This window comes from Coleofasciculus sp. FACHB-1120 (assembly GCF_014698845.1).
Classification (GTDB): Bacteria; Cyanobacteriota; Cyanobacteriia; order Cyanobacteriales; family FACHB-T130; genus FACHB-T130.
In genome coordinates this window covers 1-57,671 of the sequence record NZ_JACJTV010000026.1, presented here as the reverse complement: position 1 = coordinate 57,671, position 57,671 = coordinate 1, and the positions used below count along the sequence as shown (strand labels likewise).

Genomic DNA, 57,671 nt, shown 5'->3' with positions numbered 1-57,671 from the left:
GCACTATCAGTCAGTTGAAAACAACTTTCACAGTGAACTGACCCTAACTGAAATAGGTACTACCTGAGCAAGGCTTTGCAAAGTTTTTTTACAAGCGCTGTTCGTTCTTGGCTATTGACATCAAGCTTTGGATAGAAATATTTGATGAATGGAATTTATAGATGCCAATCGAAACAGTAGCCGGAACTTCTTTAAAGTATTACCTGCTATCCTTTGATGCCACAGGCAAAGAACGCGATGAATCTGGCGGGTTGATGAGCCAAAAAATCTTGGAAGCGCTGGCTAGCGAACCAATCACAGATGTATTCATCATGAGCCACGGGTGGTTGGGTGACGTTCCCGCAGCGCGATCTCAGTACAACGACTGGATTGGCGCAATGGCAGGGCAAACGGCTGATATTGAAAAAATCAAACAGGCGCGACCGGAATTTCGTCCCTTACTCATCGGACTGCACTGGCCCAGCAAGCCTTGGGGTGATGAAGAATTGACAAGTTCTTCGGTGTCCTTTGACGTGAACGACGAAGATCCAGTTGATCGGTTAGTCGATGAGTATGCCGATCGCATTGCCAACACTGAGGAAGCGCGGCAAGCCCTACAAATAATTCTCCGGTCGGCAATGGAAGACAGCGCACCCGATACCTTACCGCCAGAGGTACTGAGCGCCTACCAAGTGTTGAACCAAGAGGCTGGTTTGGGTAGCGAAGGTGAGGGTGGGGCACCGGGTTCGGATTGGGAAGGTTTCGATCCAGAAGCCATCTACGAAGCGAGTAAAGATGAACCAGTAAGTTTCAGCATCGACAGTAGTTCGGTCTTGGATAAGGTTTTAAACCCCCTGAGGTTACTGTCTTATTGGAAAATGAAAGATCGCGCTCGCCAAATCGGTGAAAGCGCCGGGTTCAACTTTTTAAAAGCACTTCAAGAGAAGGCTGCTCCAACTGTGAGGTTCCACCTGATGGGTCACAGCTTTGGATGCGTTGTTGTCTCTGCCATCCTGAACGGTTCGCAAGGAAAGGGCACGTTAGTCCGCCCAGTGGATTCTTTGGTGTTGGTACAAGGAGCTGTATCGCTCTGGTCTTACTGTTCAAAGATTTCATACGAACGCAATCATCCTGGTTACTTTCACTCAATCATCGCTCAAGGTAAAGTCGCTGGTCCGATCGTTACGACCCAATCTGAGTTCGACTATGCAGTCGGCAAGATGTACCCCCTGGCTGGAAAGATTGTCTTTAGTAGTGTGGACTTTGCCCCCGGTCAATTGCCTAAATATGGTGGAATTGGCAGCTTTGGTCTAGGCGGAGATGACCTGGGAGCGGAAAACACGGATATGCTCCCCTGCGATGCCTCTTATGATTTTAAACCGGGCAAAATCTACAACCTAGAAAGCGGCAAGTTTATTTGTAACGTAGAGCTGGGAGGACCAACCAGTGGTGCCCATTGCGACATTGCCAAGCCAGAAGTCGCTCATGCGGTATGGTCGGCAGCTTATCCCATGTAACCGCTAGGGTTAGACCAAATTTATTTGCCTGCGAGAACGGATAGAAACTCAGAAAGTCCCTGCTTTAAAGGTTTTTGGGGTTTTTATCTGTTTGACTCAAAAATTAAATTGTTATTATTCGCCCAACCAACCAGGAACCAAAGAGATGTCTGAAGACCTGCTATTCTTCAATGGAATTGATGGAGCAAGCGGCGATTATTTGCTACCTCCTTTGAGCGCAGAGCAAGTATCTAAGTTTGCTCAAGGCGAAGAATTCGATCCAGACAATCTAGAAGATATCGAGCTAAAAAAGCGACAAAAAGAAGAGCCTGATTTTGCTCCTATAGAGGGAGTAGACCCCAAAAACCTCGCAGAAACAGGTTGGGGAGTAATCTTTGCTTACGATGCCGATCCGGCAATTCGAGAGGCGCTCAGCGAGCTATTAGATCATCGCAAACAGCAAGCGACTCAACAGCACGAGCATTACTATCAGGAATACAAAGGTACCCAAGGCTATCGTTACGACAAGGCAAAAAATCAGTACGAGTCAAAAAAGAATTTCTTGGCACGTCAGGGAGTAGGGCCAGGTCCTGCCGATCCGGATAAAATGCCCTACTACCTGCTGATTGTTGGAGATCCAGTAACCATTCCCTATCGCTTTCAGTCCCAGCTTAGCGTTCAGTACGCAATAGGTCGCATTTACTTTGATACGCTACAGGAATACGCGCAGTACGCTCACAGTGTAGTAGAAGCTGAAACTGGCAATTTATCCCTATCCCCTAGCGCGGCCTTTTTCGGTGTGTGCAACCCAGGAGATGCTGCCACTAATCTCAGCACTCAAGACCTGATTCAGCCGTTATCTGAATGGGTTGTTGAGGAACATTCCAACTGGGATGTGAAAACGATTATAAAAGAAGAGGCAACCAAAGCGCGTCTGGGACAGCTGCTAGGAGGCAGCGAAACGCCTAGTTTGCTGTTCACTGCCAGTCACGGTATGGGTTTTCCCAATGGAGATCCGCGACAGATACCCCACCAAGGCGCATTGCTGTGCCAAGACTGGCCGGGTCGTCAATGGGGACGAAAACCGATTCCGGAAGATTTTTACTTTTCTGGGGATGATATTAGCGAACAAGCACGGCTGTTAGGGATGATTGCTTTTCACTTTGCCTGCTATGGTGCTGGCTGCCCCCAAAAGGATGAATTCGACGGTCACTCTAAATTTCTTTCCGAACGACCAGACATTGCGCCGTACCCGTTTCTTGCCCGCTTGCCGCAGAAACTCCTGAGCCATCCCAAGGGAGGTGCCCTCGCTGTCATCGGTCATGTCGATCGAGCTTGGGGTTGTTCTTTCTCTAGTTCAGATATTCGCGGTTCTAGTGCAGATCGCAGGCAGATAGCAGTTTTTCAAAGTAGCGTGAAGCGCCTGTTGGAAGGTCATCCAGTCGGATCAGCAGTGGAGTATTTTGACGAGCGCTATGCCGAAATTTCCTCTGACCTCAACATTGAGTTAGAAGATATTAAGTTTGGCGCGGTTCCCAATAATCAGAGTTTGGCTGGTATGTGGACGGCTAACAATGACGCCCGCAACTATGCGATTATTGGCGACCCCGCAGTCCGGCTAGTGGTCAGTAGTAGTAAAGATGCGATCACCGAGCGCCCCACGATTGAAACTGTGCATTTGCCTTCTAATTTGGCACAGGGTTCGGCTCAGGAAACTCCAGAGCAAGTTGTTGATGAAGCTGTCCTTAAGCAAGTTCAGACGCAACTGATTTCATCATTAGAGCAATTTGTCAATACTGTCCAAAAAGCTCCAGCTAATAACACCGATATGCAAACAGCAATGTCAATCGCCACCAATCTCTTGAATGTTTTGAAGGGATTGAGTTAATAGCGATCGCGCTTAAGTGAACTGCGGCGCGGTCAAAGTCCGCGCCGCTTTCAGGTTGCTGGGGAAGATCGCAACAGCGGAGTTGCGTCCTCGTTTTGCTCTAACGCTCCCTACTTTTTTGGTGAACTACTAGCAGTGCTAATACCATCACAAACCTGACGTTCTTCAGGCGTAAGTTTGGAATCTCGATTATTGAGATAGTCGTGTACCCAATCGCAACCCCGCTCCATCAGCTCATCTAATCCTTCAATTCGCCATAACTTAACCGTTCCATCTTCACCACCCGTAGCTAGAAGCTTACCATCCGGCCTAAAATCGACACTCTTGACCTCACCTTGATAAGTTTTGAATACAGCTACCTCTTGACCGGATACACCGGATTGACCGGATACACCGGATACATCCCATAGACGAGCAGTTGAGTCAGCTCCGGCACTCGCTAGCAGCTTACCATCCTTACTCCAACGGAGTTTCAGCACTGCACCTATATGACCTTTTAATTCTTCTCCCAGGCGGTTTCCCTTCAAATCCCACAAGCGGACAGTGCCATCACTACTACCTGTAGCCAGTTTTTGTCCGTCATTACTCCAAATGACGCTATTGATAGGTTTTTGATGCGCTCTGAATTTTTTTAGATCCTGACCTGATGAATTCCACAAACGTACCATGCCATCCACTCCTGCGGTAGCTAGTACCATGCCATCGTTTCCTGCGGTAGCTAAAAGTTTGCCATTCGGGCTAAAACTGACGCTCAGGACGTCACCTTTATGACCTTTGAATTCTTTCGTATCCTTACCAGACAAATCCCACAAGCGGGCGGTTTCATCCTTTCCTGAGGTCGCTAAAAACCTACCATCCGGGCTAAAGTTTAGACCTTGAACTTCACCTTTATGACCTTTGAATTTTCCCCGATCCTTACCAAATAAACTCCACAAACGTACCATGCCATCCCCTCCTGATGTAGCCAAAAATTTGCCATTTGGGCTAAAACTAATCTTCCAAACTACATTTGTATGACCTTTGAATTTCACCACCGGATCTACCAACGGCTTATCATCTGATAAATCCCACAGGAGAGCAGTGCTAGCTGCTCCAGAAGTCGCCAACATCTCGCCATTCGGGCTAAAACTGACACTCCAGACTGTGCCTTCTTGCGCTTTAAAATCAGTTAACTGCTGGCGATCTTGCAAATCCCATAAGCGTACAGTGTTATCGTATCCAGCCGTAGCTAAAAGCTTGCCATTTGGGCTGAAAATAACACTCCTAACTGAGTTCTTATGCCCTTTAAATTCCTTCAAGAGTTTTCCATTCAAACCCCAGTAGCGAACAACGCCGTCCTTGGAACCAGTGGCGAGGTGCTGACCATCGGGACTGAAAATGACACTAAACACCCAGTCTTTATGTCCTGACAATTCTCCCAACTCTTTTCCTTTCAAATCCCACAACTTGACAGTGCTGTCCTGAGAGGCGGTGGCGAGGTGCTGACCATCGGGGCTAAAACTGACACTAAACACCCGATCTTTATGCCCTTCAAATTTCTTTAATAGGTTGCCTTTCAAATCCCACAACTTGGCAGTGCCATCTCCAGAACCAGTAGCGATCCTCTCACCATCAGGGCTGAAAGTGATGCCCCACACTCTACTACTAGTATTATGAGCAGGAAATTTTTTGATTAAATTTCCCTCCAAACTCCATAAGCAAACGATGCCATCCCCAGAACCAATAGCGATCTTCTTACCATCAGGGCTGAAAGTGATGCTATATAACCCTGTCTCCTGCTTAGGAAATTTCTTCCATAGTTTTCCCTCCAAATCCCACAATTTTGCAGTCCCATCCTCAGCACCAGTTGCCAGTATCTGACTCTTAGGACTAAACTTGACACTTCTAATTTGCTCTTTAGTCACTACAAATTTTATGAGTTCTTTGCCATGTAAATCTGACAAACGAACTGTGCCATCATCTCCACTACTCGCCAGCATCTGACCATCTAGGCTAAAACTGACATCTGTAACTGAGCTTTCATATCCTTCTAAACGATTGAGTTCTCTGACTTCAGAAGTTACTTTTTGCAGGCTGCCCATTACTTTATTCGTTAAGGTTGTTTCTGGCAGCCACAGTTGCTTAACTTCTTTGGCAGCTTGTAAACTTCCGATCAATGCCTCTAATTGATTTGTTGCCAACTGAGCTTCTGAGGAAGCACTTAACGCCTGAATTCGCTCGCTTTCTGCTTCGCGCCACTGATATCCAGCAAAGATGGCAAATCCAGCAAAGACAAAAGCTGAGCTGACAGCGGCGAAAAGCAGGCGATGTCTGCGTTGTTTTTCTTGCCTGCGGATGCGATCGCGCCGCTCCAAACAAGCCAAGACATATTCTGCTTCTTCTTGGTTGAGATGTACAAATTTGGGCTGTTTCAATAACACTTGTGCATCTTCTAACCTTCCGCCCTGATGGATTAAATAGCTGTTTTGGTCTGGTTGCTTTTGGTGCTGGTGCCAATCTTCTGCCGCCTGACATATGGTTTCTCGGAGTTGCAAGTCAGTGCGGTTCTGGCTCAACCACTCCTTCAATGTTGGCCAATAGCGGATTAAAGCTTCGTGGGCGACTTCTACTTCTTCCTTCCCGGTAGTTTGGTTCCGACTGGTGACGACTAGCCGTACCCCTTCACCCGCTAGCTGCTGTACCAACTTCTTTGTCTGGGCCAGATTGCTCCCACTCGGCACTAGATCCTCTAGTTCCACTCGCTGGCGGGTGTCCCGTCGCTTCTCTCCCTGGATGGCATTCTTATCCAGGCGAGTCAAGCGCAAGAAAATATTCTGGATTTGCTCTTGTTGCTTAGCTGGTAGGCTATTGTAAAAATCATCAGCAGTTTTAGCGATCGCCTGGTGAACTCTACCGATAGATTGGTACTCCTCATCGCACATCCAGCGCCCCCGCCGCCGCTTCCACAGTTCCTGCAACGCATATTGCAGCAGTGGCATTGCCCCAGGCTCCCCTTGCACATCATTGAGAATCGAGTGGCTCAAGCCAGTTTCAAAGCGCAACCCTCCCCTATCTGCCTGCATCTTCATCGCTGTAATTAGTTCGGCCGGTTCCATCGGCCCAACCAATTTTTGTCGAGTTTCAATCCGCTTTCTCAGTTCGGGGTAGAAGGTACACTCTCCTAAAAAGTCCGCCCGCATCGTAATCACAACCTTCCGCCGCTCGGCAAGGTGTAACAACTTGTCGATAAATTCTTGCCGATTGGCTTTATCTTCGCAGAGGGTGAACAGTTCCTCAAATTGGTCTACCACCAGTACCGAAGGCTGTTGGGATACCTTTAACAGTATTTCTAATTGTTTCAGCGGCTCGTTGCTCGGTGTGATGCGAACCGACTGTAGGCTTGGCTCCTGCTCTTTAAGCTTAGGAATCAGTCCAGCTAGCACTACGGATGATTTGCCGCTGCCCGAAGCACCGATAACCGCTAAGAAATTATCCTTCGCAAGTTCCTTTTGTAAGTCTCTAATCAGCTCATCGCGCCCAAAAAAGAACTTATGGTATTGTTCTTCAGCAAAGGAAGATAGACCGGGAAAAGGACAATCAGCCTTGTATTCTGGTGGTTCCTTGCCCAAAGCTGCCAGAGCATCAAAGCTAATTTCCAGGACTTGATCGCACAGGTTATCGATCTCTACTATTGCCTGCTGGCGCTGTTCACTCGCTATGCGTGACTCGGCTCCTTGGGTACCGTTGAGCGTCTCTACCTGCCTTTTAAAGCTCTCCTTGAGTACGGAGGCATGAGGGGCGCGTTCTTGAAGGAGTTGGCTCAGCTTGCCAATACCATAGTCGATTTCCTCGTCAGTTAAATCCCGATCGTCAAGGCGATCGCTAAATAAGGGACGCCCACCCAAGCGGCTAAATAGAGCCGGGACAGCAATATCGTGGCGCTTTCCCAGTCCGGCTGTTGCCTCTTGTAGTGCCGTATCTACCTCTCCGGACTCTCTGAGTCGTCGATAAAAGCTCTGTCCTAGAGCCAAGCCTGTCTCTACGCTCACCTTGCGAGTCATCGCTACTACAGCAGGCATCCCTAAATTTCTGACCAATCGCTGACCTAATCCACCTAATCCTGCTTCTGCTCTAGGGTCGGCACTCTCGCAAGTACACAGAAAGGCAAAGTGAGGTAAGCTCCTCTGATGATTACCGATATTTTTCAACTCTGAGAGTAATTCTTCTCCCGTAACTGGCTGAACTTGGTTATCGGCTTTTGCCCAGTACAGAACAGTTTCTCCGTTATCCAGCAGCTTGCCGTGGGCGACAAAGTGCAGCAAGGTGTATGGCTTCTTGGAGTTAGTCAGTTGCTTAGACAGTTCTTGTAGGGTTGGGGGCCCGATCGCACCTGCAACATCATTTGCCAAAACTTCATAAGGAATTTCACCAAGCGCTTCCTTGACTCCAGATAAGACAGCTTCAACGTCAAAAGGTGCTAATTGAAACTTACCGATATTAGAGGGACTCGCTACCAGCACCAGTGCCCGCAAGTCGCGTCGCCCAATGGGGGGAAAACGGCGATCGATAATAGTGGGAATGTACAGGGAAAAGGGAACGCGCTGGTCGCGGGCTAAAAGATCCCAATCCTCGTCGGCATCAATCGGAGCACACAGCCTTTCCCAATGCAAGGTCTTTACTTTGTCGTTGTCAGCCGCTTCAATCGATAGCAAAATTCGCAGGCGACAGTCCTGACTGCTCTTGGATAGGGCACGAATAAAGGTGTCGTACACAGCCCCTCGAAACAGGGCTTTGCCTAGTAGGGTGCCGTATTCCCTCTCGTTTTCTTGCTGTTGAGTGAGTTCGTTGAAGTCATCCTGACTTAGCTCAAGAGTCTCTTTTGAATGGATGGTTAGGCCATCCGGTTGCTTACACCTGACAACAATAGGCCAGCTACTATCGCCTGATTTGCTCTGGATGGTAATCTCGAACTCAAAGACATTCATGCATTTTTCCTTTGATTATTTCTCGCTCTCCAGATGCCGGAGAACGAATTATTTGTCGTTATTATGAGACGTTATTACGAGGCTATAAATACAGTGAGTAGTTCTTTTGGTTCACTCTAGGTAGAAGAAAAATAATATAGCCGTTCTCACTTATATACGGTAAAGTTTTGCTCTCTCTTTGGAATAGAGAGAGGCTTTTAAATTAGCCCTTTTCTCGATTCCGGGAACTCTGTTAGAAGTTAGGTCTTGACTGTACTTGACTCAACCGAGAAGCACTATAAGGCTTTTTTTCCCCTCGCAGCAGAGCAAATTTTGAATCCCTTACAACGAGATACTTTTGCTGTTCGATAGCTTAACCCATGTTTTTATCAGTTTTTTATCGCTTAAATAATTGTTACTAATAAAACTTATTATTTTATTATTTGGCTATAATTTATATTTTTATAGATTAATTACGGAAAACAAAGGGTTTAACACTTAAGCTATTGTTAAGTATAGAGCTAAAAAAGTTTTTTTAAACTTAAATAAGTCGAAGGCAATGTTTATTGTGCGGCTACAATCCGAGTAATAGCTATATAGATAAAAGCCTCCGAGGTTTCGAGTATTCTTTGATAATCGCCAGATAAACACACGTTTAATTGCGCTTAATATGCGTTATTTATTCGCGTGTAAGTGGTGTTAATGTTTGCAACTTTAGCTTCAGTCTTATGAGCTTTTTTACAGCTAAACCTACCTTTGAAAACATCTTCTAAAAGAAGAGGAAAGGTGAATTGTTCTTCCTTTACTTATAGGAGACACACATCTTGCATCAGTTACAATACAGCAAGAGATTTTAATCTGTTTCTAATAGCAAAATTCCTCTTAAATGGAATTTTTATACTGACTAGATAAAGATTTAAGGCCATTAAAATAAACTTTGGCTATAAGCTGTAGAAATTTATTTCTTTGCGGGTTTTGGGAGTAACTCTAATATGGGGTTAGATTTGTCCGCTCGGAGAAAGTATTGAGCCATGATCGACTTTACAGTTTGGGATGAGCTACTGCGCCGATACGTCGATCTAGAAGGTCGCGTCGATTATCATGCTTGGTCTTTAGAGCGATCGCAAGCGCTTCCTCAATGGCTAGCTTCTTTACAGCAACTAGATTTGCGGGATTATCCCAACCCAGATGAACGGTTGGCGCTGTGGCTGAATTTATATAATGCGATCGCGATCAATCAAGTTCTAGAACGCTATCCCATCCCCTCCATCCGACCGAAGATTTTAGGAATTCCCAACTGGATTGCCTTCCTGTTGTTCTTTATCCGTCCCGTCTATTCCTTTGCAGGTAAGCGCTACAGCCTCAACCAAATCGAGCATGGCATCCTCCGCCGCGAATTTGACGAACCCCGCATCCACTTCGCCCTGGTTTGTGCTTCTATTGGTTGTCCGCTGTTGCGAAACGGTGCATACTTTCCGGAATCGGTGCGGACTCAGTTAGAGAATGACGCCAGCCGTTTTATTAACAATCCCGATAAAGTTCGCTACGATTCCCAAACGGGAACGCTGTACTGTAGCAAAATTTTCAAGTGGTACAAGAGCGATTTACTGAAAGTTGCACCTTCTATTCCTGAATACATCCGCTTGTATTTAAAAACCGACGCTCCTATCGACGCTTCAACGCCGATTTCCTATCTGTATTACGACTGGAATTTAAATGAAAAAAGAGTTATTAGTTGTTAGTTGAGCGACAGCAGATGCACCTTGATATTAAATCCAGTTGATTACCGACTCCCCGGAACCCCACCCCGCCAACGCCTGCGGCTCTGGCTCCCCTCCCCGCAAGCGGGGAGGGGTTGGGGGTGGGGTTCTTTTATTATGATCAATTAGACAGCTTTTATAACTAATCACTAATTAGCGAATTTCCTCATAAAACTTTTTCAGGTAAGTTGCTTCAACTCCAATACCCCAAAGAAAGCCGATGTAGAGATAGATCGCGGTAGCCTTCAGCGAACCCCATTTTGCCACACGGCGATCGCTACTTTGCACAACTCGATTCACTTGACGAATCCGCCCTTGTTTCACCAGCTTCAGGCACAAATCCGCTTCCTCCATAATCGGCAATGCTGGATCGAAACCGCCACATTTCCAGAAATCGGCGCGACGACAAAACATCACCTGATCGCCAAATAACAATCGCAACCCCTGAAAAAATAAACGAGGTCGGAAAAGCAGGGGCGCGTAGTAAGTTTTGAGGTAATTGTGCAGCGAAACTCCCCAGCGCGTCGTCTGGGAACCTGCCATCAAAGAAATAAACCCGCCGCCAGCAACGGCTGGATCTGCTAAAGTTTGCTCAACCACTGCCACAAAATCATCTGGAACCGAAGTGTCTGCGTGTAAGAAGCACAGGATATCCCCCGTCGCCGCTTCTGCGCCTCGGTTCATCTGCACCGAACGCCCGCGAACATCACAACAGAGGACACGCGCTTGAGAAGAAAGCGCGATCGCTTGTAAGATCCGCTGGGCGATCGCAACTGTCTCATCGTCACTTCCCCCATCTACCACCAGCACTTCCCAAGCTGGAGGATCTAGTAAATTCAACTGGCGCAGCGTGCGTTCTAAGCACGTCGCCTCGTTCAGCGTGGGAATAATAATCGAAACGCGAGACATCTCCGGTGTTAGCATCCTCATTCAATAAAAAACCGGCGTTACCACCGGCTAAAATCAAGCATCACCAGCACTGCTTGCACATTATGCGATCGCTGGAGTCATTTGCTTTTGTTGCTTTTGTTGCTGAGCCAACTCTACAAGACGACGAATCCGATCCTCAGTCGGGGGATGGGTACGGAAAAGAGATTGCAACCCTTTTGTCGAGATAGGATTGACAATCAGTAGCGGCGACATCGTTGGATTGCCATTCATCGGAATCTGATGACCCATTGCCTCAAGCTTCTCCAACGCACTGGCAAGCGCCAAAGGATTCCCCGTGATTTCCGCCGAACCCAAGTCAGCAGAAAACTCCCTAGTGCGGGAAATCGCAAACTGAAGCAGCGCCGCCGCAATCGGAGCCAAAACGATTAGAAACAAGGAACCCAAAGCGTTTCCCCCTCGGCGGTCATCGCGGGTGACAGGGCCATAGAGCGCTCCCAACGTGAGAATCCGCCCCGCAAAGGTAATTGCTCCAGCGATGGTGCCTGCAACCGCCTGAGTGAGAGTGTCGCGGTTTTTGACATGAGTGAGTTCGTGAGCCAAAACACCTTCAAGTTCTTCGCGGGAAAGCAATTCCATAATCCCTTGAGTCACTGCCACAGAGGCATGATCCGGATCTCGTCCGGTTGCAAAAGCATTGGGAGATTTGGTTGGCACGACAAACAGCTTGGGCATGGGAATCCCGGCTTTTTGGCTCAGGGAAGCCACCATATCATAGAGTTCTGGAGCCTCTTGACGGGCAATCGGTTGAGCGCGATACGCCATCAAGGCAGCTTGGTCAGAATAGTACCAAGAGCTAAAACTACTGAATGCCGCAAAAGCCAGACCTAGGTATAGCCCCTGCTCGTTGCCTACCAGATAATAGCCACCCAGAACCAGAAGACCGCTGAGGAGTCCCAGCAATGCTGCTGTCTTAATTTGGTTTCCAAACATGATTTTTATAAAACAGTGGTTGAGAATTTTACTTTAGGTTGTTTTTAAGTTCTCAGATTTTAGAGGGATCTGCTCTCTATCCCATGTATGAAAATCGTCTATTCCGGCTGGTAGGGAAATCATGGTGTCAGAGGACAATTTCTTATTTTTCCGTCTCTTGGCAAAGCTTGGGGATGTTTGAAAAGTTCTCTAGGTGACGCTGAAATCTTGGAGATCCCTCCTAGCCTTGCTTTTTAAGGGGAAAATCTTCAAAGTCCCCTTTTTTTTAGCGTTAGCGTTCGTGTAGCGGCGCGGATGCGCCAGAGGGATGCGCTCTCTTCGCGGGGATGCAAAGGGGATCTCTAACCCATAGCGGTTGAAAAAGCACTTTTCAAACATCCTCTAAATATGTCGTTTTAATTATCTGTAGGATGGGTAACGCTCGCCCTCTGCCCATCGAACCTCTACAACTTTGGGGTTGAGTAGCGATTCGCCCAACCTACGCAACTAAGAATTTCCAGATAAAAAAACCCGTTTTCTACTAGAAAACGGGTTTCACCACAAGCTTTGATATAAATCAGCACTCAGTGCGCCAAGAAAGCGCCGCTATGCTAACAGCACAAATGCACTTTCTTTACCTGCGTACTATCGGCTGTTCCACAGCATCTCGGTACTGTTGCACTTCTTCAGTAAAGCCAATTGGCAGAACGCTTACAACATTTTCATGGGGACGGGGAATAATCACCCAGGATTCTACAACGCCACCATAAACTTTTTCTACTGCGGCAATTCCCGCCTCCATTGAAGTTTTCACCTCTGAAACATCGCCCCGAATATTGACATTAAAACGGGCGCTACCAACTCGGATATATCCGACTAGGGTAACTCTTCCAGCTTTAACCATTGCATCTGCCGCTGCTAGGACAGCAGGAAAGCCTTTCGTTTCTATCGATCCAACTGCCTGTGGCATTGGCTATCTCCTGAATTTGAATTTAATTGAGTTACGTGGAGCTAATAACTAATTGTACGAATTTTCGATGCACCTTTTGATGGAAATGCCCCTTGCCTTCACTTTCCAACTTTTTGACTTGACAAAAGACCAAACAATCGAGTAAACAAAATCTCCAGACTTTCTGGGATGGCTGGCAATATCCACCCGAAATTAAGTTTCGATTGTTAACCAACTACGACATACGGAACTGTTCAACTTTCTCGGTAAAATGAATGGGCATAATAGTCTCAACATTTTCAGTAGGATTGGGGATGATGTAGTGGGAGATGACTTGACCTCCGTAGACTGTCTCTGCGGCTTTAATCCCTGCCTCAACAGCGATGTTGACTTCAGAAACTTTTCCCCGAACGGAAACCATAAAGTTCCCTTTTTCTACAAGTGCATAATGAACCAGCGTGACTGCACCAGCTTTAACCATTGCGTCTGCTGCTGCTAGTACAGCTGGGAACCCTAACGTTTCAATCGTTCCCACTGCCTGTGGCATAAAATCAGCTCCTTCATTCCCAGCAATATTCCCAGCAATATTTCATTGTACGAGGCTTGTGATAATATTTTTGATTTTAGATTTAAGATTTGTGCTTCTGGAGACAAAGCGAGAAGCGCGGCTACGGGCAGTATAGGCTAGCTTTTGTGTTCAGATGTGGCGAAGATAGCGATCGCTACCTTTCATAAAGGGCATCCTACTAGATGCCGATAGGCTAGAAGTGGAATGATTGAGTCCGCAATGTCAGCATAATTTTTCCACTGAAGCAGTGACTAAAATTACCTTAGATACCTTACCTTAGATACCTTAGATACCTTAGATACGTTTGTCCTATCAACCTTCCCAGATACAGGATGGAAAGCAAATCCTTGAAAAAAAACGACTTAAAATTTTATGATTTGAGTGCCGATAGGTGGTGGCAGGAAGACGAGAAAATCTATGCTCTCTATCATCTTAATCAACCCCGATTTGATTTTTTCGATCGCCATGTTTCAAATTGGCAAGGATTGCAAGCCTTAGATGTTGGATGTGGCGGCGGATTTACCTGCGAATTTATGGCGAAAAGAGGAGTAAAAGTCTCAGGAATCGACCAATCTGCTAAATGTATTCAACAAGCTCAAGATCATGCATCGCTAAGCGGACTTCAGATTGACTATCAACACGGATATTCTGAAAATCTCCCTTATCGTGCCAATACCTTTGATATTGTCGTTTGTGTTGATGTTTTAGAACATGTGGCAGATTTACGACAGACAATTTCTGAAATACATAGAATTCTAAAGCCAAATGGTTTATTTTTATTTGACACAATTAATAAGACTTTTCTATCCAAATTCATTATGATTTGGCTACTAGAAAATATTTTACAGGAGATTCCTCGTGGTATTCACGATTGGAATCAGTTTATTAAACCGCAAGAATTAACAACCTTAATGCATAGCCAGGGATTTAGCAGTATAGAAATTAAAGGGTTTAATATATTTGGTGAAAGCATTTATAAAAACTTGCTTGCTTATATTTACTACAAAAAAACAGGTAAATTTCAAGTAGGAATTAGCAACAATATTTCAGTTATGTACATTGGTAAAGCCCTGAAAATGCCTCAATAAAGGTTGTTTATTATTCTAAAATTTATTTCTAAACAAAACTAAATTATTTATATAGGAATCTTAATTGATTCGCCAAGGCGAAATCCCCCCCTGCCCCCTTTTTGAAGGGGGGAGAATCAACTCATGAGTCCCTCTTTTTAAGGGGGCAGGGGGGGATCTCTACCGTTTAAGCGTCTCGATTATGACTTTTCAGACATCCTCTTAATTTATTTTTCCTATTTGGATTCAGATTTTAGAGGATAATGATTGGCTGGCAAAGCTGACCACTCTAACATTGAACCTGCATAATTTTTTACATTATTAAATCCTAAATCAACAAGTACAGCCGTGAAGAAAGCTGAGCGGATGCCGCCTGTACAATAAGTAATAATAGGAGTATGATGCTGAATTCCTAATCTTTCCAACTTATCAATAATCTGGTCACGAGGCAGCAAATTCCCCTTAGCATCTTTCAAATCTTGGAAGTAGAAATGCACCGCACCAGGGAGATGTCCTCCCCGCTGTTCGCCGTAAGCGGGAGTTCCTGCATATTCCCTTGCTTCGCGGGTATCAATGACAATGAAATCTTGGGATATTTCTTTAGCGGAAAGATTGGCTTTGAGTTCATCGCGCTGAATTTCCCATAAGGAAGTTCGTTGCACAACAAAATTGCCAGGTTTGGGTTGAGTCACTCCCCACACAATCGGGACACCTGCTTTAACAAGCGCTGAATGTCCCCCATCGACAAAGACGGCTTGTGAATGTCCTAGAGTGCGTAACATCCAAACAATGCGCCCTTCTTCACCAAAATTGTGCGCTGGATTGCCAACAACAACGACAGGTTTATTGTTACAAATGCCGACAGCGCGAAGTTTTTCTTCCAAAATTTCTGGATTCTCAATCAACTTTCCCTTATTTGGTGATTGTTGTTGCGAGAATTGCTGCCAAGTGACATGAACAGCGCCAGAAATATGCCCAAGCAACCAGGCAACTGGATTGCGAACATCTAAAATCGTCGCATCCAGCTCAATTAATTCCTTCGCTGCTTCTGCACTGACTACCCATCGATGAGCGAGAGAATCCTGATTCATAGCTTTAACGCTACCCTTAAAACTCCTTTGCGTACCTTTGCGTTAAAAATAAATCCTAAAATCACCTAAAAGCCAAAATATGCTTAGCGGTAATCTCTGGCTGTTCAAATTGAGGAACGTGCCCGCAATTCTCGATCCAAATTAGTTGAGAATGAGCGATCGCTCTCTTAAACCTCTCGGCATCATCCGTACCCAACATATCATCCGCCTCTCCCCACAGAATCAGCGTCCGCTTATCGATTTGCGGAATTCTACCCGCTAAATTCCAGTAACCGCCACTTTTCATAAACGCGATGATTGCTTCGTGCCAACCGGGCATTTCCATGTGCAGCGCCGCACACCGAATCGCCTCAATTGCAGTCGGTTCCAAGTTGCCAAAAGTGCTGCCCCATAACAGCGCTTGGAGTTTGCGCTGACGCCAATATTCGACTGCCAGAAAGTCTAAGGGAGGAAAGAGATAGGAGGCAAGCGGGAAGCTACCGCTGAAACCTACACTGTCAATTAACACCAGCTTTTTGACAGCGTGCGGGTAAGTGAGGGTGAAGTCAATTGCTGCTGCACCTCCCATCGAAGCGCCTACCAACATAACTGGCACTTGGATGTAAGTTTTCCAGAAGTAATACAGGTGTGTCTTGATGGCGTCGGGGTTATACAAAATTCCCTGCACTCGATCTGTAAAGCCAAATCCCAACAAATCTACCGTCCACGTTTCATTTTGGGCGGCGAGTAGTGGTAGCAAGCAGCGGAACTCTAGCACCGAACTATCAAAACCGGGTAGTAACAGAATTGGGGTGCCACCGTTCCCCTGATGGACGTAAGCTGTAGCTATCGGTTGTGGCGAGAGAGGAGTTTTAATCGCCTGACGTTCAATTTTTTGAGCAAGGGCGATGGATGCGGACTCGCGCAACTGCTGAACTTGGGAGGGTAGAAAATCGGCAAACATCAGCGTTAGTGTTTCTCCACACTTTGTAGTATGCGAACTCAGTAAATTATTCAGTACACTGCAAAGTAAATAAGTTATTTTCTCCCCTCTTAAAAAAGGAAAGGTAAGTCTAACCCCCTCCCTGCAAGGGAAGCGGGAGCAAAACAGGGGAGAAGCGAACCGAACAGTATTGCCTACAATTCCACTTAACCACTCCCCATGACAGACTCTCTGCCTTTGCGCGATCGCTATCTACAATTAATCGACCAAATTGTACAAACCACCCTCAAAGGGCAGATTCGCTCGAAAGAACAGGTGTACAAAATGCTCGTCAAGGATGTGACTCCGGGTACGGGCGAAATTTTCGAGCGAGTTTTGGAAGAAACCTTAAGCGCTACCCAGCAACAGGTGGACACGCAAAAGGATGAAATGAAGCTTGCCAAAGCGACTCGTACCTTGAGGGCGATGCAAACGATTCGGGGAGAATGGGAACGGGCGCAGGAAAAGAATCGGGCGACGGATGCGATCGCTACCGCTGTTCAACAAATTATCGCTTCCCCATCAGACGATAAGCTAGCAGCTTTATTACGGGTGATCGACCCCAATTTAGCGCAACCTTTGAACTTATCGCAGTTGGCATCTGCACTAAAGCAACAAGCGCCAGAAATTACCCATCCTGAACAAGATCGAGATGTGCAGCAACTTGCTGAAGGTCTTGTCCGTGGCTTGGAATCTTGGCAACGCTTGGAAGGCCACCTGGTAAGCTGGATCTACGACCAAAATCGCTCCTTAGGATTTGAAGGCACATCGGCGCAAAGTGGCCCTTGGGCAGTTTGGGAAAAACAAGTCAATAGCCCCTATCCTCAGGCATTATTCCACACGATTTCCCTCAACGAATCATTAATCGAATTCGTAGGCAAACAACCGCCTGACTTGATTTCCTTCGTTGAATTAACGGTAATTTTGCAATACTTGCAGCGGGGGTTGGTGAACTGGTTCGACAAGCTGGTTTACGACTCCAAAGTGGGCGCGAAGCTGTCGATTTCCACTTTTCTGACTTTTGCCGTTATTTGGTCGCAGTTAGCGAATGGCTTGAATCAGGCGACGATTCTCAATTCTAGTTCGCGCGATCGCTTAGTGAATGGCTGTTTTCAAATTACCCTACAAATCCTCAGAACCTTTTCCCAGCGGCAATATTTCCCCCTCTACGGGGGCATTTTCGCCTCATTTTCCGGTGCAAATCTCCGCACGACCCTTGACTATCTAGATGCACCGCTACGACAAGTGGAAGGCACGCAAGAAAAAGCTCGGATTTTGACCTTAATGGGCTATTCCCAGCGGGCGCAAGGTCGATATGCAGACGCGATCGCATTTCACGAACAAGCCTTAGAAATCGCCAGAAATGCAGGCGATCGCCCTTGTGAAATTGCCAATTTCAATCACCTCAGTCGCACCTGCGTCGCGCAAAAAAACTATGCCGAAGCCATCAGCTATAGCCAACGGGCTTTAATTCTCTCTCGTCAAACGGGAGACAGATTAGGAGAAGCCAATGCCCTCGCTAATCTCGGCTATAGCGAAGTTTTCCAAGCACAACAATTAGAACAAGTAGAACCCGAAGTTTACGAGACAGCCATTAACTATTTGCAACAAGGATTGCAGTTATCAGAACGATTAGGCGACGGTCAAAGTAAAGCCCTTTGTTGCAGTAGTTTGGGCATTGCCTTGTTGATAGTAGAACAACCCCAAGAAGCGATTAAATACCTGGAATCCGGCTTACAAGCCGCCCAATTTTCCGGCGATTTATACCTGCAAGGGCGAAACTTAGCTTACTTATCCGAAGCCCACTATAGTCTGCAAAACATCGATAAAACAATCCTTACAGGTAGCCTGGGAATGTATCTCCTAGAGCAGATTGCTGCGGAAGAGTGGCGGAAAACCGCAGGCTTACTCACCATCTTGCAAGGACAAATGGGAGCAGAAGCGTTCCAGAAAAAATTGCAACAATCGCGCCCACAAATCATCGCCCTTATCGGTGTTGATGGCTACGATTATATTCCCCAAATTTTAGAAAGATATAAGGAATCGATGTAGTCAGCCCGCCAGGAGTTTAAACTCCTGGCTAATAACTAAAGTCCGTTAAAACGGACTGAATACATTGAAACTTAGTTGGAGGATGGGCATTGCTCATCTGATTTTATGCAATTTCCAAGCAAAATACTAGAATAAATCTGTCGTACAAATGAAAATACTGCAAAGATGTCATTTCAAGAGAAAAGCGATTTAATATCTGAACAGCCGGAGAAATTTATCTTCTCGGATAACAAAGGTCGAAAATATGAGTTGTGCCTAGAAATGGATGATGATAAGTGCATTTACGTGAGGTTAAAACATCGAGGGATAAAGGTGGGCGAAGCTAACTGTGTCCGGTACCCGCCGGATAAACTATTATTAGCAGACCTTAATATCTACGATGAAGTTATTCACATTCCCCAAAACTTTTGGGATGTTTTTCTAAAAATAGTCTTGAATCGAAGTAAGAAAAAAAACTACCGCAAAAGAGGATTAGGTTCTTATCTTCTACAGTTCGTAATTAAACACGCTTCCAAGAAGGGTATAAAACTTATTTTCGGAAAGGTCGTTAAGAGGGATAGTGATAATAACCCTAAGCTGCTTGAATGGTATAGAAAACACGGATTTGAAGTGGACTATACTACTGGTAACGACGATCCAGATACAGTAGCAAGAATATATATGAACCTTAGCTAAGGCAAGCAGACGAAAGTGCCTAAGTTTTATAGCCACCTGTCGCGCTCTCCTTCTCATCGGTAGCAATCGCCTCTAAAAAAAACACCTATGAACTTCTTCGATAAGCTACTTAAAGCAATCGAGCGCAATCAAAGCTTACTGTACGCAAGCCTCGACCCGGATATAGAGAATCTAGAAAAGCGCAATGGGGCTAGTGCCATTCTCCCTGCGGGCGATCGCACTCTCATCGGCGATCGCCTACAATTTGCGATCGCCCAAACCGCCGATTTAGTCTGCGCCTACAAACTCACGCTTGGCTTTTATCAAGCACTGGGGGCAACAGGTTTAGAACTCCTTCAGCAAACCCTAGCCGCTATCCCCGCCGATATTCCAGTGATTTTAGACGCTAAGCACGGCGACCTCAACACCAGCACCGTTTTTGCCCAAACCGTCTTTGAAGACTGGAAGGTGGATGCTGTCACCTTGAGTCCTTATCCAGGACTTGACTTAGCGGCTCCCTTTTTGGTCTATCCGAGCAAAGCAGTCTTTGTGCTATGTACCACTGACAACCCATCAGCCGCCGTGTTGCAAGAATATCCAGGCACCGGGCTACCCTTTTACATGCATTTGATAAAAGAAGCGCAAACTTGGGGCACCCAAGAACAACTAGGGCTAGAAGTAGGCGCTGCAATGCCGGAAACTCTGACTCGCATCCGCAATATCGCACCAGAACGCCTCATATTCGTGCAGGGATGGTCAGAAAACCAAAACTTAAGTGAAATTCTAGCGGCTGGCTTAAACAGCTATGGAGAAGGGCTACTCCTGCCAGTCCCCCCAGATTTATTAACCACCGAACACCCCGCTGAGGCTGTCCAAGCCTTACGCGACAGTGTTAATGAAGAACGTTTCAGAATTGTGCAGGAAAGCCCCACCTGTGACTTGTGGCTTCCGGATGTCTGCTTCTTGCAACATTCTCCCAACCGAGATTTGATTTTGCAACTTTACGACCTGGGTTGCATTATGTTTGGCGATCGCGTGCAAGCCTCTGGAGAGATTTTCCCCTATTACATCGACCTGCGCGTCATCATTTCCCAACCGCAAATCTTCCATCAAATCTTGAGTGCTTACGCCGAGATTCTCAAACATTTGCATTTTGACCGAATAGCCGGAATCCCTTACGGTTCCTTGCCCACCGCTACAGGGTTAGCGCTGCGCCTAGACCGCCCGATGATTTTCCCGCGCAAGGAGGTAAAATCTCACGGCACCCAACGAGTCATTGAGGGTCATTTCCAGCCGGGAGAAACCATTGTCGTTGTCGATGATATTCTCATCAGCGGCAATAGCGCTATGAAGGGGGCAACGAAACTCAAAGATGCTGGATTAAATGTCGAAGATATCGTGGTGTTGATCGACCATGAAAAAGGAGTCAAAGATCGGCTTCAGGAAAACGGCTATCGGGGTCATTCTGTCCTGAGAATGGGGGAAGTTGCCGAAACGCTGTACGAATCGGGGCGCATCAATTCCGAGCAATTCCAAGCTTTGAGCCATTAGCCTCGCCCATTGGAGGTCATCATACAAATGCGTCTACGCATCGTTTGACAGTCTCAAGTACTGATGAAGAAAGGCTCTCCAATTCATAGCCGCCTTCTAAACCAAATAATATTTTGGGTGTAATCTCTAAACAATAATCAGTGATGATGCTGTAATCTTGGGGCTGTAAATTGATTTTAGAAAGTAAGTCTGTTTGATTCGCATCATACCCAGCACTGATGATTAAGATATCCGGACAAAAATCTTTAAAAAAGGGAATGACTCTCTCCTCGAATAACTTACAGTAATCCTGTATATTACTGCCTGGAGCAATCGGAAGATTCAAGACATTGTTATACTTACCCCGTTCATCAGGCTTTCCAGTACGGGGATAGCCAGGTGATTGATGAATGGAACAGAAAGCCATGTTGGGAATATTTTCTACGGCTGCTTGGGTTCCATTCCCGTGATGTACATCCCAATCAAGAATTCCAACTCGCTGAATTCCGATGGATTGAGCGTAAATGGCAGCGATCGCTGCATTGCAGAAAATACAAAAACCCATTCCTTCATCTTTGAGGGCATGATGTCCAGGTGGTCTTGCCAGAACGAAAGCTGGACGTTTTAACTGCGAAACCACATCAATACCATCTAACCAAGCACTGACTGCAAGGCAAGCAACCTCAAAGCTTTGAGGCGAGATTTGAGTTGATTCAAAACACCCCCAACCCCGCTCAGAATAAGTACGAACTTCCTGAATGTAATTAGAGGAATGAATTTGTTCGATCGCTGGGATAACATTTCTTGAGCTAGAAGGACTCACCCATTGGATTTGCTCGGCTATCGTTGAGCTTCGCAATTTATCGACAATAGCAGTAAGTCGCTCTGGCTGTTCAGGATGCATATATCCGGTTTCATGCTGAAGAAATTTATCTGAATAGAAGATGGTAATCATTCAGCTAGTAAAGTTTCCACAATTTTGAAATTACCGCTAGACCCTTCAGGTTGGGGTTGAACGACCGCCTGCATACGAAATCTATGAAAGGGTAGCTGATTGGCGATCCCACTACTTGTTATACACGGTGTTGAGGCTCAGTCAAGCTCACCGTCTCCCAACCTTTCTTGTTTGACTGGCAACTAAGCTGAGTGACACCGATGTGGGCAAAGCTGTTTTGGCGTTGGCACTCCGCAACCAAGCCGATCACAAAAAGCATCGGGATACTCTAGCATCGGTGGTGAAGAGTTTGGGTGCCACCCCAATGATGGCAAAATCTAGCTACGATCTCTCTTCCTACATCAAGGCAGGAGAAGGCAACATCGACTCAGATGTGAATATTGCCTTCACTCGCACTTGCTCTGGAGACTGAGGTAGCGATCGCTTATACCAGAGAAATTGCGAAGCTAAAAACCCCGGCCTTAATTACCGCAGGCGCAAGCATTGGCTCCGATGAATCTGCCCACGCGACGGCAATTCGAGCCGCTTTCAAGTCACTGGGCGTTGATATCGAGATCGTTCCCGCATCCTTCGTCAGTGCTGATACTCGCAAAGACTGGGTGCTGAAAGTCTAATTCAACCGTAGCTTAATCTAGCCTGTCTGCTTTATCTGTTAGCTTGAGAGGGGATGGTGGAGGCGATCGCCTCCACCATCCCCTCTCAGGTTGTATAAGAAGCGATTCCATATTCAACTTAAGAAATTCCCAGAGTAATATAAACCCTAAAAAAAATCTCTTTAATTTTTAATTTTTTAGCAAAACTCATCAAAAACGTCTTGGAATTGATAAAATTTCAAAGCAGGCGATTCCGAAGCGTTAATTGCGAAAAAATTTACCAACGAGCAAACGACTTGGGTGGTGAAGAGAATTGGAACATTTTGAGGTTAGCGAAACCGTCTCCCTCCCCATAGAAACCGTCTGGGAAACTCATGAGGATGTACATCTGCTAGAACGCATCTCTCTACCCTTTCCAATAGTCAGGGTATTGGATTCAAACATTATTTGTGGTTTAGGGACGCGCTTTACAATTCGGGTAGAACTTTTCGAGCAGATAGGAATCGACTGGCAAGTGCAAATTACTCGCTGGGAACCTCCGAGAAGATTTATTGATAAACAATTGCGCGGCCCGTTCCAATTCTGGGAACATATTCATCAGTTCATTCCCATTTCTGAGACAGAGACACGCCTAGTTGATGTAATTAATTTTGAACTGAACCCGTTTCTGGACAGTACCGCGATCCGCTGGGGTTTAGAGACGATGTTTCAGATGCGGATGAACAACCTCAAACAAACGTTGTTAAACGAAAATTTTCGGACAAATTTGAAGAACTCTAATGAAAGATAAACTCCTCAATTGGCTCAATCTGATTTTAGTCGCAGATGTATTCTTGGTCTTGCTCAGTTTTGGGTGGCTCGCGATCGCTGTTTTTGGTCACTCGGTCGGCATTCCCCTCGGTCTCGATTTGTGGTACAAGCTTTGGCAACCCTTGTTTACCCCAGCGCTTGGGATTCTCATGGGAGGCGCAATTCTCAGTGGGATAATTAGCCAAATCTCCAAGCGCCTGAACTCTAAAACCGAATCTTAAGTCGGTCGGATTAATGATTTTTAGGATGGATTAGCTTTCTTCGTAACCCATGCAGGGGTTGGGTTTTATTGCATTTTCCCAACCTACAAACCTCTTCCATTTAATCGCATCCGTCTACTTGAAACTCTAGACTACCTACCATCAGCTCACCTTGTCTGGAGGTTGAAACTTGGCTAATTATGGGTCTGGTTGGCTCTCGATGCAGACACTCGTGAGATCGTTGGCGTTTACATTGACCCACGCTCTGAAGCAGTAGCAGGAAAATTGTGGGAATCTCCGCCTGCGGTCTATCGGCAATGCGCTGTCGCCAATACGGATTTTTGGGCAGCATCTGGGGCTGTTCTACACCCGCAAACGACATCAAGCGGTTGGAAAAGAAACAGGCAAAACTACCTACATTGAACGATTCAACAATATCTTGCGGCAGCAGGTCTCTCGCTTAGTCCAAAAAACCTTGTCGTTTTCCAAGTCATTAGATAACCATATTGGTGCTATCTGGTACTTCATTTATCATTACAATGCATCATTACTTATTTAGCACCACCCATTTAGAAATACTGGCGATATAGTTCGCAGCTTACAGTTACTTTGTCCCCAAAATGATCGATCAGTCCCATGCTGTTTAGCTGATGAGCAAGGCTTGATTCTAAATATATTAGTTCGCGAGTCCTCTGGAGAGCCTGAAATGCCTGGAGCAGATCCGGTCGTTGTTTAAGGATTGTCCAATGACGCTGTAAATGATGGTGATAGATTCCCGTAGGAGTTGGAGCCGCTGCCAGGAGTTGGCTCAGAGTTTGTTCTTCCCGGCTGAGATGATAGAGAGCCGTATGGATGAGAACCGGATGTCCACCAACCATCGCCATCAGTTGTTTGGCTGATTCTCCATCGCTCCAGTTCAGACCGTAACACTGGGCGAGTTGTTGCACTTGAGCTAACGTGAATCCAACGAGTTGAGTTGCCAACCCTACATTGAAAGGAGACTGATTCAGTTGCAGGGGGACATACACTTCTGTAGAGTGAGCGATAATCAGCCGCAGATTTTGCCAAATTGGAACTCGTTTCGCCTCTTCATACCAGGAGCGCAGCAGGGGTAGAACATCTTTGGCAATCTGAGGATACTCAAAAATCTGGTGGAGTTCATCCAATGCGAGAACCAAAGGTGTCTTAATTTCCTCTAATAGATGCTGCCGAAAGTACAAAGTACAACTGACTTTGCTGCCAATATCTTCATCCCAGTAGTCATCTAGTTTTGGCTCAAGTTGGAGTTCACGAGTAACACTGGCACACAAACTGCGGAGAAATCGATTCAGGTCGGCACAAATGGCTCGATCCATTTGCTCTAAATTCAGGTAAACAGTGCGATATCCCTGTTGTTGGGCACGATCCAACACGCGCAGAAGCAGCGAAGTTTTTCCCATTTCCCTGGGTGCTTTGACACGCACCAGTGCGCCTGGGAGGCAGATTTCGTCACACACTTGTGATTCGATGGGCGGACGCGCAATATAGAACGGGGAGTCGATCGCGATCGGTCCACTGGGAAACGCTAGGGTGAACGCCTGGTTCGGATTGAGTCCAGGGGACGAGATGAGGGGTTGCGATCGTCCCTGTGGTTTGGGATGAGATTGGGATATAGCATACTCTTCCAGCAGAATACGACAATTTTTCTTCGTCAGGCGTTGCCCAATCAGATCTGAGAGCCGGTGCAGAAGTTCAGGTGCAACTACATTGGTCAAATAGCCAGGACTATACCCAACCTCTTCTGCAATTTGGCTGTAGGTTTGATATTGCCAGATTCCGCGTAACAGTAATGTTTCTGCCGGATTGAGCGGACGGCTCTGATTGGCAGTTAACTCGCGGTTGAGGCTCTCAAAGAGGGTGTCAACATTCATGAGAGATTAATCCGCAGGCAGGAATAGGCTGAAGGCATTTTAGAGCATAATATGAAATTTTTATGAGATATCTGATGAGATTTAAGGATTGCCTGATGCGGAAACACAACCTATTCAATTAAGCAGTGATATTGTGTCAGTTTTGAAAGTGCTTCCTCATCAGCAATCATTCAAAATTAGATACGGTTTCGCAATAAAGTCTCTGTGGCGCAAACCCAGGAGCGCCTTGGGTAGGCAAGTTGCTTCTGCCACACGTTCATCTAACCGCATCTAAGTGTTCCAAGTTTCCTGTATGAATCAGTACCAGGTTGGTGGCAGTCTGAGTCAAGACCATCCTTACTATGTGAGGCGGCAGGCGGATGCTGACCTTTATCAAGCTTTAAGTAGCGATCAATTTTGTTACGTATTTAATGCTCGCCAAATGGGTAAATCTAGCTTGATGGTGCAGGTATTGCATCAGTTGCAACAGGATGGCGTTTGTTGTGGAGCGATCGACCTATCCCGTATTGGTAGCGAAACCCTGACACCAGAGCAGTGGTACAAGGGATTTGTCGTCGAACTGTGGCAGGCATTTGACTTATTCAGCACAATAAACCTGAAACGGTGGTGGGCTGAGCGGGATGGTCTATCTCCAGTGCAACGGTTAGGGCAGTTTATTGAAGAGATTTTGCTGGTGGAAGTTAAAAGCGAGGAACACCCTCGACCCAAGCTGGTGCTGTTTCTGGATGAAGTGGATAGTATTCGAGGCCTGGATTTCTCGCTCAATGATTTTTTTGGACTGATTCGTGCCTGCTATAACCGTCGCAGTTTGAAGCCTGAGTACCGACGGCTGACGTTTGCGCTCTTGGGGGTGGCTACACCATCCGATCTGATGAGCGATCATCAGAGAACTCCATTTAATATTGGTCGAGCAATCGACCTGTGTGGGTTGTATCAAGCGGATGCCCAACCGTTGGCGCAGGGGCTAGTTGGCTGTGTCCACGAGCCGTCGCGTGCCCTACGAGAAATCTTAATATGGACGGGTGGACAGCCCTTCTTGATACAAAAGGTGTGTCAGCTGCTCGTTGAGCATCCCATTCCGTCTCAATCCATCACGGATCGCGAACACATCGAACAACTGATTCACAAATTTATGATTCAAGCGTGGGAATTCCAGGATGAACCCGAACATTTGCGAACCATTCGCGATCGCCTGCTCAATAATTCTCACTTGACGGGGAGACTATTAGGCATCTATCAGCAGATCCTGAAGGATGAGGGAGTGGACTTCGATGGGAGCCGCGAACAGATCGAACTCTTGCTCTCCGGACTAGCGATCAAGCAGCAAGGGCAATTGGTGGTTAAGAATCCCATTTATCAAGCCGTATTTAACCTGAACTGGGTATGTCATCATCTGGCGCAACTTCGTCCCTATGCCAAATCTCTCGATGCGTGGATCGCCTCTGGCAAAGGCGATGAATTCTATTTGTTGCGGGGGCAGACGTTACAAGATGTCTTGACGTGGGCATTAGGCAAGAGCTTGAATCATGAGGATTATCAATTTTTGGGAGCGAGTCAGGATCTGGCGAAACGGGAAGCGCAAACTGCCCTGGAAGCTGTGGAACAGGCAAGCCAGATGTTAGCGACTGCCCGACAACGTGCCAGCCGAGAGGTGCAAAAACGCCGCATTGGTTGGTGTTGGATACCGGGCATGATGTTGAGTATCGCTATCCCCCTTTTGCTGCTCCGTGGTTTAGGACTACTGCAAGAACTAGAATTGAGTCTGTTCGATCAGTTTGTGCGCTGGCGACCTTTAGAACTGATCGATCGCCGCATTGTGATGGTCGAGATCGACGAGCAGGACATTACCCAAGTCGGGCATCCGATGCCGGACAGAGTATTGGCGCAGGCAATTCAGACCATTCAGACGCAAAAACCGCGAGTCATTGGGCTGGATATCTATCGGGATTTACCTGTCGAGCCAGGACACGCAGACTTAGTGCAGGTGTTTCAATCCACACCGAACCTAATTGGGATTGAGAAAGTGGTAGGGAACCGGGTTGCCCCACCCCCAATTTTGAATCAAAAACAACAAGTTGGATTTGCCGATCAGGTTGAAGATGCCGACGGTAAAGTGCGTCGGGCATTATTGTCTGTTAGGGCTGAAAATACATCACAGTATAGTTTGGCAGTACAACTAGCACTGCCGTACTTAGCGGCTGAAGGTCTCGCTTTGAAGCAACTGGATTCAGCGGGGCGACGATTTGAGTTAGGGAAAGCCATTTTCGAGAAATTTGAACCGAATGATGGGGGCTATGTCAATGCTCCAGCCGGACAGAGCTACCAAATCTTGCTCAATTTTCGAGGAACTGAGGCAAATTTTCTGACTGTTCCATTGCGGCAAGTCCTGAACCGTCAGATTCCTGCCGAACTGTTCCGCGATCGCATTGTTCTGATTGGCTACACTGCCGAAAGCATCAAAGATCGCTTCCGGACTCCCTACAATGGCGGTTGGTTCAATCCGGCGCAACCGATTAACGGGGTGACACTCCACGCCAATATTGTCAGTCAAATCATCAGTGCCGCTCTGGATGGACGACCGCTGATTCGCGTCTGGGCTGAGCCGAGCGAATGGCTCTGGGTACTGGTGTGGTCTGGGGTTGGTGCAGTAATAGGCTGGTCGTTTCGATCGCCGTTGAAGCTGGCAATCGGTATTTTGTTAGCAAGTGGTGGACTGATGGGTGGTGGTTATTTAGCCTTGTTGTCTGGCTTGTGGATACCTGTAGTACCGACACTACTAGGGCTGTGGGGAACTGCGATCGCTATCATCATTGTCACCGATAAACAACGCGATCGCCTTCAGTTTCAACGCACGTTCGTATTGCTGTTAGACGCACGGCAAGACTATCCCACTGCTGGACGCATTGCGATCGAGTACTTAAAGCAATCGGAAACAAAAGAACATCAGGCCGCGATCGATCGACAACTAGGGTGAAATGTTGGGCAATGCACATGACGGATGCATCAACGCTCCTGATGGCTGGGTTTGGGGTTGCTGCGCGACTAAAACAACCGTGCCAGTGCGATCGACGATCCAACCTTGCGCTTCAACGATCGGCACTCCCCGCCCTCTCTCTACCTTCCTGACTTCTCCATCTTCCCCCGCTCCTCGCTCATCCTGCCAAATCTCCTGCCCCATCAATGGCTGTCGGGGGTCTTCCGGTAAACCACCCCGCCCTGTAATGGCAAACGAACTTCCCTCATCTGCCGGACAGGTAGCGGCTATCAGTTGGCCCGGATCGGTGAAGTCAGTGGGCAATGCGGTGACTCCCCGTGTTGGATCAACATCGAGGGTTTGGACAATTACAGTTCCTGTATCGATCGTCGGATTTGCCTGAGAAAAAGCAGTGACATCATTAGTCTTCAACCTTTGCGGATCGAGTGCTGTTGGAGTGGTGGTGTTGAGCAAGCGTTGTAAATCCTCACGGGTACGGAAATCAAAACCAAAGATACTCTGGGCTGTTAGCGTAATTTTTCCACCCGATCCTGCAAAAGCATTAGCAATAATGTCGTTATTCTCATTCGGAGGTGAAACAATGAAATCAGCATCAACGTTAATGTTGCCACCTGTGGCAGTGCCTTCGGCAGTCGTGGTAATACTGCTATTGCGACGTAATAGTAGGAGAGGCGATCGCAAATTAATGTTTCCCCCACCGCTAACCGTGTCAGCATTGATCTCCCCCTGATTGTCAAGCCGAATCACATCAGCATCAACAGTTAATGAGCCTGCAAGCCCTGCGCCTTTACTACTAACGGTTAGTGCTGCACCATTGGTTAGCAGCAGCACCCCAGTGGTAATCATGATACTGCCTCCGTCGCCAATTCCTGTCGATTCTACGTTGCTAAGTGCCTTACTCTTACCATCGAAGTTGACAGTATCACGGGCAGTAATTATCACATTCCCAGCATTCCCCAATCCAACTGTATTAGCAGACAATCCTGCACCGTTAGTCACAGATACAGACCTTGCGGTAATGCGAACATCTCCACCCTGGCCATTAGGTTTCCCTACTACGGTATCTACTACAGGTGATCTATTTCCCATTGAACTGAAGGCGGCAGTGGTATACATACCGTCGCTACCATCGAAGTTGACAGCATTACGGGCATTAATTATCACATTCCCAGCATCCCCTTCACCTTGTGAAAGAGCAGCCAATTGTGCAAGATTTGTTACGGACACCGAGCCAGCTGAGATGCGGATGTCTCCTCCCTGGCCTTGTCCTGAGGGTACGACTGCACTGACGGCGAGGGAATAGTCGAAGCTAACAGCATCGCGGGTCACAATATTAATATTGCCTGCATCTCCGGTTCCGTAAGTCCTGGCATAGAGACCTGCACCATTAGTCGCGGAGAACGATCCTGCGGTGAGGTTGAGGCCGCCGCTATCCCCAGTTGATCCGATCGCCACATCATTCGTGATACTGCTGGCATCCAGGTTAATTGCTTCCGCAGCATTGATTTCAATTCCTCCTGCTTGTGAGCCAACAGTTCCCGATTCTAGGGCAATTCCTGCCAGCAAGCTGCTAGCTGTCATATTCACATTCTTGCCATGAATGGCAATACTGCCCCCGCCCCCTGCACTAACATTCACTAGGGCATTTTCAGTGAAGGAAACGTCAGCCCTTGCCAGCCCATCAGGAACGTTCAACCGTAAAACCTGTCCCTGTTGTGTCAATTCCACAAGGCCCGAACCTGTCACTCCAGCGAATTCTACTCGTCCACCAGGTGCTTGCACTGTTCCACCTTCAAGCCTCACATTACCGCCTATCAGCGCCAGCGTTCTACCAGGCTGAACTTGCAGTCCTTCGCTGCGAGAATTGAGCGTTATGTTGTAAGCCCCTGTGTTGGGGCGAATGGTTGGTCCAGGGATCTTATTCCAGCTATTGAGGGGTAATCCTGCACCGGGACCACTTGGATTCTCTACAGCGTTAAAAATGGAACCTTGCGAACTGCGGGGGCTGTTCGGGTAACTAGAGATACCCAGGTAATAGGTGCCGGAGAGAGCAGGGATAAAGGGTTGATACAACGGTACGGTGGATTGAAATCCCACACTGTCGTTGTTAGCGGATACGCCCAAGCCATTGCTATCGAACAAGAACAACTGGGTGTTGATATCGGTGCTACCTACTGTACTTGCTGTGAAGGGTTGCCCTTCGGTTAGAAAAAGTTGGTACAGATCCACATCGCTGTCACTGCTTAGATTACCAGAGATAGCATCAAACGCTGCTCCGGAAGTCGGGCTGTTGACCGTTTGGGCAGCCCCCGGAAGCTGTCCCGCATCGCCAACTTCAGTAAACGGGTTATTCGGTGGCGGAATCTGACCAGCTTGCACAACGATATCCCCTTCCCCACCGTTGAACTGGAGTCCGCTCGGCACACTGATGGTCAGTAAAGGAGTAGTTGAGGGATTAACGGCACTAAACTCGGTGCCATCTGCAAACAGGATGCTACTTGCTGTACTCGCCATAAATGAGCCATGCAAATCTAAAGTGGCATTAGGACCAAACACAATGCCGTTGGGGTTAATCAAAAACAGATTGGCATTACCCAATATGCCTAGTGTTCCCAGGATGTTTGAGGGATTTGTGCCCGTTACCCGCGACAGAATATTCTCCACTCCCGCAGGATTGGCAAAGTAAACCCGCTGTAAGTTGCCGACATTAAATTCTTGAAAGCTGTGGAATAAATTGCCGCCGCGACGTGCGCCCCCTTCAATCAAATCGGCCGGTTGCCCTTGCAGATTGTCCTTTGGTGTGATGATTGAGCTTTCCGCACCTAGGCTATTATCTGGCAACAGCTGGGCAGCACTTGGCAATTCTGGAAAGAAACTTGCTCCTGCTAACGCTGCAATGGTTGCCAAATAGCGGATGCCTCGTCTCCATCGCTGAACCAAGCTGCACCTCCTGATGATATCCCCTAATAGTTCGGCGATCGCTACGTCAATGTGCAAAACCCTCTGACAGGAATGTCAATAACGAAAGGGTGTTGTAGCAATCCCTCTTAATGCAACCAGAAAATCCTTGGCTTTACAACCGGAGGTTCTAATATTACAAGCAACCCATTAAGAAGAAACTGCATTTCTTCAAATATTTCATCCTGCTCAACGAAGCAATCAACGCTATAAAGTATCCATAGTTACACGTTCCTCATCGCAAGCTTATGAGGTTTTGTATGAGGTTTTATATGAGTTTTATGGATTTGAAGAACTGAAACGATCTGACAAGATGAGAAGCATCAAAGCAACAGCCGTTTCGTGCAGAAACCGTAAAGGCTTTGACTCTATCCATCGTAAGGAATTTTCCACAATGTTGAATCGTATTGGTGCAGTTGCTGCTTCAGCGACTTTAATCACTGTTGGAACTCTTGCATTATCTGGTGCTGCTCTACTTCGCAGTGAGCCTAAGCTAGGTGCTAGCAAGGTTGATTATGGGCAAGAGCATTCATCTATGCCTTCTTCGAGCGATCGTTTCAGTTTTAGTCTACCCACGCTCGATAATTTGAGCAAACCGAACGCTTTTTTCTGCTCCTCCAACTGGCTAAGGTGTCATTAATAAAACTGAGTTAGAGAGTTGCTTGGCAGTTAGCGATCGCTGATCTTGTCACGCTCATCTTGAAGTCAGGGCAATTGCTGTAAAGACAGCGATCGCGCTGTATCTGTTTAGTTGAAGTCATGACTGTGGAAAGCAGTCACAAGGATGTTAAGTTTCATGCTTCAACTCATTTTCTCCACTGTTTAAAAGGTCAGCTTTACAGATTTACAAATATTGGGGCTATGCCAGCAAAAATGCTGTGTTGGGTTATACCTGCTGGTCGGAAGGTTTTTTTTGCCGAAGTAGGTCAACTTAAGGAAATCCGTCTTCTGAACCATCTGCACTCAGTCAGACAAACATGGACATTTCTTTGAGATCGCTCCAGGCTACGGTCTCGAAATTACTCTATCAGCATCCGATGGATGTAATCAGTATGGAGGCTAAAAATACGCAAATGCACTATCGGGGTATTTGCTACCAATCAAGCCATTCTAATCTCGAAACAACACAAGGAGAAATCGCTGGCTTTTATCGCGGTGTGCCTTGGCGCAGACAGTATCTCAAAAAACAGCCTGTACCGCAAGCGATCGCCCGACTCAAGTATCGTGGAGCAGATTATTTCCGCGTTGTCTGTAGTGAGCAAGTTAAGCCGGGGACGGAAGTTGACAGCATTAAGTCTGTGTAACTCAAGTTCTTCAGTCTGTAGTGCTTCTATTTTCAAGGCTGTTTCATTCTGGCGTTAGGGCGATTTTGGCATCAGATTTACTGCTTTAACGACCTAGATTATCCCTAAATCCGTCCATCCAAAATGGCGATTTGGGTAAAACGGCTTAGCTGTGTTCTGTTTGTCGCTTCTACCACTGTAAATAAGAGGAGGCAGGTATGCGTCCACACGCTTTGATGTTTTTAGCTTTGTATTGTGCTAGCTACATCGTCACAATCTTGATTGGAATTTTTCTCAATCCTGCGCCACTTGCCAATATTCTTGGATTTTTAGCACTGCTGTGCTACATTGCCACCTTACTCCCCAGTTTGCTCAAGGCTATTGTTCCAGCCATCAAGCGCAACAAATCCTTGATGTGGCTCCTCAAATATCGTCGCAATCTTGGTGTTGCTGCTTTTTGCTTAGGTGCGAATCATGGAGTTCTGTTAATTTTTGAAAGACATATCAACTTACTTGATTGGCATACCTATCTTCATTATTTTCAAGGGATAACCACTTTAGGAATTTTCACAATATTGACAGTAACTTCCAACGACGAAAGTGTCAAAACGCTTAAAAACTATTGGAAAAAACTACATAAGTTGACCTATCTAGCTATTTTTATTCTGCCTTGGCATATCCTCGACAAAATGTCTGGGAATTGGACTTATTTTACTTTCTTGGCCGTGCTGCTGACACTATTCATTCTGATACTTTTCCTTCTAAGGAAATGCTTGAAACTCTACAAGTTGGTAATGCTCCGTTTCAGTGAGATGAGTAAAGCCAAAGTCCAATTACCGAATCCCCCCAAGCAAGATCAGCCTATAGTGAGGGACTGCGATCGCCACCATTCACTCCAAAATAAATTATGAAATTCAAGCAACTTAATTGCAACATTTGTTGGAAGAACTATCTTTGGGGCACCTGTGAAATTAATTTTCGGAGAAATTGGAGTTTGTATTAAACACTTTACTTTGAGACTGATTATTTATTGCAGTCAATATATTTCTTGGAATTATGCCCGGTTCCTCAACTACGCAACTGAACACATATTTTCATAAAAAGTTGGGGGGCTACATCGTCATTCATCGGATGCTATTTGAACATTTTGCAAAAATGGAAATAAAATCATGAAAAAAATTCTAATTTTATCTGTTAATCCACCGGGAACCACGAGGCTGCACCTCGATCGCGAAGTTAGAGAAATTCAAGCCACTTTGAAACGAGCAAAATACCGCGATCGCTTTGAAATTGTCAGCGAAGGAGCAGTACGAGTGGACGACTTACGACGTGCCTTATTAGACTATCAACCGGCGATTGTTCACTTTTCGGGGCATGGGGTAGGAACCGAAGGACTCGTTTTAGAAAATGACTCAGGGCAAACTAAACTTGTGAGTAGCGAATCCTTAGCCCATCTATTTAAACTATTCCAAACTAAAATAGAGTGTGTTTTAATCAATGCTTGTTATAGCGAAATTCAAGCACGAGTCATTCACGAATATATTGATTATCTTATTGGTATGAATCGACCCATTGGGGATGAAGCTGCTATCAAATTTTCCATCGGATTTTACGATGCGCTGGGAGCAGGAGAACCCTACGCTCGCTGTTTTGAAATTGGTCGTGCATCTATCGATTTAGAGGGAATTCCCGAAGCAGAAACCCCTCAACTCAAAGCCAGACCTCGCGCCTACTCTCTTTCTGGGATAAAAGAGTCTGAAGAGTCAAAAGAAGCGATCGCACCCTCTCCCCCCATTGCACTCTCTCCCCCTATCCCTCAAAAAACCACATCCCAAGCTATGAACTTCAGCGGGGGGCAGATTTCTAATGCTCAAATCGGGCAAGCCGGACGGGATATTAAGCAAACCCAGCAAATTACTAGCGGCAGCTTAGAGAAATCATTAACCGTTGCAGAAATTCTTGAATTAGTTAAACAAATTGAACAAATTGTCATCAGCTCAGATTTGCCGGAGAAATACAAACAAAAAGCCCTGAATCATGTTGAAACCATCTCCGAAGAAATTCAAGAGGATGAACCTGATAAAGATTTTGCTGTCAAAAACTTGCAAAAACTGAGTAAAGTTCTCAAAGAAGCCAACGAAACTGCCCAATCTGGTGTAAATATTTGGCAAAAATTAGAACCCGTTTTTACTAAGTTAGCTCCTTGGCTAGGAGTAGCAGCAAAAAGTCTTTTATTAATTGCCTAAATCAAGAAAATTTATCTAAATTTATTTCAGGATCATTAAATAGGATGAATGAACCGTCACCGAACTCTTCCCAGCAAAAACTCAATATTGACAAAGCTAGCATTGAAAAAAGCTTAATTGCTCAGGGAGAACGCGATATATTTCAGCATAGCGTTGTTACCTTTAATCATACGGAAATTATCCAATCTTCTATTGAAGATATCAAAAATCGTGAATTCATCCAAACTTCACCTTATAAGGGTTTAAAAAACTTTGATTGTGAAGATAAAGACCTATTTTTTGGGCGAGATCAATTTTTAACTGGCTTAGTTAATGAACTCGAACAAACCAATCTGATTTTACTCTTGGGCGCGAGTGGGAGTGGTAAATCTTCAGTGGTGCGAGCGGGTTTAGTTCCTTGGTTATCTCAAAAATGGGGTTCTCGTTTCGTCAAAATCGTGTTCAAGCCGGATCGCGACCCATTTGACTCCTTATATGCCAGTTTACTAAGTAAATATAAGCAAGCTGACGCTCAAATTGCCAGGGAAGCTAAAGCCGATGCCCTCCAGCGAGTCATTACCCAACTCAAACAACCCGATGAGTATTGGTTGATTGCAATCGACCAATTTGAAGAGCTATTTACTACTACTCTGAGTGAGAAACGCGACCTGTTTATCAACAGCTTGGTGCAATTGAATAAAACCAAGCAGAACTCCGTCAAACTCATCGCCACGATGCGGGCAGATTTCCTAGATAAATTAAGTCCGTATCCCAAACTGGTGAAAGTAACCGATAAACATCGCCCGATGATTGCAGAAATGCAACTCGATGAATTACGGTTGGCAATTGAACAGCCTGCTGCTCATCATGGCGTTGTGTTTGAATCAGGATTAGTTGATGAAATCATTAAAGATATTCAGGGACAAGCAGGCTATTTGCCTTTATTACAATACACCCTCGATTTGCTGTGGGAAACAGAAGTTAAAACTGGGTCGATTCAAGACCAAACATTAAATATAAGTACCTATCGTCAGTTAGGAGGTGTTCAGGGAGCGTTACAAAAGCACGTTGATACGATTTATGAGTTGCTGTTACCAGAGGAGAAACTGGCAACGCAAAGAATCTTCCTGAAGTTGGTTGATATTGGCGAGGATGTGGCGTCGGGAGGCGAATGGAAACCTGTCCGCAGAAGGGCAGCGAAGTCACTATTTAATGATGAGTTAGAGCAGCGGGTACTGGCAAAGCTGATTGATGAAAAATTGTTAGTGAGTGACCTTTCCCTTGAATTACAAGAATCAACGATAGATATTGCCCATGAAATTTTACTAACTTCTTGGACAACCTTAAATACTTGGATTAAGGAAAATCGAGAATCTATTGCAATTCGCAATCGACTCAACCACGACATGAATCTGTGGAAAACTAAGAAATCTGAGGATGAACTATGGAGTGGGTCAAAGTTAGAGCAGGTTTTAGAACTGAGGCAAAACTCAACATTTAATCAGGTTTTAGGTGGCTTTAGTCAAAACGAAAATAAATTTATTGATTTGAGCTTAGGACGACGTGAGCGGCAAAATCGTCGAACTATTTTTATAACGCTTGGATTTTTGAGTATAGCATTAATTTTGATATTTGCCGCTTTATTGCAGTTTAGAAAAAGCTCTATATCTCAGAGTGAAGCTCTAGTCCAGTCTTCACAGATACGTTTAAATGAAAACCAAAAACTAGATGCAATGATAACAAGCCTAGAGTCAGCAATAATACTTAAAAACCTGAAAATGAAAGCTCCACTTGAAGTAATAGTTGCTTTAGAAAAAAGTATCTATGGAATTCGAGAAAAAAATCAATTAGTAGGGCATGAAAAATATGTTAAAGTTGCTAAGTTTAGTTCTAATAGTAACTTAATTGCATCTAGTAGCGATGATGGGACTGTTAAGTTATGGCAAGCAAATGGTAAGCAATTTGGCGCTTTAATTCATAGCAATAATGCTTTAGAAACAAATGTATGGGGAATGGATTTTAACAATAACGGGACGCTAATTGCTTCGGCTGGTGATGATAAAACAGTCAAAATTTGGAGGGTTGCAGAGCGTCTGCTTATTAAAACTTTTAGATCTCATACAGACAAGGTAGTAACTGTCAATTTTAGTCAAGATGGGAAGCTGATTGCATCCGGTAGCCATGACAAAACTATCAAGGTGTGGAAGCCAGATGGTAATCTAATCAAAACTCTTGAAGACGATTCAAAAGTGTACAGTGTAACTTTTAGCCCAAATGGTCAACTAATTGCCTCTGCTGGCGAGGGTGGAAAAATTAATATATGGAACGCAAATAATTGGCAATTTCGGGTTCTTGGTGAGCATAGTAGCCCTGTTTGGAGTGTTAGTTTTAGCCCCAATGGTCAAATCATTGCTTCTGGAGATGAGGAGGGAAAAATTAAATTGTGGGCATTAGATGGTCATCTAATTACTACTTTTGAACATAAACATCAAGGAAGAGTAGAGACTGTAAGTTTTAGCCATAACGGTCAAATCATTGCTTCTGCTAGTCATGATGAAACAATTAAATTGTGGAATTTAGAGGGGAAGCTACTTAGCACTATACATGGACATCAAGGTCCAGTATCGAGTGCTAATTTTAGTCCAGATGATCAAAAAATTGTTTCTGGAAGTTGGGACGGTACAGTCAGAATTTGGAGCGTTATTCCACATAAGCGCCTGACTCTTGCAGATAATATACATGGAGTCAAAGAAGTTAGTTTTAGTCCAGACGGTAATAATATAGCTGTCATTAGCTCCGATAATATTGTTAGGATATGGGATTTTGATAGCCCTAAAAGTAATTTTCTAATTAAATCTTTTATTAATAATACAGACTCCGTAAAAAATTTAATATTTAGTTATGATAATCAACTTATTGCTTTAGCTGATGGTGACAATATAAAAGTACAGGAGCTAGCCAATTCCGAGAATCATAAACTTAAATCTGTTTCTAAGGCAATAGATAGCATGAGTTTTAATTTTAAAAACGATATAATTTTTTATAATAGTGGCAATAAAATTATAGCTTGGAATTTAAAGAGCCAAAAAACAGAAGTTTTTTATGAAAATAAAAATTCCCAAAGAATAAACAACTTGATTGTATCTCCAAATGACGGCAAAAAAATGGCATTTATAAGTGAAGAAGATAGAATAATTAAATTTGGAGATTTGACTAATCAAACTTTTAGCGATTTTATAGGTCATAAAGGAGAGATAAGTAGTATAGCCTTTAGCTCAGATGGACAAAAAATAGCCTCTGGAAGTCAAGATAGTACAGTGAGGCTTTGGAATTTAAATGGTGATAATATTAAAACTTTTATGGGTAATAATTCCTATGTTAAAAAAGTTGCTTTTAGTCCCGATAATGAAACAATCGCTTCTGCTGGACTTGGAGCAGGAATTAAATTTTGGAGTCAACATAATCAGCAACCAATAACTTTAATAAATGGCAATTTTTCTAGCGTTAACTTTAGTCCCAATGGCAGAATTATTGCTGCTGTTAGAGGAAATAGAGAGCTAATTTTGTTTGATTTAGACTTAGATAATTTAATAAAATATGCTTGCAACTGGATGCATGACTATTTAAAGAACAATCCTCGAATGATTGAGAAAAAAAACCTGTGCAATAATATTTCTAAAAAAGAAAACGATATAGGATTGCTAAATTTAAGTAATAATCATGAAAAAAATATCCAGAAAATCTATAAAGAAGTTTTAAAGAGAGAAGCTACTTTAAGCGAAATAAAGTTTTATCAACTTTTTTTAGATTTAAACGAAGAAAATGCAACTTTATATCAAGTTAGAGAATCTGTTGCTCAAAGTCCAAAGGCTCAAATTATGCTTCATAAAATTTACCAACAAATATTGAAGCGCAATGCTGATTCTGATGGTATCAATTATTATACTAATAGATTAACTGAAGGTTGGACATGGAAACAAATACGCGCTCATATTGCTGCTAGCGAAGAAGCAAATTACATTATCAACCAAAATTATCAACAACTATTAAATAGAAATGCCACCCCTAATGAATTAAATTTCTATACAGAATATTTTGCTAAAGGTTGGACATGGAAACAAATACGTGACCATATTACTGCTAGTGACGATACGATGAATTCCAAAAATATGAATTCCTCAAATGAACTAGCAAAATAGTGATCTAAAAGATAAAGAGAGAGTTTTATCTATGTCAGCAATTGATTTTAAAGATATGATTGTTTTACTGCCCGGAATTATGGGCAGCACCCTCCAAAAAAACGGGCAGGATGTCTGGGCAATTTCAGGCAAATCATTCTGGAATTCACTGAATTCACCGGAATCTCTGCTCCTGAAAAACGACGAGCCAAGCGTTGATAATTTAGGCGATCGCATTACCGCAACCTCTGTCATGCAAGATTTCTATCTTGTACCCGGACTCGCCAAAGTCATCGACGGTTATACAAAGTTAAGAGAGCTTCTCCTCAACGGTAAGTTCAGAATTTACCCAGCATCTCCCCATAACCAAGACTTAATCAACTATTACGAATTTCCCTACGACTGGCGGCGAGATAACCGCGTTTCTGCAAAAAAACTCAAAGCATTTATCGACGATAAACTGCAAAAGTGGCGAGAACAATCTGGCTATGAAGATGCACAAGTTATCCTGCTCGCTCATAGCATGGGGGGTTTAGTCAGCCGCTACTATCTCGAAGTCTTGGGAGGATGGCGAGATTGCAAAGCACTGTTTACCTTTGGTACGCCATACCGAGGTTCGGTAAATGCAATTTCATCCCTTGTCGAGGGCTACAAAAAAGCTTTCGTTGATTTTACCCACGTCTTGCGCTCTTTCACCTCAGTTTATCAACTACTACCCGTCTACCCCATGTTGCAAACTTCAGATGGGTATTCTCGGCTAGCAGAAGTTGATTTTCTCCCCGGCTTGGATTTATCTCGTGTAATAGCAGCCCGAAAATTTCACGAAGAAATTCGCACTTCAGCCGAAGCAAATCGCAAAGATAAGGATTGGGAAAAGCACGGATACGTCCTTGTTCCCTTTGTGGGTACGGGTCAGCTAACCTACCAGTCAGCGACTTTCAAAGATGGCAAACTTCAAGTCACTAACATTCCTCCGGCCGGTATTCCAGATTATCTAGCTAATGGGGATGACACCGTTCCCCGTGTGTCGGCAATTCCTCTAGAAATGTCCAACATGGGTTACTACAACACCTTTATCCCAGAACATCACGGTGCTTTGCAAGCCAACAAAGCGGTACTGGAACAAATTTATGAGCGACTGTTGCAAATGCAATTCGATTCGTCAAATATTAGAGGCCCGGAACAAGTTCCAACAGAGAAAGAACCTGTTGCTTTGAGATTAGAAATTGACGATTTTTATTTACCCAACGAACCTGTTGAGATTCGTGCTGATTTAATCAACGCAGAGGAATCAAGCGAGAAATTAGTGGCTCGAATCAACTCTAAAACTTCAAACAGCGAACCCATAGAGGTCAGTTTGCAAGAAAACGGCTCTCATTGGAAAGCGACTTTAGAAAATCTTGCTCCCGGAACCTATGAAATCGAACTCAGAACCGAGATGGGAGTGAAAGCTAATTCCGTTCGAGATGTGTTTGAAGTTTCTGCCTAGATTTTCACCTTCATATTTTTTTGCAACTAAATAGGAGATGGAATTGTGACACAACATTCTTGTGGTGCATGGATTTGGTATTTGTCTAAACTTCGGTCAGACTATTTACAACAATTGAAGACAATTAACTGTCGTCGCATCTATTTAAAAGTCTTTGACGGCAAGAGTTCACCCCTATTTTGGGCAAATCAATGTACTCCAGCTAATATTGCCCAATTTCACAAAGCAGGCATTGAAGTCTACGGCTGGGGCTATCACTATGGCACCCCCAACATCCAAGCTCAAGCCGAAGCAGTTCGCCAAGCTATGGAGTGTCAATTAGATGGCTACGTTCTCGATATTGAAAAAGAAGCTGAAGATGCCAGTACCCACGAGAATGTTAAACAACTCCTGCAAGCTTTACGCCCTTATGTAAAATCAGGCACGTTAGGCTATACCAGTTTTGGCAATCCTAGCTATCACCCAGACATACCTTGGAAATTGTTGGACGACCTCTGCGACTTTGCCATGCCACAAATGTATTTTGAAAAGTGGACATTGATACCAGAGAAATACGAGGATAAAGTTCAGGAAGCTTTCAAGGCTCACGACAAGTTCAGTTTGAAGAAGCCAATCTTACCTATTTGGGGTTCGGAATCCGATACAAAAAATCCGGTAACGGCTGATATCTTGCAAAAGTTTCTCCAAGATTATCCGAGTTCTTCAATCTGGCGGTTGCCTAATGCAGGTGAACGAGGAGAAGCTTGGAACTTAGATTACTCCGGTGAAGATTTGTCAGTTCTACCACAGCCATTTCTTCCCCAAGAAGCTGCCAAAGCTGTTTTTAAAATGGAGCTGAAGTATTCATCAGGCTTACTTTTCGGCAATATTTTCCTCTTTGATGCTGAGGGAAATCAAATTTTTGATGCTGTAGCAACAACGGGTCGTCCTGGATATCAAAGTCCAAATCATCTGTGGCGACCAATTTATGGGCCAATTCCTGACGTAAACGGTTTAGTTATTGGCACAGAAGATGCCTCTGTAGAAACCGATGATAGCAATGGCTGGAGCTTTCCAATTTTGCCACAAGTTCTAGAGAATCCTGATGGTGGAATGAAACGTGGTAGCTTCAGAATTTACAACGATGCTGGTAGTCCGGGAACTGCGGGAGGCATCGGGATTATCAATGCAGGCTCTTTCGATCGTTTCCGCGCTTTATTGATTGCTTTGAAAAAAGAGGGGATTGATAAAATTCCTTTAGAAATTCAATACGCTAAACCTCGTGAAGCTCTACCAGCTAGCGCTATTTTCAAATTCTCTCGTGCTAAGTCATCTGCTTTGTTAAAAGGTTCCCTTTTAATCCTAGATGATAGCGGTAACACGATTTTAGAGGCAGTTGCAATCAGCGGGTTATCTGGCTGTCAAAGTGTAGACGATCACTGGAGACGTAGTAAAGGTTTAATCCCATCTGAGGAAATGATTGTTAATGGTCCTACCAGGATTTCTACAAATGGCTATTTTTTAGAGACACGAGGAGTTGAGGGATACTTCTTTCCAATATGGCCTGAAGTATTCAGGCGAGATGATGGATATACTCGCTCAGAGTTTGGGGTACATTTTGATGCTAATGTTCCTGGCAGTTCGGGATGTATTGTGCTACCCAAAAGAAATGAATTTGATATCTTCATTGACCTGATGCAGAAAGCTAAGCGTGCGGAACGTAAAGAGATTCCTTTAAAGATTGACTATTCCAATGCGGGAGTGAGAGGTTTTGCAGATGAGTGGTGGGAAAAGCTGCTTGAGTCTCGTCGAGTTTTTGCCTAACCCGTTTTTGCTTTCACTTTTTCCCCTCCAGAGTTAATTTTTGTGGGAAACCTGGAAAGAGGTGGCATTATTTCTAAGCTCATTTAAAGTGAAAAAAATGCCACCTTTTTTATAAAAATAATAAAAGTATGCTTCCAGAAGCCGCTGAGTCAGTATTAAAATCATGTCAGAACCAAATTCATACGCTTTATTAATTGGTATCAATTGCTATTTACCCCATCGTTTATCTGACGGCACTTACTACGATAACCTACAAGGCGCGGTCAATGATATCAACGCTGTTGAAGCCTTTCTCAAAACAAGATTGAACGTACCTGAGAATCACATTTGGAAGTTGACCGCCTCCAATCCCAATCCGGTTTTGAAACAACCTGTAGAACCGCCCGAACAGTGGCCAACTTACGAAAATATCGTTACAAAATTTAAAGCGTTGACAGCAACAGCGCAACCAGGCGATCGCGTTTACATCCAATACTCTGGTCACGGGGGCCGATCCAAAACGGCTTATCCTGACATTAAAGGTGAAGAGGGCATAGACGAGTCTTTAATTCCAGTTGATATTGGGCAGTTAGATGATTCTGGACAAGCTATAAATTGCTATCTGCGCGATATAGAATTAGCTTTTCTGTTAAAGCAAATGGTCGATAAAAACATAATTACTACCGTTGTTTTTGACAGTTGCCATTCTGGAGGAGCTACTCGCGGCGATGCCAAAATTCGAGGAAACGATGTTATTGACAAGACCCCACAGGTAACAGAAAGCCTAGTTGCTTCTCCAGAAGAACTGATAGAAAATTGGCATTCTTTACAGTTAAAAATTCGTGGAAACTCTAGCTTACATTTTGGTAGCTTAATTGAAGCTAGAGATTACGTTTTTTTAGCGGCTTGTTCTCCGAGTGAAAAGGCTTTTGAAGACGCTTTTAATCGAGGTAATTCTAAGCAAAAGCATGGCGCTCTCACTTACTGGCTTCTTGATTCTCTCGAACAGGGCTATGCAGGACTGACTTATACAGACCTTTACAATCGCATCCGAGCTAAAATCCAAAGTCAATTTCCGCAGCAAACACCGATGCTGCTGGGTGAAGCTGACCGTTTAGTTTTTGAGAGCGATCGCACTACTATACACCATTCATTATCGATTCAAAAGGTTGATTTGGCGAAAAATCAAATCACAATTAACGCAGGCATCGCAACTGGAATTCGCAAAGGAGCGAGATTTGCTATCTATCCAATCGGTACGAGAGATTTTACTCAAACTGATTCTCGGCTAGCGATCGTAGAAGTAGTTGAATATGATGCAACGGTAGCTAGCTGCAAAATTGAACCCATAGAAGGTAAAAGAGAAGTTTCACTAGGCGATCCAGCCGTGCTGTTGTCAGCACCAGCGCAATTAATTCGGAGAGTTTGCTTGTTTTATCAACAGAAAGCTACTCCAGAGGAGATAGGTTTGAGCCAATTTCCCGCTAATAAACTTCTTCCTGAAATTTATACTAAACAAACCCAAGCAATGGAGTCTCTCAAGCCAGCTTTACACGTTTTTGGACAAGGCTGGTTAGAGTTAGCCCAATTAAATTTTGATGAAACTGCAAACTCTGAAACAGATGATGAAGAGTTCGGCTATTTTGTCGGATTGAATAATCGAGAAGAATACGAAATTTGCGATGCAGCCGGAGTTCCTTATCCCAATATTCACCCGCTCATAAAGTTTGACGAGCCAAGAGCCACTGAGAAGGTAGTTCGGCGGTTAGTACATTTATCTAAATACCGAGCCGTTCAGGAACTTTACAACTCAGCTTCGCCGTTAATTGAGAAGTTCCAAGTTAAGTGGTTGGGGAAGCTGGATGATTATGCAGAAGGAATCGATCCGCCACCCACTCAGTTGAAAAAATTTCAGCCTCTTGACGATCCACTGAATCCGACTCTTAGTGAAGGCGAATGGATTTTTTTGGAAATTATCAATGGGTATTCCAATCCTCTCAAAGTTGCTATCCTTGACTTGCAATCCAATTGGGCGATTGAGCAAAGTTGGCCTAAGCCTGATAAAGAGATGTTTGTAGAAATCTCACCGGGAATAGCCCACCGAGAAGTGATTCCCTTTCCGGTAACTTTACCCGAAGGATACGAAAAAGGTACAGATATTATCAAGGTATTTGCTACGCTTGGCGAAGCTGAACTCCGAGGACTGGCACTCCCTCCACTAGATCGACCAATTGTTCCACCTCCAGGCTTTCGGGGATATAGAGGTTCTGACCCGCTGTCACTTCTGGCAGATGCGATCGCACAAGAGAAACCCCAAGATCGCCGATTAAATGCTGCTTATGCCTATCGAGAATGGGTTGTTAAACAGTTCACAGTCACTGTGAAAAAAGCTTAGTACAAACCCAAAAAGATAGCGCTAAACGGGATGCAAGGGCAAATCGCTGCTCACACTCATGACATTTGAATCCCTGCAAAACGATTGTGAATTTGACTATTTTTAACCATACGTGACGAACAACAACTTAAACAAAGTGGCATCGAGTTTGTTAGGCGCTATCCAGATTGTCAACATTAGTTTGTTTCACTGTATGATTGTGTGAAACATTGCCAGGGAGCCAATGGTTATGAGCCTTCAACCGTTGTTCGCATTCATGGCTATCAGTTTTTTGCTGTTGGCTGAATCAGCATCTACGTTAGCGCAATCCGCTCCCAAAGAGACTGCGCCGATTCTAGGTCATGACGCCAAGGAAGCACAGAACCCGATTACACAGGTGTTGTTTAAACCCTCAGATAATGGACCACCACCGGATACACGGGGAGCCGGTTCCCGGAACGATCGCCATTGTCCTCAAGATGCACCAACTAATCCAGATAGTCCAGCGGCTGAACCCCTGGCGCTTACTGCCCTCGTTCCCAGCAATCAAGAAGGTTTAACCTGGGCGGAGCGTCCCACCCTTTGGGTTTATTTGCCAGAAACGTCGGCGCGTCAGATGGTGTTGAGCGTCAGAGAGGAGGGTTCGCGATCGCACTCTCAGCGCTTTGTCCCAATTACGGGAAAGCCACGGATTGTGGGGATTCCGCTAGATGAGAAGGCACCTCCCTTAGAAGTTGGCAAATCATATCAGTGGGCAGTGGTGCTGGTGTGTGGCGATCGCCCCAGTCCCAACGATCCGTTTGTGACCGCTTCAGTGCGGCGGGTCGTTCCCTCTAGCAAGATGAACGCTCCACAGAAAGCTTTAGAACGTGCCGCCTGGTATGGGGAGCAGGGCATCTGGCACGAGGCTCTGACTGCCTTAGCGGAAGCGCGACGAGGGCAACCCGTTGACCCAGCCCTTGCAAGAATTTGGTCAGACTTTTTGACGCAACCCAGTGTAGGATTGGGAGCGATCGCAAACGAACCCTTGCGATGAGGCTCTAACGCCAGTTGCCAACTAGGACAAACGCTGCCCAGTAGTAGGGATGCTGATAGTCGGGCGATCGCAGTAGGGATAGTTGCGCTTGCCGCAGCGCTTCTGCACGAGTGATACCAGGTTGCTTCAAGGCAGTGTAGAAGTGGGTGATGAGTTCTGCGGTTGAGTTGTCTTGTACCGACCAGAGAGTGGCGATCGTACTGCGTGCCCCCGAACGCACTGCCACTCCTGCTAATCCCAGTGCTGCGCGTTTATCTCCCGCTGCCGTTTGGCAGGCACTCAAGATCAGGATTTCGATGGGACGGCGATTTTGGCGCTCGCGTGCCTCCAGCAGTTGGTCAAGAGCATTCACCTGAATTCGTCCGTCCCAGGTGAGCAGAAAAGTGTTTTCTGCCCGTGAAGAGAATTGCCCGTGGGTGGCAAGATGCACAATCGGGAATGGGGCAGACTTCAGTTGCTCTGCCAGTTGCGTTTGCGTAAAAGCCTGATTCAGCAGGGCAATAGTTGGTACAAGGGTAGAAACCTGCTCTATTTCTCGATCAACACCAGGCAGGGCTGAGAACCCCTGACGCGGTTGTGACAATCCACCTGCCAGCGTTCCAAGCTGTTCTGGAGTCAGCGATTGGGGTGGTAAGAGTTGCAATCCTGGCGTCACCGCCAGACTGTATTTTTCAATTAAATACTGCTGACCATCGTGCAGTGCCGCTAGCGGAATCCCCTGCAAAACTCCATCCAAAACAAACACCACCGTTTTAACCTGGCTCTCAGTTAAATCCGCTTCTATTGGACGGATCAGCCAGTTGTATAATTGTTGATGAGGACGCAACGGTGCTTGACTGGTAATGAATGGGTTGAGTGTGGCAAAGAGATCGTCAAAGACTCGGTCAACTTCACGATTGCCGCTCCTTTCACCTACCCCTCCATCAGAATCTGAAGCCAGCTCTGTGAAGTGATAGCGTAGAGGCTGGTTAGGTAGTGAGAGAATGACAGCAAGGCGATCGGGCAGAATAATCGAGTAAATTACCGCTGCATTGGGATCAACCCGATCAATTTGTTGAGGTTTCGCATCCAGACAAGCTTCTCGAAAGAAATTATTCAGTTCGGCTAACTGGAGTGCTTCAATTACCGATCGCGCCCGTTGCAAGTCTGCCTGCGTTGGATTGTTCTCCAACAACAATTGCACGAGTTGGCGATAGATAGGTTCTACTTGTTCTCGAAAGGAAAACTGAGCTTCCGGGTTGATCGCCACTAAATCGCCTCGTAACACGGAGAGGGTTTTAACTGCCTGGTTATAGGAAACAATTGCCTCTGAAGTCCGTCCCTGCTGCTTCAGAATCCGCCCCAATTGCCACTGCCAGGAAACCGCTATGTCATCCGCCTGAATCGATTGGGCTATTTGTAGTGCCTGTTGTGTCAAACGTTCAGCCTCTGCCCATTGGCGCGATGTTTCGTAGAGATGTCCGAGTTGCCCTAATGCGTAAGCTTCTGCTCTCGGATCGTTCAGGCTTCTTGCTTGTTGAATCGCGTTGGCAAGGAGTTGCGCGACGACAGAGGGAGTAGGGAGCAGGACGTTGTTGTTCCCGCTCCTCACTCCCGATTCCCTGTCCCCTAATTTCATCAAGCTTTCTGCTAGATTCACTTGAGCATAAACCGTAGCCCGACTTGGCGATATATCTGTCAACAAGGATTGAATTTCAGGTAATAAGGGTAATGCCTGTGGAGTTTGATTGTTTTTGACTAAGAGACTGAATAGATTCAACTGTGCTTGAAGCCGGATCAAATTATCTGGTGTAACGGCGGCAGCTTGTTGATAGAACGCGATCGCGTTCGTGTTTGCAGATGCGATCGCGTTTGGATTATTCTTTCGCACTCTTACCACATTGCCCAAAGCCAATAGCGTACTGCTTGTATCTGCGTTCAAGCGTTGGGAAATCTGCAAACTTGACTGTAAAACCCTATGGCTTTCTTGCAAATCGCCCACATTAAATAAGGCGATTCCTAAACTTCGCAAGCTACTGGCTTTCAGTAGAGAATCTGGTAGGGGGTGCAATCGAACACCGATTTGTTCTAACAAGCTTTTTGCACGACGATATTGTCCAAGAGTTTGCAGGGCTTGCACCTGATTCAGCTGACTACCCAGTTTGCCCGTTTCATCCCCTGCTGCTGTATAGGCAGCTTCTGCCTGTTTCCATGTTTCTAGAGCCGTTTCAGCTTGCCCAGTTTCCAGTTGCCGTACACCCTGGCTATTTAAGGTTTGGGCGCGGATAAGCGCTGCATTCGTCGCATCAAAAGAAGAACTTGCCGCGACAGGCATGGCTCCGATTAACAACACCAGAACACCAAACCAGAAATTTGTAATAACCGTTGATCTGAGCATCTTAATTGATTTCAAAACACTGCACTTTTAGCTACTACTTCCCCCTTTTTCTGGAACTGACTGTTCTGCTGAGAGCTGCTGCCATGAGTCTCACCAGCTAGATGTCAGTCGAACTGCCAACTCTTTGGCAACTGCAAGAGTTAATAAACACATTTCTATAAACTATTTCCTTCCGAGACTCTACTACTATCTAAAAAAACTCACAACAACCCTCGACTCATAAAATTCCTTTACGCTCGCTTATCTGGCAATTTCGACTTCAGCACTCCAACAATCTCATCCATCGTGGTGTTCCCTAGCAAACAACTCAATCCTTGAGCTAGAGAGTGCATCCCCTAACACGGCAAACGCATCTAATTTTCAAAAATAATATCCATTGACTTATTTTTAGAAATTAGATACGTTTGCCCTGCTCCCAGAGCTTTTTCAATGTCTGAGGTAGTGCTAGTGCAGCTAGAGCCAGAAGCATCAACAACTGTTTTCGTATTTTTGCCATCTTTGTCCATGCGATACTCAATTTTTTGATACTCAGCCCAATTAACGGGAATCCGTTCTAAAATTCTAGAGCCAAATACCTTATCCACTTCTAACTCTCTTTTATCGCTCGGAGGAGATTAAAATGAGAGAAGTAGCCTGAAAGCAAGCAGGAAGGGGATGAAAGAGCCACGATCCCTAGAGTGACCGTGTCATTTTGGACTCCGATTGCGCTAAGCTGTTCAGCATTTAAATCAGGTACGATCAAAAGCTTGCTAATCCTGAATATCCGAGAATATCCGAGAAATTTTTGCCTACCTGGGGCGATCGCATTTTCACACTTTCTCAACTTCATCGCTACCCTGTTGTTTTGGACTTAAATGCTCTTAGAAGAAGAAATCCTTACGCTAAAAGAGCTATTCACCTGCTCTCTGCTCCCTCAGACCGTTAATTGGGAGAGCGCGATCGCTTTTGTGCGATCTTCGCTATCGTAGGAGACGTGACGAATTTCCGATTCATTTCGAGTATTTAGATTATGGAAGAAGTTCTTCAGATACTCAAAAAAGTCATTCTGGTACTAGTTGGTGGTGGAGCGGCGTTTTTAGCTTTCTATATGGCACTGTTCACTTCGATTATGGTTCTGGTTCCTACCAGTTCTCCTAATCAATTAGAAGAATGGACAAACACTGTGGTGACAGTGTTTGGTATCAAAATAACTCTACTCTGGATACAACGTTTGAAAGGGGCTGCCATTGGTATGAGTATTGTCCTTCCCCTTGCTGCAATTGCTTGGTTTTTACTCCGAATATTGATTAAGCAACGGTAGTAACGGCAAGGAATTAGAAATCCGACAGCAGTTGAACAAAACAGAGGCTGAGTTTCCAGCACCCAACCCAATATATTAGCTTTGTGGCGATCGCGCTGGCAAGTTCACCTTGATTTTGCAACTTTTTGTAAAAAGCACTTTTTCCTAAAAATTAGGCTAAAAAGAAATAGACATCTACTTGAAAAAGAATCTGAATTCGTGAATCAATCTATTTCTAGATTAGTGAATAACCTGCCAAGTAGCAGCATGACCGTTTATATGCTGCGATCGCTCGATTATGTCGTTCCTGGTGAGTGGCAAAACTTCGTTGGATTTGAAAACACCATCCGTGCGGTGACAGGTGTTAGCGACAGAGACCTGATTGAGGAGATTGGCGAGAGAGCGATCGCGCTGTACAACGATCCAAGGGAGGTTTATCAACAAACCTTATGGCTTTACCAAACAATTGACCGTGCCGATAGCGCTATCGGTGCAGCAGCGCTAGCAAACAAAGTAGGCGAGAAAATCAGCTTCCTGAATTTTCTAAACCAGCTTACTCCCAAACCGGATACCGTACAAGCGATTGATTTGTCCCTAAAGCTGGTTGTCGAGTTAATTGCCTTTTGCCGGTTGCACGGAATTCCTACCAGCATCGAAGCCTTTAGAGCTTCTTTAGGAAACTATCACAACGAATCCATAATGCGAATGGCTGCGCTAGTTGCCGTTGATGGATTGATTCCGCTTGGTCCCAACTTCATTCTCAAAGCTCAATCTATTCTTAGCCAGGTCAATCCTTCGCAATTAGAAGGAAATACCACCTATCAGAGTATCAATAGTGCAATTCCTGGCGGTACTACGGCTGGTAAATTAGGCTTTATCGGTGAGAGTTTTGCCTCAGTTAACGGCTGGATGAGCAATTTTGTTGCATCTCGCGGGTTAACGCAAGAAAATGTTTTGGGGCACTTACAACAATTTATGAATACGGCTGATAGTAAGTTGGATTATCTAGCGGCTTTTCTGGATATGTCAACCAATTACTACGAGCATACGGGTACCCAAACTGTAGCGCGGAATTTGATTTTACGAGCAGCAGAAGAGACTAAAGGTAAAGACAAAAAGAAAAAACACAAGGAAAAAGAAAAGGAAAAGGAAAAGAAAAAAGATAAAAAAAAGAAAGATTAACCAGAGCGCGATCGCTCCTCATTCTCTCAAAACTTATCGAGCGCGATCGCACAAGGCGAACCAGGGGAGCGATCGGATTAATGATACCAGCGACGAGGAAGAATATATCTAGTGGGTTCTGTGGGTCTAGGAGGGTTGAATTTTAACAAGCGATCGCGCACTAAGCAGGTAAGTTATTTCTGCGCGACTCCTAACTCATTAATTGTGAGAGCCAGCCTGTTTTCAATCTCGAACTCAATGGTGAGTTTCACTTTTTGAGGATTAGGCAGGTTGTCAGCATAGATAACAGCCTCTAGCTCAAGAGACTCCTCTGCACTAGAGCCAATGTAGAATGGTTCATCTGCCCAGACATACGACTTAGGCTGAACATTCCCAAAGTGAACGGTGAGTGTCCATTGACTGCTGTGATACACCACTTCCGTTTGAGGCTCTCGTTGCAAGCTGAGGAGAGCAATATATCTATTAGGTAGGAATTACGTCAAAACAACGGTAGGGTGGATCATCGGGTAGTTCATCAGTCACAGTGATACCACTAGAAGAACTCCCTATAATTTCAACTCGTACTCCCTGAACAAAGGTGCTACTCTGGTTGTGAATTACGAATGCAACGGGTCTAAGAAGGCTCGTGAGTCGGATATATTCTTCCTTTTCTCGCCAGTAGTTAGTGCGGACTAATGGCTCTGGCGTTCCAACTCTCAAGCTATTAATGCCACCGATCTCTCGCCATTGCATTACTTTAGTGTCAGGTAGTGGGGTGACTGGCTCAACATACGAAATCGACGACAGCTTAATTGAGTTACCAAGCTCTTGACGAGTATCATGGTCAGCAAACTGTAGGCTCATCACTGGTGTTGTAACGATCTCTACTGAATCTGCAAGCTGCTTCATAAATTGATATGAAGATTCTGGATTCGTACTGACAACTGCACGCTTATCCTCTTCCTTAACCTGCTCTAACCAGAGTTTCTTAGATTTGCGTAGTCCCTCTGGAGTTAAGTTGATCTGAAGTTCTCTCTTTGTATGTGCTTCACCATGACAGTTAAGGCAAAGAACTACTAAATTATCTTCAGCATGACTCCGTGAAACACTATATTCGTGAATATGGTGAACAATGATCCCTTTACTTCTATCACGACATATACAGCAAGTCCGACGACTTTGATAGAGAACTGTATGCAGTATGTTTGGAGGAATTGGTGGGCGTTTTTCCCGTAAAATTATGTTGATTAGTTCCTCTGGAATATTTAGAGAACGTAGTTTGTTTACATCTGAGGTTTTAAGGGAATTGAATGAATGTCCAGCTTCTGAAAGGCGATAAGCTGTCTCTAAATCAAAACCACGCCGCTATAAGAGCATCAAATGTCTTCTTGCCCATTTTTGAACCTCAATACTGCTTCACTCTCTCAAGAGGGGGGGAACGAAACGATGTGTCTCGACACATCGTTTCGTTCCAAGATAAATTCATTGTATACAAGACATCAATCCGTCAGGGGGCTAACATCACACTCTCAGGACTGCCGTGAGTAACGCAGAAGCTTCTTACTCCATTTCCTTTCACAACCGCTGCCAAATCTTGATAGTGTGATTGTTCATCGCCGTAGGTTGGGTTGACGCCAGAAAAACCAACATCCACTCTGTTCAACATCAACGCCAAATGGCGCGATCGCACTAAGCGACGAAGATAGCAAACCCTATAAATTCAGCATGGCAAGGCGAGACATCTACCACGATACAGTTAAGCGTGCTTTAGAAAAGGATGGCTGGACAATTACCCACGATCCATTTCCATTGCAAATAGGCAAGAAGCGCTTATCTGCTGACCTCGGTGCAGAACGTCTCATTAGTGCCGAAAAAGGACTCCAAAAAATTGTTGTTGAAGTCAAGAGTTTTGTGGGACAGTCTGATGTCAAGGATTTGGAGCAAGCTTTGGGGCAGTATGTCCTTTATCGCCAAATCCTTAACGAAATGGGTATAGAGCGAATTCTCTATCTTGCCGTTTCTAGTCCTACCTTCAACAGCGTATTTACCATAGAATTAGGACAAGTTCTGCTAAAGAACCAAATTATTAGGTTAATTGTCTTTGATGATGAAAGTGAGGCGATCGCGCAATGGATACCCGATTGAACTACCGAGACATCATTAAAAAAATACTACAAGAACACGCCCAATATCGAGCTTCCCTGCCTGACAATTATAACTCTCAAGTTCTATTTGATGATGAACGAGGACGATACTTAGTCTTGGATATTGGCTGGAATGACGACAAGTATCTACACACTACGCCGATTCACCTAGATTTAATTGATGATAAAATCTGGATTCAATATGATGATACCGAAGAAGGTATTGCTACCGATTTACTAGAAGCAGGCGTTCCTAAAGAAGATATTGTACTTGGGTTTCGCCATCCCAAAATCCGGGAGTATACAGGCTTTGCAGTGGCTTGATTGTAGATTCAGTTGACCCAGGAAAACCAACATTTACTCCCGTCCAACATCAACGCAAAATGCAGCGCTCGCATTTCAGGATTGGCAAGGGCAAGGATAGCGATCGCTTAATTTATCAATCGCGCCAGCTCCTAATTGGTAAGCATCAGAAATGGACTCGGTAAAGATGGCATTTAAGCCAAATCCAGGGAAAAATTGGCTCTGTTGAACTAAAATGTAGCGCTCATCCTGGAAATGATAAATTTCAATTTTCTGTCGGCGAATGAGCCAATGATATTGTTACGATGCATTCGCCGGTGATGACTGCCAAAAAGGCTGATGGGGAGAAGAAACCAAGCGAAAAGCTGCTTGTGGCGGGTGGAGATTCCCTACACTCAGCAGAAATGAGAGTGGGATGCGATCGCTCTCTAGAAATCCCCAAAAGAATTTGATTGCTTCTGTTGCCACTTGGTTTTCTACATCGCACCACTATTTTGCGCCATTTTGTAGACTTTAGGTAAGCCACTCAAAATGGCGGGTTACTGAGTAAAGAAGCATTATCATGTCTGAAACTCAACCAGTACCAGAAAAAACCAATGCTGCTCCCACCGTACAGAATTCTCCACAACTCAAGCCGGGAGGAATTCTCAGCAATTGGAAAACCAGAGTCGGGATCATCGCTACGGCACTCATTGCTGTTGTTTTTGGCTTGTTTGTTATCGGTTTCTTTTGGCAGCACTTGATTGCAGGAATGGGTATGAGGTCTTGGTCTAGCCATGCGCGTGCCACACCGATTGAGTGCATGATTAAGGACACGAACAATGATGGTTATGTTAGCTGTAGCGCTATGCTAGGCGGCGAAGTCGTACCACTTGAGTGTGGAGCCAGCGTATTTAATATCGGCTGCCGAGTGAATTATGGTGCGGCGGCTGCCCCTCCTGTGCGTCCATCAAATCTGCCAAATGTTCGCGGAAGTTCCTGAAATTCTAAGAAACTTTTGCCCAAAGTTCCACAGAGCTAGCGCTTAACATCGCAAGCCAGGTGTTGCTGAGTCGCGATCGCAGATGGTTTTGCGTATATACTCTACTCTACTGGAGACTTAGTAGGACGAATTTCGTGCAGAATTCTGCAACAACAGAAAACATAACTCTCCTCAATATCGGAGAGTTTACACCAAACCATTTGCGGTTCCCTCCCTAAGCTCATCAAACCATCTGCGATTGAATCAAAAAACCCCTCCCCTAAAGACCAAAACCCTTGCGTGTCATAAGGTGCAGTCGGATGGGGAAAATAAGCGAATCAATTATGGAGCTGAAGACCTCAAACCAGTGGAAATGTAAGTTAGGGTTAGAAATACGGAAGTTGTAATCCATAGAGTAGAGTCAGCTAAAATCTTTAGCTGTACTGGCTTTTCGCTCTGTTGATGAATAGCTGATTCCGTTGACGAGGAATGGCTAAGGGAAGCCATTTGGCAACTCCAAAATCAGATTTGAACAAACCGTTTCAAAGCTGGTTGCTTGATGGGATTCGACAAGCAAAACAAAAAGTGGCTATTGATTTGAATTGGATTCCCAACTTGGGGGAACCAACTCCAGAGGAAGCACCTTTTATTTATAGAAGTAAAGCTAAAAATAGGACTTGCTCTTTCTATGCTTACGCTACTCTCTGAGCGCAGGAAACGCAAAAATTAGGCACAATTGAAGATATCCATTTAGCTGTGACAGGTCATGGAAAAACAACAGCAGTCTGTCAAACTATTGGATTATTGCCAGGAGAGCGCATCGGATCGAATTGTTCCCAAACCCGCTATCTTAAGAAGTTTGGGTTGGAATAGTGTACATCTTGAACTGCATCAACAACCGACATTTGCAACTGATGAACATTACCACACAATGCATGTGCTGGCTTGTGGTTTGCTTGGCTCATCCAACATGAATGCGCCCGGTACGCGCTCGCTCGATGGCAAACGGTTGCGTGAAAGACGGGCTTCTGGAAATATTGCGATTATTCCAGCAGGAATTACTCATTCCTGTAGTTGGGATACTCCGGCTCAATTTATGGTTCTGGCAGTAGAGCCAACCCTCCTAAAACAAGTTGGGCAGGACTGGGTAAACCCGGACCAAATCGAACTGCTACCCCGGTTTATGAGCGAATCGGACGCGTTCATCCAGAGTGTCTTCTCTACCCTCAAAACAGAAGCTGAGGTCGGAGGAATGGGAAGTCATTTGCTGGTCGATAGCCTCAAAACAGCATTAGTCGTTCATTTACTCCGAAACTATTGTGCGACTCGTCCTAAACTCTCAAGTTATACGAATGGGTTATCTCAAGTCACGTTCACGCTGGTAAAAGACTATATCAACGACCATCTCCAGCAAGATTTAAAATTGGATGAGCTTGCAGCGATCGCCCAAATAAGTCCCTATCACTTCTTACGACTGTTTAAGCAAAGCCTAGGAGCTACGCCTCATCAATACATTTTGCAGTGTCGGATTGAGAAAGCTAAACTTCTACTGCAACAGAGTCAACTCAGCATTGCAGAGATTGCCAATCAAGTCGGGTTTTGCGATCAAAGTCATTTCACGCGCTGTTTCAAGCAGAGCTTAGGTGTAACCCCGAAACAATTTCAGCAAGCCTGATCGCAAGAATGTTCTAAAATCCCGCAACTTTTTTCTAGCATCCTCAGCAGCAAGCTTTCTAAGCTGTTGTCAGATTCTATTGAAGAAGGTGTTCGTATGTCTCGACTGGATGGAAAAGTTGCTCTTATTACAGGCGGTACCAGTGGAATTGGGTTTGCAACAGCTCAACTTTTTGTGCAAGAAGGAGCTAAGGTTGCAATCATGGGTCAAAATCAAGAGCGGCTAGAGCAAGCTTCTAAAACTCTCGGTGCAGAGGTTTTAGCAATTCGGGCAGAAGCGAGATCGGGCACTGATTTAGACAGGGCATTTACTCAAATTAAACAACGATGGGGCAAGCTTGACATTTTGTTCGTCAACGCCGGGATTGCTAAATTCAGCCCATTACTCGATGTGGATGAGGCGTTTATCAACGAAACGATGGACATTAACTTCAAAGGAGCATTGTTTACGGTGCAGAAAGCTGTTCCTTTGATGCCAGAAAACAGCAGCATCGTCTTCAACACGTCGATCAACAATCAGATGGGTATGCCCTATTCAGGCATTTATGCTGCCTCCAAAGCAGCGCTACGCTCTCTAGTTCGCGTGTTAGCTGCCGAACTGCTTGAACGCAGCATTCGAGTCAATGCAGTGAGTCCAGGTCCAGTGAAAACCTCCATTATCAGCAAAACCGGAATTTCTCAAGAACAGTTGGAGCAAGTGACCACAAAACTTCAGCAGTCAGTTCCTCTAAAACGTTTTGGACAGCCAGAAGAGATTGCTCTAGCAGTGCTATTTTTAGCCAGCGATGAGGCATCGTTTGTGCTGGGAGAAGAACTGGTCATAGATGGGGGTTGGACTGGATTGGTTGCTGGTTGGGATTAGCTACCACTTATTGGCGAGGAAGATGCAAATGTTAAATGAGATGACTGTTCCGCTTTGGGGATTAGTAACTTTTATAGTTTGGACGATCGCAGTTGTTGTTCTCTTACTTGCTGTGAGAATTCGGCACTTAGCGGCAGGAGGTAGCCCCAAAGATTTCGGGGTGATCAATGATGACAGCTTGATGTGGCGGTTATTTCGAGTCCAGGCTAACCTGATCGAAAATCTGCCTCTGTATTTAGGAGTCGTTTTTCTTTTGATAGTACGAGAGGTTTCCGGAGGTATCGTCGATCTGCTGGTCAGCGTTTATATCACGTTCCGACTTTTGCACTCCATCGTTCACATTGGGGGTGCCGATCCAAGGTTACGGGTATTTAGCTTGGCGATTCAATTCAGTTGTTTGATTAGTCTGATCGTTCTGGCAATCTTGATGTCGTAAAGCCCATAACAAAGTTTTCTTGAACACGTAGCTGGGTTTGTCATAGTTCATTTGCTTTTGATAAAAGCGATGAGTATCTGTGCGTTCCAAGCCTGATAAAAGTGCTACAACTCTACAGTTTTCACAACGTGCAACCTCTCTAATAAACTCAAGTAACCACCTACCATCTTGAGTGATGTTAGGGAATAGCATCACTGGTTAGATCCTGGGCAATAAACAAACATAGCCTTTGGGCAATGAGCCGCTAAGGTAGGAGTAATCATTGCTACGAACTATGCATGAAAATCCTGAAAGCAGGATATCAAATCCGCTCTGCTCGTTTTGAAGAACTAACTCTGTTGTCTGCCATTGAATTGTCAGCCGCAAAGCTGTTCCTCGATACACCCTATTCATTCTTGGTGAATGCTGCCCCACTGCCCTTAGATGTTGTGCAGCAACGGTTTAAAGCAGGGCAGGTTTGGGTTGCTGTTGACCCGCATGACATGGTTGCGGGGTATGCCATTACTCAAGAGGTGGATGCCACACTTTACCTCCAACAAATCGATGTTGAGCCTACACACGGGCGCAGAGGAATTGGATCTGCATTAGTTAACGGTACTTAAACGAAAAATACAAGTTAAAAAAGGTATAATACAGGCGTGGCAAACTTTTCACATTAGGATGTGAGAAATGAAAGAGACAACTCCCGCCGCGATGCCCCCTTGCTTCGATAGATGGTGCAAACGCTTTGATGATGTCTTGACGCATCAAGCCCAAAAACGAGAGTTTAGGAACTAAGTAGCTAGGATGATTTAAACCTAAAACGCTCCATCGTATACCCACCTTGTTCACTTCGTGATTCCATGCCCTCCATCACAGCCAGGGCTAAATCATATTCATTGTCAAACA

44 protein-coding genes and 2 pseudogenes are annotated in these 57,671 nt (G+C 45.1%); 30 read left to right on the top strand and 16 right to left on the bottom strand.

Features of this window, described 5'->3' with window-relative positions; all coding sequences use genetic code 11:
- Window positions 1-161 precede the first annotated feature (161 nt).
- Both H6H02_RS20020 and H6H02_RS20015 read left to right on the top strand, forming a co-directional pair.
- Entirely contained in the window at window positions 162-1,496 is a 1,335-nt protein-coding gene (locus H6H02_RS20020; protein WP_190820988.1) for a hypothetical protein, read from the top strand.
- Window positions 1,497-1,641: 145 nt separating this feature from the next.
- Window positions 1,642-3,363 (top strand): hypothetical protein, encoded by a 1,722-nt coding sequence (locus H6H02_RS20015; RefSeq protein WP_190820986.1) that lies wholly within the window; start codon window positions 1,642-1,644, stop codon window positions 3,361-3,363.
- 110 nt (window positions 3,364-3,473) lie between these two features.
- Here H6H02_RS20015 and H6H02_RS20010 read toward each other — a convergent pair whose 3' ends face one another.
- Window positions 3,474-8,327, bottom strand: coding sequence for a CHAT domain-containing protein (locus tag H6H02_RS20010; protein ID WP_190820984.1), 4,854 nt, complete (start codon window positions 8,325-8,327; stop codon window positions 3,474-3,476).
- A 1,010-nt stretch (window positions 8,328-9,337) separates the two neighbouring features.
- On the opposite strand from H6H02_RS20010, the gene H6H02_RS20005 reads away from it, so the two are divergent.
- The gene (locus H6H02_RS20005) at window positions 9,338-10,048 is read left to right on the top strand and encodes a DUF547 domain-containing protein (protein ID WP_190820983.1); all 711 of its coding nucleotides are present in this window, start codon (window positions 9,338-9,340) and stop codon (window positions 10,046-10,048) included.
- A gap of 171 nt (window positions 10,049-10,219) precedes the next feature.
- Here H6H02_RS20005 and H6H02_RS20000 read toward each other — a convergent pair whose 3' ends face one another.
- The 4 genes from H6H02_RS20000 to H6H02_RS19985 all read right to left on the bottom strand — a co-directional run bounded on the left by H6H02_RS20000 (window position 10,220) and on the right by H6H02_RS19985 (window position 13,422).
- Window positions 10,220-10,975, bottom strand: coding sequence for a TIGR04283 family arsenosugar biosynthesis glycosyltransferase (locus H6H02_RS20000; protein WP_190821035.1), 756 nt, complete (start codon window positions 10,973-10,975; stop codon window positions 10,220-10,222).
- Between the two features lie 81 nt (window positions 10,976-11,056).
- Entirely contained in the window at window positions 11,057-11,947 is an 891-nt protein-coding gene (locus H6H02_RS19995) for a M48 family metalloprotease (protein ID WP_190820981.1), read from the bottom strand.
- A 613-nt stretch (window positions 11,948-12,560) separates the two neighbouring features.
- Complete coding sequence (locus tag H6H02_RS19990; protein ID WP_190820979.1) at window positions 12,561-12,896, bottom strand: BMC domain-containing protein; 336 nt, start codon at window positions 12,894-12,896, stop codon at window positions 12,561-12,563.
- A gap of 214 nt (window positions 12,897-13,110) precedes the next feature.
- Window positions 13,111-13,422: a carbon dioxide-concentrating mechanism protein CcmK gene (locus H6H02_RS19985; RefSeq protein ID WP_190820977.1), complete on the bottom strand. Its 312-nt coding sequence runs from the start codon at window positions 13,420-13,422 to the stop codon at window positions 13,111-13,113.
- Between the two features lie 353 nt (window positions 13,423-13,775).
- On the opposite strand from H6H02_RS19985, the gene ubiG reads away from it, so the two are divergent.
- Window positions 13,776-14,531, top strand: a complete 756-nt coding sequence (gene ubiG / locus H6H02_RS19980) for a bifunctional 2-polyprenyl-6-hydroxyphenol methylase/3-demethylubiquinol 3-O-methyltransferase UbiG (protein ID WP_199329376.1) — start codon at window positions 13,776-13,778, stop codon at window positions 14,529-14,531.
- A gap of 215 nt (window positions 14,532-14,746) precedes the next feature.
- Here ubiG and H6H02_RS19975 read toward each other — a convergent pair whose 3' ends face one another.
- Together H6H02_RS19975 and H6H02_RS19970 are read right to left on the bottom strand one after the other, a co-directional pair.
- Window positions 14,747-15,601 carry a rhodanese-like domain-containing protein gene (locus H6H02_RS19975; RefSeq protein ID WP_190820975.1) on the bottom strand — a complete coding sequence of 285 codons (855 nt, stop codon included), beginning with the start codon at window positions 15,599-15,601 and terminating at the stop codon, window positions 14,747-14,749.
- Between the two features lie 61 nt (window positions 15,602-15,662).
- Complete coding sequence (locus H6H02_RS19970; RefSeq protein ID WP_190820973.1) at window positions 15,663-16,544, bottom strand: alpha/beta hydrolase; 882 nt, start codon at window positions 16,542-16,544, stop codon at window positions 15,663-15,665.
- Window positions 16,545-16,742: 198 nt separating this feature from the next.
- On the opposite strand from H6H02_RS19970, the gene H6H02_RS19965 reads away from it, so the two are divergent.
- From H6H02_RS19965 to H6H02_RS19955, 3 genes are all read left to right on the top strand, one after another.
- Complete coding sequence (locus H6H02_RS19965) at window positions 16,743-18,614, top strand: tetratricopeptide repeat protein (RefSeq protein ID WP_190820971.1); 1,872 nt, start codon at window positions 16,743-16,745, stop codon at window positions 18,612-18,614.
- A gap of 165 nt (window positions 18,615-18,779) precedes the next feature.
- Window positions 18,780-19,289: a GNAT family N-acetyltransferase gene (locus H6H02_RS19960; RefSeq protein WP_190820969.1), complete on the top strand. Its 510-nt coding sequence runs from the start codon at window positions 18,780-18,782 to the stop codon at window positions 19,287-19,289.
- 87 nt (window positions 19,290-19,376) lie between these two features.
- The gene (locus tag H6H02_RS19955) at window positions 19,377-20,819 is read left to right on the top strand and encodes a bifunctional orotidine-5'-phosphate decarboxylase/orotate phosphoribosyltransferase (protein WP_190820967.1); all 1,443 of its coding nucleotides are present in this window, start codon (window positions 19,377-19,379) and stop codon (window positions 20,817-20,819) included.
- Between the two features lie 19 nt (window positions 20,820-20,838).
- Here H6H02_RS19955 and H6H02_RS19950 read toward each other — a convergent pair whose 3' ends face one another.
- Window positions 20,839-21,753: a histone deacetylase gene (locus tag H6H02_RS19950; RefSeq protein ID WP_190820965.1), complete on the bottom strand. Its 915-nt coding sequence runs from the start codon at window positions 21,751-21,753 to the stop codon at window positions 20,839-20,841.
- Between the two features lie 178 nt (window positions 21,754-21,931).
- Between H6H02_RS19950 and H6H02_RS27945 the strand changes: the two are divergent.
- From H6H02_RS27945 to H6H02_RS27280, 4 genes and pseudogenes are all read left to right on the top strand, one after another.
- Window positions 21,932-22,367 (top strand): annotated as a pseudogene (locus H6H02_RS27945) (DUF4439 domain-containing protein); the annotation flags it as partial.
- Between the two features lie 292 nt (window positions 22,368-22,659).
- Window positions 22,660-23,136, top strand: a complete 477-nt coding sequence (locus tag H6H02_RS19940) for an SRPBCC family protein (protein ID WP_190820963.1) — start codon at window positions 22,660-22,662, stop codon at window positions 23,134-23,136.
- Window positions 23,126-23,377: a hypothetical protein gene (locus H6H02_RS19935; protein WP_190820961.1), complete on the top strand. Its 252-nt coding sequence runs from the start codon at window positions 23,126-23,128 to the stop codon at window positions 23,375-23,377. Before H6H02_RS19940 ends, H6H02_RS19935 begins: the two co-directional genes overlap by 11 nt.
- 180 nt (window positions 23,378-23,557) lie before the next feature.
- A pseudogene (locus tag H6H02_RS27280) lies at window positions 23,558-23,915 on the top strand (IS1 family transposase); the annotation flags it as partial.
- Window positions 23,916-23,925: 10 nt separating this feature from the next.
- Here H6H02_RS27280 and H6H02_RS19925 read toward each other — a convergent pair.
- A complete protein-coding gene (locus tag H6H02_RS19925) occupies window positions 23,926-25,266 on the bottom strand; it encodes an AAA-like domain-containing protein (protein ID WP_190820959.1) in 1,341 nt (446 codons plus the stop codon).
- A 292-nt stretch (window positions 25,267-25,558) separates the two neighbouring features.
- On the opposite strand from H6H02_RS19925, the gene H6H02_RS19920 reads away from it, so the two are divergent.
- A complete protein-coding gene (locus H6H02_RS19920; RefSeq protein ID WP_190820957.1) occupies window positions 25,559-28,240 on the top strand; it encodes a CHASE2 domain-containing protein in 2,682 nt (893 codons plus the stop codon).
- Here the strand turns inward: H6H02_RS19920 and H6H02_RS19915 are convergent.
- Entirely contained in the window at window positions 28,232-31,201 is a 2,970-nt protein-coding gene (locus H6H02_RS19915; RefSeq protein ID WP_190820955.1) for a filamentous hemagglutinin N-terminal domain-containing protein, read from the bottom strand. The genes H6H02_RS19920 and H6H02_RS19915 overlap by 9 nt on opposite strands.
- 274 nt (window positions 31,202-31,475) lie before the next feature.
- Here H6H02_RS19915 and H6H02_RS19910 point away from each other — a divergent pair, with 274 nt between their 5' ends.
- The 9 genes from H6H02_RS19910 (at window position 31,476) to H6H02_RS19870 (ending at window position 45,586) form a co-directional block, all read left to right on the top strand.
- Window positions 31,476-31,859 (top strand): hypothetical protein, encoded by a 384-nt coding sequence (locus tag H6H02_RS19910; protein ID WP_190820953.1) that lies wholly within the window; start codon window positions 31,476-31,478, stop codon window positions 31,857-31,859.
- Window positions 31,860-32,196: 337 nt separating this feature from the next.
- The gene (locus H6H02_RS19905; protein ID WP_190820951.1) at window positions 32,197-32,523 is read left to right on the top strand and encodes a DUF4278 domain-containing protein; all 327 of its coding nucleotides are present in this window, start codon (window positions 32,197-32,199) and stop codon (window positions 32,521-32,523) included.
- Window positions 32,524-32,780: 257 nt separating this feature from the next.
- Complete coding sequence (locus H6H02_RS19900; protein WP_190820949.1) at window positions 32,781-33,413, top strand: ferric reductase-like transmembrane domain-containing protein; 633 nt, start codon at window positions 32,781-32,783, stop codon at window positions 33,411-33,413.
- 258 nt (window positions 33,414-33,671) lie between these two features.
- Window positions 33,672-34,748 (top strand): CHAT domain-containing protein, encoded by a 1,077-nt coding sequence (locus H6H02_RS19895; protein ID WP_190820947.1) that lies wholly within the window; start codon window positions 33,672-33,674, stop codon window positions 34,746-34,748.
- A complete protein-coding gene (locus tag H6H02_RS19890; protein ID WP_190820945.1) occupies window positions 34,706-38,926 on the top strand; it encodes a DUF4214 domain-containing protein in 4,221 nt (1,406 codons plus the stop codon). Before H6H02_RS19895 ends, H6H02_RS19890 begins: the two co-directional genes overlap by 43 nt.
- Before the next feature lie 31 nt (window positions 38,927-38,957).
- Window positions 38,958-40,394, top strand: a complete 1,437-nt coding sequence (locus tag H6H02_RS19885) for a lecithin--cholesterol acyltransferase (RefSeq protein ID WP_190820943.1) — start codon at window positions 38,958-38,960, stop codon at window positions 40,392-40,394.
- A gap of 45 nt (window positions 40,395-40,439) precedes the next feature.
- On the top strand, window positions 40,440-42,197 hold the full coding sequence (locus H6H02_RS19880) for a hypothetical protein (RefSeq protein WP_190820941.1): 1,758 nt from the start codon (window positions 40,440-40,442) through the stop codon (window positions 42,195-42,197).
- A gap of 163 nt (window positions 42,198-42,360) precedes the next feature.
- Window positions 42,361-44,571 carry a caspase family protein gene (locus H6H02_RS19875; RefSeq protein WP_190820939.1) on the top strand — a complete coding sequence of 737 codons (2,211 nt, stop codon included), beginning with the start codon at window positions 42,361-42,363 and terminating at the stop codon, window positions 44,569-44,571.
- A 229-nt stretch (window positions 44,572-44,800) separates the two neighbouring features.
- Window positions 44,801-45,586: a DUF928 domain-containing protein gene (locus tag H6H02_RS19870; RefSeq protein WP_190820937.1), complete on the top strand. Its 786-nt coding sequence runs from the start codon at window positions 44,801-44,803 to the stop codon at window positions 45,584-45,586.
- 4 nt (window positions 45,587-45,590) lie between these two features.
- On the opposite strand, the gene H6H02_RS19865 is transcribed toward H6H02_RS19870, so the two are convergent.
- Window positions 45,591-47,963 carry a CHAT domain-containing protein gene (locus tag H6H02_RS19865; protein WP_190820935.1) on the bottom strand — a complete coding sequence of 791 codons (2,373 nt, stop codon included), beginning with the start codon at window positions 47,961-47,963 and terminating at the stop codon, window positions 45,591-45,593.
- 353 nt (window positions 47,964-48,316) lie between these two features.
- The gene (locus H6H02_RS19860; protein WP_347342633.1) at window positions 48,317-48,547 is read right to left on the bottom strand and encodes a DUF2997 domain-containing protein; all 231 of its coding nucleotides are present in this window, start codon (window positions 48,545-48,547) and stop codon (window positions 48,317-48,319) included.
- Window positions 48,548-48,972: 425 nt separating this feature from the next.
- Between H6H02_RS19860 and H6H02_RS19855 the strand changes: the two genes are divergently transcribed.
- Both H6H02_RS19855 and H6H02_RS19850 read left to right on the top strand, forming a co-directional pair.
- A complete protein-coding gene (locus H6H02_RS19855; RefSeq protein WP_190820932.1) occupies window positions 48,973-49,263 on the top strand; it encodes a hypothetical protein in 291 nt (96 codons plus the stop codon).
- A gap of 198 nt (window positions 49,264-49,461) precedes the next feature.
- Window positions 49,462-50,424 carry a hypothetical protein gene (locus H6H02_RS19850; RefSeq protein ID WP_190820930.1) on the top strand — a complete coding sequence of 321 codons (963 nt, stop codon included), beginning with the start codon at window positions 49,462-49,464 and terminating at the stop codon, window positions 50,422-50,424.
- 173 nt (window positions 50,425-50,597) lie between these two features.
- Here H6H02_RS19850 and H6H02_RS19845 read toward each other — a convergent pair whose 3' ends face one another.
- From H6H02_RS19845 to H6H02_RS19835, 3 genes are all read right to left on the bottom strand, one after another.
- A complete protein-coding gene (locus tag H6H02_RS19845) occupies window positions 50,598-50,864 on the bottom strand; it encodes a hypothetical protein (RefSeq protein WP_190820928.1) in 267 nt (88 codons plus the stop codon).
- 22 nt (window positions 50,865-50,886) lie between these two features.
- On the bottom strand, window positions 50,887-51,312 hold the full coding sequence (locus H6H02_RS27275) for a hypothetical protein (protein WP_242040791.1): 426 nt from the start codon (window positions 51,310-51,312) through the stop codon (window positions 50,887-50,889).
- Between the two features lie 598 nt (window positions 51,313-51,910).
- The gene (locus H6H02_RS19835; protein ID WP_190820926.1) at window positions 51,911-52,057 is read right to left on the bottom strand and encodes a hypothetical protein; all 147 of its coding nucleotides are present in this window, start codon (window positions 52,055-52,057) and stop codon (window positions 51,911-51,913) included.
- 71 nt (window positions 52,058-52,128) lie between these two features.
- On the opposite strand from H6H02_RS19835, the gene H6H02_RS19830 reads away from it, so the two are divergent.
- Together H6H02_RS19830 and H6H02_RS19825 are read left to right on the top strand one after the other, a co-directional pair.
- Window positions 52,129-52,548, top strand: coding sequence for a XisH family protein (locus H6H02_RS19830; protein ID WP_190820924.1), 420 nt, complete (start codon window positions 52,129-52,131; stop codon window positions 52,546-52,548).
- Window positions 52,533-52,871 (top strand): XisI protein, encoded by a 339-nt coding sequence (locus tag H6H02_RS19825; protein WP_190820922.1) that lies wholly within the window; start codon window positions 52,533-52,535, stop codon window positions 52,869-52,871. The genes H6H02_RS19830 and H6H02_RS19825 overlap by 16 nt, the downstream gene beginning before the upstream one ends.
- 279 nt (window positions 52,872-53,150) lie before the next feature.
- On the opposite strand, the gene H6H02_RS19820 is transcribed toward H6H02_RS19825, so the two are convergent.
- Entirely contained in the window at window positions 53,151-53,318 is a 168-nt protein-coding gene (locus H6H02_RS19820; protein ID WP_190820920.1) for a hypothetical protein, read from the bottom strand.
- Between the two features lie 94 nt (window positions 53,319-53,412).
- Between H6H02_RS19820 and H6H02_RS19815 the strand changes: the two genes are divergently transcribed.
- The 5 genes from H6H02_RS19815 (at window position 53,413) to H6H02_RS19795 (ending at window position 57,385) form a co-directional block, all read left to right on the top strand.
- The gene (locus H6H02_RS19815) at window positions 53,413-53,832 is read left to right on the top strand and encodes a hypothetical protein (RefSeq protein WP_190820918.1); all 420 of its coding nucleotides are present in this window, start codon (window positions 53,413-53,415) and stop codon (window positions 53,830-53,832) included.
- Between the two features lie 745 nt (window positions 53,833-54,577).
- On the top strand, window positions 54,578-55,486 hold the full coding sequence (locus H6H02_RS19810) for an AraC family transcriptional regulator (protein ID WP_190820916.1): 909 nt from the start codon (window positions 54,578-54,580) through the stop codon (window positions 55,484-55,486).
- A 96-nt stretch (window positions 55,487-55,582) separates the two neighbouring features.
- Window positions 55,583-56,347: an SDR family oxidoreductase gene (locus tag H6H02_RS19805; RefSeq protein WP_190820914.1), complete on the top strand. Its 765-nt coding sequence runs from the start codon at window positions 55,583-55,585 to the stop codon at window positions 56,345-56,347.
- Between the two features lie 22 nt (window positions 56,348-56,369).
- Window positions 56,370-56,783: an MAPEG family protein gene (locus H6H02_RS19800; RefSeq protein ID WP_199329367.1), complete on the top strand. Its 414-nt coding sequence runs from the start codon at window positions 56,370-56,372 to the stop codon at window positions 56,781-56,783.
- A 278-nt stretch (window positions 56,784-57,061) separates the two neighbouring features.
- Window positions 57,062-57,385, top strand: a complete 324-nt coding sequence (locus H6H02_RS19795) for a GNAT family N-acetyltransferase (protein ID WP_190820912.1) — start codon at window positions 57,062-57,064, stop codon at window positions 57,383-57,385.
- The last annotated feature ends 286 nt before the right edge of the window (window positions 57,386-57,671 follow it).

Excerpts from the sequence above, each read along its gene's own strand:
- H6H02_RS19995 (WP_190820981.1), bottom strand. The coding sequence starts at position 11,947 with ATGTTTGGAAACCAAATTAAGACAGCAGCATTGCTGGGACTCCTCAGC.
- H6H02_RS19985 (WP_190820977.1), bottom strand. The coding sequence starts at position 13,422 with ATGCCACAGGCAGTGGGAACGATTGAAACGTTAGGGTTCCCAGCTGTA.
- H6H02_RS19815 (WP_190820918.1), top strand. The coding sequence starts at position 53,413 with ATGTCTGAAACTCAACCAGTACCAGAAAAAACCAATGCTGCTCCCACC.
- H6H02_RS19875 (WP_190820939.1), top strand. The coding sequence starts at position 42,361 with ATGTCAGAACCAAATTCATACGCTTTATTAATTGGTATCAATTGCTAT.
- H6H02_RS19990 (WP_190820979.1), bottom strand. The coding sequence starts at position 12,896 with ATGCCACAGGCAGTTGGATCGATAGAAACGAAAGGCTTTCCTGCTGTC.
- H6H02_RS19965 (WP_190820971.1), top strand. The coding sequence starts at position 16,743 with ATGACAGACTCTCTGCCTTTGCGCGATCGCTATCTACAATTAATCGAC.
- H6H02_RS19825 (WP_190820922.1), top strand. The coding sequence starts at position 52,533 with ATGGATACCCGATTGAACTACCGAGACATCATTAAAAAAATACTACAA.
- H6H02_RS19865 (WP_190820935.1), bottom strand. The coding sequence starts at position 47,963 with ATGCTCAGATCAACGGTTATTACAAATTTCTGGTTTGGTGTTCTGGTG.
- H6H02_RS20015 (WP_190820986.1), top strand. The coding sequence starts at position 1,642 with ATGTCTGAAGACCTGCTATTCTTCAATGGAATTGATGGAGCAAGCGGC.
- H6H02_RS19905 (WP_190820951.1), top strand. The coding sequence starts at position 32,197 with ATGGACATTTCTTTGAGATCGCTCCAGGCTACGGTCTCGAAATTACTC.
- ubiG (WP_199329376.1), top strand. The coding sequence starts at position 13,776 with ATGGAAAGCAAATCCTTGAAAAAAAACGACTTAAAATTTTATGATTTG.
- H6H02_RS19970 (WP_190820973.1), bottom strand. The coding sequence starts at position 16,544 with ATGTTTGCCGATTTTCTACCCTCCCAAGTTCAGCAGTTGCGCGAGTCC.
- H6H02_RS19960 (WP_190820969.1), top strand. The coding sequence starts at position 18,780 with ATGTCATTTCAAGAGAAAAGCGATTTAATATCTGAACAGCCGGAGAAA.
- H6H02_RS19895 (WP_190820947.1), top strand. The coding sequence starts at position 33,672 with ATGAAAAAAATTCTAATTTTATCTGTTAATCCACCGGGAACCACGAGG.
- H6H02_RS19955 (WP_190820967.1), top strand. The coding sequence starts at position 19,377 with ATGAACTTCTTCGATAAGCTACTTAAAGCAATCGAGCGCAATCAAAGC.
- H6H02_RS19935 (WP_190820961.1), top strand. The coding sequence starts at position 23,126 with ATGAAAGATAAACTCCTCAATTGGCTCAATCTGATTTTAGTCGCAGAT.
- H6H02_RS20005 (WP_190820983.1), top strand. The coding sequence starts at position 9,338 with ATGATCGACTTTACAGTTTGGGATGAGCTACTGCGCCGATACGTCGAT.
- H6H02_RS19805 (WP_190820914.1), top strand. The coding sequence starts at position 55,583 with ATGTCTCGACTGGATGGAAAAGTTGCTCTTATTACAGGCGGTACCAGT.
- H6H02_RS19855 (WP_190820932.1), top strand. The coding sequence starts at position 48,973 with ATGGAAGAAGTTCTTCAGATACTCAAAAAAGTCATTCTGGTACTAGTT.
- H6H02_RS19795 (WP_190820912.1), top strand. The coding sequence starts at position 57,062 with ATGAAAATCCTGAAAGCAGGATATCAAATCCGCTCTGCTCGTTTTGAA.
- H6H02_RS19885 (WP_190820943.1), top strand. The coding sequence starts at position 38,958 with ATGTCAGCAATTGATTTTAAAGATATGATTGTTTTACTGCCCGGAATT.
- H6H02_RS20000 (WP_190821035.1), bottom strand. The coding sequence starts at position 10,975 with ATGTCTCGCGTTTCGATTATTATTCCCACGCTGAACGAGGCGACGTGC.
- H6H02_RS19810 (WP_190820916.1), top strand. The coding sequence starts at position 54,578 with ATGGAAAAACAACAGCAGTCTGTCAAACTATTGGATTATTGCCAGGAG.
- H6H02_RS19925 (WP_190820959.1), bottom strand. The coding sequence starts at position 25,266 with ATGAATGTTGACACCCTCTTTGAGAGCCTCAACCGCGAGTTAACTGCC.
- H6H02_RS19975 (WP_190820975.1), bottom strand. The coding sequence starts at position 15,601 with ATGAATCAGGATTCTCTCGCTCATCGATGGGTAGTCAGTGCAGAAGCA.
- H6H02_RS19950 (WP_190820965.1), bottom strand. The coding sequence starts at position 21,753 with ATGATTACCATCTTCTATTCAGATAAATTTCTTCAGCATGAAACCGGA.
- H6H02_RS19870 (WP_190820937.1), top strand. The coding sequence starts at position 44,801 with ATGAGCCTTCAACCGTTGTTCGCATTCATGGCTATCAGTTTTTTGCTG.
- H6H02_RS27275 (WP_242040791.1), bottom strand. The coding sequence starts at position 51,312 with ATGAAGCAGCTTGCAGATTCAGTAGAGATCGTTACAACACCAGTGATG.
- H6H02_RS19920 (WP_190820957.1), top strand. The coding sequence starts at position 25,559 with ATGAATCAGTACCAGGTTGGTGGCAGTCTGAGTCAAGACCATCCTTAC.
- H6H02_RS19800 (WP_199329367.1), top strand. The coding sequence starts at position 56,370 with ATGCAAATGTTAAATGAGATGACTGTTCCGCTTTGGGGATTAGTAACT.
- H6H02_RS19830 (WP_190820924.1), top strand. The coding sequence starts at position 52,129 with ATGGCAAGGCGAGACATCTACCACGATACAGTTAAGCGTGCTTTAGAA.
- H6H02_RS20020 (WP_190820988.1), top strand. The coding sequence starts at position 162 with ATGCCAATCGAAACAGTAGCCGGAACTTCTTTAAAGTATTACCTGCTA.
- H6H02_RS20010 (WP_190820984.1), bottom strand. The coding sequence starts at position 8,327 with ATGAATGTCTTTGAGTTCGAGATTACCATCCAGAGCAAATCAGGCGAT.